Source organism: Pseudomonas sp. SK2 (assembly GCF_016772395.1).
Classification (GTDB): Bacteria; Pseudomonadota; Gammaproteobacteria; order Pseudomonadales; family Pseudomonadaceae; genus Aquipseudomonas; species Aquipseudomonas taiwanensis.
This window is the reverse complement of sequence record NZ_CP061944.1, coordinates 4,974,029-5,031,699: the sequence shown is the minus strand read 5'-3', so window position 1 is coordinate 5,031,699 and position 57,671 is coordinate 4,974,029. Positions and strand designations below refer to the sequence as shown.

Genomic DNA, 57,671 nt, shown 5'->3' with positions numbered 1-57,671 from the left:
GAATGGAGGCTGCTCGAAGCCCATTTTGAACAGCCGCAGGAATTTTGATACTGGCAGAATTAACAGTTTGGGAGCGGGCTTGCCCCGCGAAGAGGCCAGCCCTGGCGACCCATGGATCAGCGCATCATCCCCAGTTCGGCATCATCCAGCAGCGCCTTGGCCAATGCGCTCAGATAATGTGAAGCCCAAAGCAACTGCGGCTTGTTGTCCATCAGCCCGTCAATGGTCAAATCCCGGACATAGCCCATCAGTTCCGAAGCCTGTTCGCGGGCACTCTGGCAGGGAATGCCCGGTGCAATGCAGAACAACGGGTGGTTATGGCCTTCGGCCTGGTAGAAAAAGGTCTTGCCGACGGTGGTCTTGGTGTCGTCGCTGGTCATCATTCAACCTCCCTGCAGTTTCTCGACTGCCAGGCCCGGCCCTATCGCGGCTAAAGCCGCTCCTACAGGCCCAGCGCAATACTTGTAGGAGCGGCTTTAGCCGCGATAGGGCCAGCCCAGCCAACACAAGTCTCACGCCTTAATGCAGCGTTCGCGGTTCCGCTGGCATCTGCACGTGTATCAACGCCGTCTTCAGCAGTATGCGCAGCGCTTCAAGCTCATGCATCGTGGCCATGATAAGGATCGAGGTCGGCGACTTGGGCTGCAGCAGAATGGCCTGGTGCACGACGGTTTGAGCGCAGGCATAGTCCGTGGCCTGGATAAGGGTGTCTTCGAGGAAGGGGAATTGTGGGGTGGATCGGGGACGATCTTTAGCATGGTGTAAACCTCTGTCGGTTGCGCCGACGCCCCTGCTGTCAAACATATGGGTGGCGGCTGTACGCGGGTTGACAGACCGGTCGACAGAGTAAACCCGGCGCACACGAGGTGCCCCACGCACAGCCACCATATAAGGCAATCCACAATGCGTCCGTCGAAATCGGCCTGTAAAAGCCGGTCGTTGATCAGTAACGACCGCCCGAGACTAGAGCGCGACCCAGATCACCGCAATGGCTTTGGGGGATTGCGAGTATGTTTCGGAAACGTCTTACAGGGATTAGGGGAAGTCCGAAGAATCTACTGGGAGGCCAAGAAGAACGTGATCTTTGTCAGTTGATAATGCCGTCTTTTGCGTAGAGTTTAGGCATTTAAGAAGTTAGCGATAGCACTGCTCAAAATATAAACTTCGGCGACACCTGAAACCCCAGATAGGAATTTTAGGTGCCGCGGTAGATGAGGCCAGGTAAGACCTCAAGTTTTTCTAATATCGCTGGCGGTATCCTTGGTGTCTGTCGTTAGAAGCTTCAGGTAGCTCTCCTGGTTCGCCGGGGTCATGTACCGTTCTTTACCGCCGAGTGTTATTTTTTTGAACGTCTCTAACGTTTCTTGGTTTTTTATGGCGTAACCGAGTTGCGTCTTGTATTGGCTCAATTTAATTCCTTCTGTACGCGTGTTTCCAGGCACTGTCTTGCTTCCGTAGTTCGGTGCGTTTATGGCCTTGTACTGTTTGACTTTTCTGGTGAGGAAAGAGGTTGTTATTTGCATGTTTTTCTTTAATTTATTGTACTCTGTCTTGCTTAATGATTGTTGTTTTGCTTGAGCGAGATCCTTGAGGGGGAGGTGTGCCGCTTCCAGTCGCTCAGCCGATGTGGGACGTTTGCTCTTATTTGTGAAAAAATTCCAAATGCTGCTATGACCTGACGGATCAATTTTGTTTATCGGATCACCCTCGCAATATGCATAGGCGTTCACTCCCCCAGCGTCAAAAGGACTCTGGTCGTCAGCTGAGTGGAAACGCATTAGGCTGGGGTTGTAGCACCGGTAGCCATTGCCTAGCAGATAGGTGCCTGTAGCATTCACGTATTCGCCGTTATATGCCAGCAGTGAAAGCTGTGCCTGCGCAGTCGGACAGTACCCGTATGCAGCATAGCTTAACACGTTAGGCATGTTTGAGGTTTTGATAAGAAAAACAGAGCCCGAATCATCAGTCGCTATACGTTTTCCTCCGAAGGTGCCTGACTCGCTATATCTCTCAGCCAGTGGCAAGCTCCTATGTCTAATAACTGAGCTGGTCAAATTGCCCCGCTGTATATTGGTTAACTGGCCGTCATTGTAGAAGAGCAAACTTTTCTCAGTAGTGTGTCGTTTCAATGTTAAGTCCTCGTTCACTGATATGTGGTGCTTTGCTGCTATCTTCCCGACGGCTGCCCTGTGGTCCCTTTCACCCCATGGCAGTGCTCCTGGAAAAACCAGAGTCGGCTTGCCGATACCTCTGGCCAACTCGTCTGGAGGTATCGGAAACCTCTAGGCGTGATGCTTGATCGCCCAATGTACTTTCACCTGACTGCAAAGCCTGCGCCTGCGAGCCGTTGGCAACAACTGGCAGAAATATCAGGTCATTGAACATGCGTAGCGGTAAAGGAGCGCCAGATTGTTAGGGTGTCGTATCGGTATGCTGACGCTTCCTTCGATACGCGGCCCGGAACAAACCTCCAAACGCCCAGTCCAACGCCTCGTTTCCCCGGCCATTCCGGCCCACGAGGTCCCTCCCGATGAAAGCATTCACCCTGGCAACCCTGATGACCCTGGCCGCAAGCCCGGTGTTCGCCTTCAACCTCAGCGACGCCGCCAATGCCGTGTCGGCCATGCAGAACCAGAATCAGAGCCAGCAAGGCCAGGTACAGGCGCCCGAAGCGCAGGCCAGTTTGCTCAATACCTTGGGCAGCGAACTGAACATCACCCCGGAACAGGCCATCGGCGGGGCAGGGGCGATGTTGGGGCTGGCGCGTAACAACCTGAGCAGCGACGACTATGGCCAGCTGACCAAGGCTGTGCCAGGGCTGGACCTGCTGTCGGGCGCCAATGCGCTGGGCGGGTTGAGTGGGTTGGGCGATTTGTTGGGCAAGAACAGCGAAAGCCAGTCGGCGCTGAGTAACGCGTTGGGTAACAACGTGGAAAACCGCAGCGACCTAGACACTGCGTTCAAGGCGCTGGGCATGGACACTGGGATGATCGGGCAGTTTGCTCCACTGATCCTGCAGTACCTCGGACAGCAGGGCATCGCTGGGTCGCTGCTGCAGAACCTGGGTAGCCTGTGGACCACGCCGGTACCGGCGACAACACCGTCGGTTTGATTGGCCCTGTTCAGTTGAGCCGATTGAAATGGCCGTGGCCTTTCACAAGTGAAGCCAGCGTAGGTTATCAACGCCAAGCTGCGACCGCAGGCTGGCAGCATGTCTTCGGATGCTATCGATGGTGTTTTGATGGTCGATATAGAGTTCGGTGCCGGGTGTCAGAAGGGCAACGTCTCGCTCGAATCGCTGTATGTGCCCATGAGCCACCACCAAGTCATCGTAAATCCTTGAGGCATCTTCCATGCTCCGTGTCGGTGGCGTGCTAGGTTGCGCAGCACTGGGCACTGCGATCCTATCGCCTGACCGGGCAGGCGCGTTGTGAGCCTGGCCAGCTCGGGCGTTGGCTACATCCCGTCGCGAATACAATCCACGGCCACCTTCTGGAGCAAACGGGTGTCTACCAGGCTGTCGGGCGGCGTGTTGTTGCCTAGGCATTAACCGCCGACCCTGCTGTTGAAACATTTGCTCGGGTTCAACAATCGGCCCCCGGGAGCGCCACAAATCAGGTCTGACTTTTTGTTGCATGCCCGCATGCCCGCTGGGGTCTCGTTGATTCACTGGATCACCTGTGCAATAGCCATACGCATTCAGGCCGCCTTTGCCAAACGGGCTCAAGTTATCAGGTGCGCTAAAACGCATGATTGCCGGGTTGTAAGGACGATAGCCATTTCCAAGCAGGTATGTTTCAGAGTGCCTTTCTAGCAGTTCCCCGTTGAAGCCGAGTAGTTCCTGATGTGAAAAGCGATATTGAACATGTCCATAAGGTGTGTAAGCGCGAAGCGATGCACTATTTATCCGATATTCCACATGCGTTCCCCTTAAACTCGATAGCTTCTGAGTGTGACGTTGAGATATTTCAATCGGTCATGCGCCTCGTCAAGCCACGTTGCAAGTTCCTCCAGTTCAGTCTGGTATCTTTTCGCACTGATGCCCAAACTTTTCGCGAAGACGGACGTCGAGGGCTCCATGAGAAAATTGAATTCTTTTGTTTTCCGCCTTACGCGTTGAGTAAATTTTTGAATGTAGTCTTGTAAGGACTGCTTTTCTTTAATAAGCCGGCTTCTTTGTATGTCGTGTTCGTCCGTGTAGATGACGCTAGTTATTTTCCTATCAAATGTTACTTTCTTTTTTGGCGCGCGTTTCAACTGGGTAGTTGAGGGTGGGGGCGGCTGGCTATTTTCAGCCCAAAACTTCCGTAGCTGAGCAAATGTTCGCGCATGACCTGTGTCATCCCGGAAATTGATCGGATTACAGTTACAGTCTGCATAAGCGTTATATCCGCCCTGCCCAAAGGGGCTGAGATTATCGGGCTTATGGAAGCGCATTAGGGTTGGACTGTAGCTACGGTAACCATTGTCCCAATGGGTAGCTGTCGGTCAGCGGATCGCTCTTTTCGCCATTGAAGCCAAGCAGGGTGCCAAACCAAGCTTGACTGTCGATGTATCCGTATGGGGTGTAGGCCAAAGCGGCTATCTTCAATGGCAGATACCTCGCAATAGACGGTGCTACGTAAGTCTTTGCCTTTGCGAGGCCTCGCACAACTAGCAGAATTATCAGTATCCGCAGGCCAAGCTCAGCCCGCTTCGGAGAAATCCACCAAACTGACTGGACGACGGAAGCCGGCTGTAAGCACCGCCAGGTAGGCTAACCCCAGTGCAAACCAGCACAACCCGATCACCAGCGTCAGTGCCGACAGGCTGGTCCACAGCCACAAGGTCAGCCCCAACCCCACCAACGGCACCACGCCATAGCGCAGCAGCCCTACGAGGTGACGCTGAGCCCCATCGTTCATCAGGTGCGTCTTCACCACCGCCAGGTTTACCGCCGAAAACGCTACCAGCGCCCCGAAGCTGATCAGCGAAGCGAGGGTCGACAGGTCGATCACCAACGCCAGCAGCGAGAACGCAGACACCAGGGCAATGGCGAACACTGGCGTGCCGAAGCGTGGCGACAGGTAGCCGAACGTGCGCTGCGGCAGCACGTTGTCCCGTCCCATGGTGAACAGGATGCGCGACACCGCCGCCTGCGAGGCCAGCGCCGAGCCCAGGCTGCCGGCGACATAGGCGGCAGTGAAGAAGTTGGTCAGGAACTGGCCCCCGGCCTTGAACATCACTTCATTGGCCGCCGCATCGGCGTTGGCGAAGCTGCTGCCTGGTAACACCAGCTGGCTGGCATAGGCCAACACAGTGAACAGCAACCCGGCAAACAGGGTGGTGAGGATGATCGCCCGGGGTACATCGCGGCGGGCGTCGCGGCACTCCTCGGCCAGGGTCGAGACGGCATCGAAGCCGAGGAACGACAGGCACAGTACCGCCGCGCCGGCCATCAGGGGGCCGAAGCCTGGCTTGGTGCCGTCACCCAGCAGCGGCGACAGCAGGTCGAGCGGCTGGCCCGCCAAGGTCTTGCAGGATAGACCGATGAACACGCCAATGAAGACGATCTGCGCTCCGACGATCAGGTTGCTGGTCTTGGCCACCGAGTTGATGCCGACCACATTGAGCACTGTCACCAGTGCGATCGAGCCAAGCACGAAGGCCCAGGCGGGAACGGCCGGGAAAGCAATGTTGAGGAACAGGCCAATCAGCAGGTAGTTGATCATCGGCAGGAACAGGTAGTCGAGCAGCAGCGACCAGCCTGCGAGGAAGCCCGCATTGGGGCCGAAGGCCATGTTGGTGTACGAGTACGCCGAGCCCGCGACTGGGAAGCGCTTGACCATGAAACTGTAGGACGCAGCGGTAAACAGCATGGCTACGAGGGTGACGAGGTAGGCGCCGGCAGTGCGGCCACCGGTGAGTTCAGTGACGATGCCGTAGGTGGTGAAGATGGTCAGCGGGACCATGTACACAAGGCCGAAGAACACCAGGGCGGGCAGCCCTAGGACACGGCGCAGTTGGGCGGGGGCGGAGCTAGGTTGATTGGCCATCGACTCGATCCAGGCTTTTTGTAGTTGTGCTTTGGTCGATTTTTATCCACTTAGGTAGGTAATGACAAAAAAGTATTACTTATTCTAATTATTAGCCTCGTTTTTAATCGGGGTTACGCCTAACCCTGTGCCGGCCTCTTCGCGGGTAAACCCGTGCAGAGGCCCTTACAGGCAATCAATTCAGTTCATCTCGGCGCGCAATTGTTCAATCCGCTGGTCCTTCTCCACCCACAACTGGTTTACCCAGGCCTGTATGGTCTGGCGAAACGCGGGGTCGTTCTCGTAGTCCCCCGACCACAATACCGGGTCCAGCTCGCGCACCCGAATGTCGATAATCACCCGACTAATGCTGCCATTGAGCAACGCCCAGAACCCAGGCGCCTGGTTGCCGGGGTAGACGATGGTCACGTCCAGCAGTGCATCGAGCTGCTCGCCCAGCGCCGCCAGCACGAACGCTACGCCGCCGGCCTTGGGCTTGAGCAGGTGGCGGTACGGCGACTGCTGCGCCTGGCGCTTGGCCTCGCTGAAACGGGTGCCTTCCAGGTAGTTGACCACGGTCACCGGCTGGCGCTTGAACAGCTCGCAGGCCGCCTTGGTGATCTCCAGGTCCTTGCCCTTGAGCTCGGGGTGTTTTTCCAGGAAGGCCTTGCTGTAGCGCTTCATGAAGGGGTAATCCAGCCCCCACCAGGCCAGGCCCAGCAGGGGCACCCAGATCAGCTCCTTCTTGAGGAAGAACTTGAAGAACGGCGTACGACGGTTGAGGCTTTCGATCAGCGCCGGAATATCGACCCAGGTCTGGTGGTTGCTGACGGCCAGGTACGAGGTGTCCTGACGCAGCTTCTCGATGCCGCGAATGTCCCATTGGGTCGGGATGCACAGGGCGAAGATCATCTTGTCGATCTCCGACCAGGTTTCGGCAATCCACATCACCGCCCACGAGGCGTAGTCTCGCCCACGGCCTGGCAACACCAGTTTTAGCAGGGCGAAGACCAGCAGCGGGCCGATCAGCACCAGGGTGTTGAGCAGCAGCAGGGTGGTCGTAAGAATGCCGGTAAACAGGCGACGCATAAGCAGACTCTTGTTGTGTGAATTTTGCGGGTGGCAATGATAAGCAGGGCTGTGCCATACGCCAAACGTCGAATGCTCGACGGTTGGTACAAATGTTTCACATTGTGTTGTTTAAGGTGTGACAACGAACCTATCCTGCTTGCGCAGTCTAAGCACTGACTCTTCTCAAGGAAGTTTGCCTGTGAAACCTCTGCTTGCCCTGTTGTCGCTGTTGGCGTTGCCGGTGATGGCTGCCGAGCCCACCCTATACGGTCGCTACGAATACATCGCCCTGCCTGAGATTGGCGAAACCCTGAAAGCCAAGATGGATACCGGTGCCTACACCGCGTCGCTGTCGGCCAAGGATATCGAGCTGTTCACCCGCGATGGCGAGGAGTGGGTCCGCTTCCGCCTGGCGACCAAGGACGCCGACGGCAAGGTCTATGAGCACAAGCTGGCGCGCATCAGCAAGATCAAGAACCGTGCTGACGAAGAGGAGGAGGGCGATGCACCGGAGCTCTCGAAACGGCCGGTGGTCGACCTGGAACTGTGTCTGGGTGATGTGAAGCGCACGGTGGAGGTCAATCTGGTCGACCGCAGCAGCTTCAACTACCCATTGCTGGTGGGCGCCAAGGCGCTGCGCGAGTTCAAGGCCGCGGTCAACCCGGCCAAGCGGTTCACGGCGGGCAAGCCGGACTGCTGATTCGGTTTTGGCTGTGATGGCGGCATCGCCGGCATGCCGGCTCCTACAGATTTCACACCCCTGTGGGAGCCTGCTTGCCGGCGATGCGCCTGATCAGGCAGCCGGCGCCGTCGCTACCATCGACGGCCGCTTGATCACCTCGGCATACCACGCCGCGAGTCCGGGCTGTTGCGCCCGCCAGCCGAACTCAGGCTGACGCAAGTCCAGGTAACCCAGCGCACAGGCCACACCAATCGCCGCGATGTCGAACCCCGATGCCAACTCGGCCAGGTGCTCGCGTTCCAGGTTGGCCAGGCTGCGCCGAATCTTCTCGCTTTGCGCGGCCACCCAGCCATCCCAACGCTTGTCTTGCGGTCGCAGGAAGGTCTCGTAGCGGGTCGATACCGCCGCATCCATGATCGCATCGGCCTGGGAGGCCAGGGTCATGCGCCGCCAGCGCGCCGAGCCTTCCCGGGGAATCAGCGGAGTGCCGACGTGCTGGCAGTCCAGGTACTCGCAAATGACGCGGCTGTCGTGCAGCACGGTGCCATCTTCCAGGCGCAGTGCCGGGATCTTGCCGATGGGGTTGCCCTGGTTGAGTTGCTCGTCGCCGTTCACTGGGCTGATGTTCACGGGCTGCAGGGCCACGCGGTCGAGCTGGGCGGTTTCGTGCAGCACCACCATGACTTTGCGCACGAAAGGCGAAAGCGGCCCGTGGAAAAGGGTCATTGTGCTCATGGCTCAGTTGCCCTGCAGGCTGGGTGGCAGGCACACGCCAGTACCGCCGATGCCGCAATAGCCATCGGGGTTCTTGGCCAGGTACTGCTGGTGGTACGCTTCGGCGAAGTACACGGTCGGGGCCTGGTCGATTTCGGTGGTGATTTCACCGAAGCCTGCCTTGGTCAGTTCTGCCTGGAACGCATCACGGCTGGCCTTGGCCTGCTCCAGCTGTTCTGGGCTGGTGCAGTAGATCGCCGAGCGGTACTGGGTGCCGATGTCGTTGCCCTGGCGCATGCCTTGGGTCGGGTTGTGCAGTTCCCAGAACATCGCCAGCAGTTCGCGGTAGCTCACCTTATCCTTGTCGAACACCACCAGCACCACTTCGGTATGGCCGGTCAGGCCCGAGCAGACTTCTTCGTAGGTGGGGTTTGGCGTGAAGCCACCGGCATAGCCGACCACGGTGCTGACCACGCCTTCACGCTGCCAGAAGCGGCGCTCGGCACCCCAGAAGCAGCCCAGGCCGAAGATGGCGAAGTCGATGCTGCCCTCGAAGAAGGGGCCCAGCAGTGGGGTGTCTTTGAAGACATAGTGGAATTCGGGCAGGGCCATTGGGGTTTCGCGGCCAGGCAGGGCCTGTTCCGCAGTAGGCATGACGTTTTTGTTCACCAGGATTTCCGAACGCAGGACCATGGCCGTTCCTCTGTGTGTCAGGTAGATGGGGGCTCGATCACCGGCAAGCCGGCGCCTACAGGGTCGTTCCGCAGGTACTGGGGAATGCCGGCGATGAGGCCGAATGGGTTCTATAGTGCCCGAGGTTGAGGCTGCTGTCAGTCCATTGGACCGCGCGGGTAGCGCTTGAGTTTTTCCGCCAGCTCCCGGCCCGGAATGGGCCGGTCGAACAGGTAGCCCTGGCCGACATCGCAACGGTGCCTGCGCAGGAACGCCAGCTGTTCTGGAGTTTCGATCCCTTCGGCCACTACCTTGAGCTTGAGGTTGTGGGCCATGGCCACCACCGCCGAGGTGATCTCCATGTCGTCCTGGTTGTCCGGGATTTCATTGATGAAGCTGCGGTCGATCTTGATGATGTCGATCGGAAACTTCTTCAGGTAGCTCAGCGATGAGTAACCGGTGCCGAAGTCGTCCATGGCCAGGGTCAGGCCCAGGGCCTTGAGCTCATCGAGCTGGCGGTGGGTGTCTTCGGTGGCCTCCAGCAGCAGGCCTTCGGTAAGTTCCAGCTCCAGCAGGTGCGGTGGCAGTTCTTCTTCCTTGAGGATCGAGCTGATCGAGGCGACCAGGTCGGGGTCGGAGAACTGCTTTGGCGACAGGTTGATGGCCACGTGCAGGTTGCCCATGCCTGCCTCGCGCAGTTGCTGGCTCATGCGGCACGACTGGCGCACCACCCATTTGCCGATGGGGATGATCAGGCCGGTTTCCTCGGCCACGCTGATGAACTGGTCCGGGCGAATCATGCCGCGCTCGGGGTGGTTCCAGCGCAGCAGTGCTTCCAGGCCGAGTAAACGGCCGCTGCGCAGGCACAGCTTGGGCTGGTAGAACACCTCCAGCTCGTTCTGGGTCAGGGCGCGGCGCAGGTTGTTCTCGACGAACAGCTTGTAGCTGGCCTCGGCGTTTAGCACCTCGGTGAACACTTGCACCTGATGCTTGCCGTTGGCCTTGGCCTTGTGCAGGGCAAGGCCTGCATTCTTCATCAGGGTGGTCGGGTCGCTGCCGTGCATGGGCGCGCAGGCCAAGCCCACCGACGCGGTGACGTTGATCAGCTGGTTGTCGACGAACATCGGTTTGTCGAGGGTGCGCAGCAGTTGGAGGGCGACGCCCTGGCCATCCTCCAGGCTGGTGCCGTTGAGCAGCACAGCGAACTCGTTGCTGGCGAAGCGGGCAAGGATGTCATTGGGGCTGAGGCTGTTGCGCAGGCGTCGGGCCAGGCTCACCAGCAGCTTGTCGCCGGTCTGGTGGCCGAGGCTGTCGTTGATCCGCTTGAAGTTGTCGATGTCCACCAGCAGCAGGCAGATCGGGCTGTCACCGTCGCGGGTGAAGTGGGTATCGAGGTTGCGGATGAACGCTGGGCGGTTGCCCAGGTTGGTCAGGTTGTCGGTATAGGCCAGGCGCTCGATGCGCTGCTGGGCCAGTTTGGACTGGGTGACGTCCTCGTAGATACCGATGTAGTGGGTCAGCTCTCGGTTATCGCCATATACCTTGGAGATCGACAGCTGCCCCCAGTAGGGTTCGAGGTTCTTGCGCCGGCTCTTGAATTCGCCTTGCCAGCTGTTGCCCATTTCCAGGCTCGACGGCGAGTCGAACAGCAGTTCGCTGAGATTCTCCAGCGCCGGCAACTCGGCCAGATGGTGGCCCTGGACCTCTTCGGTGCTGTATTGGGTGATGGCGGTGAAGCTGGGGTTGACGTATTCCACCACCCCGTCGCGGTTGACCAGCAGGAAGGCGTTGGCGCTTTGCTCGACCGCCCGCTGGAACAGGTGCAGGGCGCTGGCCGCGGTACGCCGGTTGTGGTTGGTGATGACCTGGGCGAACTGATCGGCCAGCTCGCCGGCAAAGGCAATCTCGTCGGACTGCCAGGCCCTTGGCTGCCCGGTCTGTTCCAGGCATAGCACGCCGACCACCTGGCCGTCGACGCGAATACTGGCGTCGAGCATGGCGTTGTTGGCCGGTAAAAGACTGTTGGCGAGCTCACGGGTGCGTGGGTCGTGGCTGGCGTTATGAGCATCGATGGCGCGGCTGGCATGCAGGGCTTCGAGGTAGTCCGGGAAGCGGCTGGCATCGATCGGCTCGGGCAGTTGGTGTTGCTGCTCGTGTCGGTACCAGGCGCTTATCGGTACCAGACGCTGCTCTTCCAGATGCCAGATGCTGGCGTTGTCGACCTTGTAGATTTCACAGGCGCTGCGGGTAATCAGCTCGGCGGCTTCGAGCAACGAGTTCTCTGCACTGTAGCGTTGGCGTGCCAGGCGCAGGATCAGGTCTTGCTGGCCACGTACCCGTTCCAGGTGTTCGAGCTGTTCCTGTTGTGCACGCTGGTTCAACTGCAGGGCCAGTTGCAGGCGGTTGTTGCGCGATTCGAGATCGTTTGCGTCCAACTCCGAGAGGTCGTCTGCCTGGTCGTCGAGCACGGTCAGGTAGCCGCGCAGCAACTGGCGGTTGTGCTGTTTGTAGGCCTCGCCGACCTCCAGCAGGCGCAGTGGCGCCTGTTGCGCATGCAGGGTGTAGCGCACTCGGTAGTAGCCACGGTGGGCCAGCTGTGCCTGGATCTCGTCATGCAGCTTGTAGCGGATCTCGGGTGCCATCAGGCTTGCATAGGGCGAGCCGATGAGCGCGCACAGTTCGGATGCGGGCAAGCCGAATTGACGCTCGCAGGCGGGGTCCAGGTAAAGCAGCGACCAGGTGGCTTCGTTCAGCCTTTCGAAACGCAGCATGCCGAGCCGCGAAGGCACGGGAAGCTGCGTGACGACCTCGGCCACCACACGACTGGTGGCATCGGGTTGGCTTTTCATCGAAGACTCGCTTGAAGAGGATGACGCTGCCTTGAGCGGCGCATCTGGCAAGGTTGCATCATGTCCCCGAGGCTGGCAAGCGGCTAGGGGGCTGTCATGTATATGTTTTCGGCTGCGGGGGGGAAATCCTTAGTTTGGCTGATGAGTTTGGGGGCTGTTCGACGAGAGGTTTTTGGTGTTTGTGAAATCGAGCGCCGCCTGCGCGACGCATCGCGAGCAAGGCTCGCTACCTTGATTGGCGTGAAACAACCGTAGGAGCGAGCCTTGCTCGCGATGCGTCGCGCAGGCGGCGCTCGATCGCAAAATCCTATCGGCGAACAAAAAAAAGCCCCGCCAATCGACGGGGTTGAGGTACGAGCGTGGCAGCTCGAAAAGGGTACCTGCCTCCGCGACGGGAGGCAGGCTGGCTGCGTGTTACAGCAGCATGGTGCGGATATCGCCCAGCACGTCGCCCAGACGCTTGGTGAAGCGCGCGGCGGCAGCGCCGTTGATCACACGGTGATCGTAGGACAGCGACAGCGGCAGCATCAGCTTCGGCTGGAAGGCCTTGCCATCCCAGACCGGCTGCATGGTTGCCTTGGAGACACCCAGGATCGCCACCTCAGGCGCGTTGACGATCGGCGTGAAGCCGGTGCCGCCAATGTGGCCGAGGCTGGAGATGGTGAAGCAGGCGCCCTGCATCTCGTCTGCCGACAGCTTCTTGGTGCGGGCTTTTTCGGCCAGCGAAGCGGCTTCGGCAGCCAGTTGCAGCAGGCTCTTCTGGTCGACGTTCTTGATCACAGGCACCAGCAGGCCGTCCGGCGTGTCCACGGCGAAGCCGATGTGCACGTACTTCTTGCGGATGATGGCCTTGCCGCTGGGGGCCAGCGAGCTGTTGAAGTCTGGCAGTTCCTTGAGCAGGAAGGCACAGGCCTTGAGCAGCAGTGGCAGCACGGTGAGCTTGACACCAGCCTTCTCGGCCACGGCCTTCTGTGCAACGCGGAAGGCTTCCAGCTCGGTGATGTCGGCGGAGTCGAACTGGGTGACGTGCGGCACATTCAGCCAGCTGCGGTGCAGGTTGGCGGCACCGACCTGCATCAGGCGGGTCAGGGCGACTTCTTCCACTTCACCGAACTTGCTGAAGTCCACGGCAGGAATCGGCGGGATGCCAGCGCCGCCAGTCGCACCGGCGGCTGCCGGGGCTTCCTTGGCCTTCTGCATCATGGCCTTGACGTAGACCTGTACGTCTTCTTTGAGGATGCGGCCGTGCGGACCGGTCGCGGCGACCGCGCCCAGGTCGACACCGAACTCACGCGCCAACTGGCGAACGGCCGGGCCTGCGTGAACCTTGGCATTGCTGCCGGCAGCCGGTGCGGTGGCGACCGGCGCCGGGGCGGCTGCCGGAGCGGCGGCCGGGGCTGGAGCAGCAGCTGGAGCGGCAGCGGCCGGAGCCGGAGCCGGAGCCGGAGCAGCAGCAGGCGTGGCGCCAGCGACTTTCAGCTTGAAGATCAAGTCGCCAGTGCCGACTTCATCTTCCAGCTTGCACAGCACTTCTTCGACCACGCCAGCGGCAGGCGATGGAATCTCCATCGAGGCCTTGTCGGACTCGAGGGTGATCAGCGACTGGTCAGCCTCGACGGTGTCGCCGACCTTGACCAGCACTTCGATGATCTTGGCCTTGCCCGACGAACCGATGTCCGGCACGTGGATGTCCTGAACGCTGGCGGCAGCGGGGGCTGCAGCCGGAGTAGGGGCGGCGTCGGCAGCCGGCGCCGGAGCGGCAGCCGCTGGAGCCGGAGCGGCCGCGGCCGGAGCCTCGGGCGCCGCAGCGGCGCCCTCGGCTTCCAGGACCAGCAGCTCGTCGCCTTCTTTCAGGCGATCGCCCAGCTTGACCTTCAGTTCCTTGATGACACCGGCCTTGGGCGCTGGAATCTCCATGGAGGCCTTGTCGGACTCCAGGGTCAGCAGGCTCTGGTCGGCCTCGATGCGGTCACCGACCTTGACGAACAGCTCGATGATTTCACCTTCACCGCTGCCGATGTCAGGTACGCGAATGAGTTCGCTCACTTAAAAATACTCCTCAGCAGTCCAGTGGGTTGCGCTTGTCCGGGTCGATACCGAACTTGACGATAGCGTCTGCCACCACCTTGGGTTCGATCTCGCCACGGTCAGCCAAGGCTTCCAGGGCAGCCAGCACGACGAAGTGACGGTCGACTTCGAAGAAGTGACGCAGCTTCTTGCGGCTGTCGCTGCGACCGTAGCCATCGGTACCCAGGACTTTGAACTCTTTGCTCGGTACCCACTGGCGAATCTGCTCGGCGAACAGCTTCATGTAGTCGGTGGACGCGATGACCGGGCCCTTGCGACCGGACAGGCACTCTTCGACGTAGGTCTTCTGAGGCTTCTGGCCAGGCTTGAGGCGGTTGGCGCGTTCCACGGCCAGGCCGTCGCGACGCAGTTCGTTGAAGCTGGTGACGCTCCATACGTCGGCACCGACGTTGAACTCGTCACGCAGGATCTTCGCGGCTTCGCGGACTTCGCGCAGGATGGTGCCGGAGCCCATCAGCTGTACGTGGTGCGCGGCTTCGCGGGTGTCTTCTTCGAGCAGGTACATACCCTTGATGATGCCTTCCTCGACACCGGCCGGCATGGCTGGCTGCTGGTAGGATTCGTTCATCACGGTGATGTAGTAGAAGATGTCCTGTTGCTCTTCGGTCATCTTCTTCATGCCGTCCTGGATGATCACCGCCAGCTCGTAGCCGTAGGTCGGATCGTAGGTGCGGCAGTTCGGGATGGTGCCCGCCATCATGTGGCTGTGACCGTCTTCGTGCTGCAGGCCTTCACCGTTGAGGGTGGTACGGCCGGCGGTACCGCCGATCAGGAAACCACGGGTGCGGCTGTCGCCAGCGGCCCAGGCCAGGTCGCCGATACGCTGGAAGCCGAACATCGAGTAGAAGATGTAGAACGGCAGCATCGGCTGGTTGTGGCAGCTGTACGAGGTACCGGCAGCGATGAACGACGACATGGCGCCGGCTTCGTTGATGCCTTCCTCGAGGATCTGGCCCTTCTTGTCTTCGCGGTAGAACATCACCTGGTCTTTATCGACGGGCTCGTAGAGCTGGCCGACCGACGAGTAGATGCCCAACTGACGGAACATGCCTTCCATACCGAAGGTACGGGCTTCGTCCGGGATGATCGGCACGATACGCTGGCCGATTTCCTTGTCCTTGACCAGCTGCGCCAGAATACGCACGAAGGCCATGGTGGTGGAGATTTCGCGGTCGCCCGAGCCGTCCAGGATCGCCTTCAGGGTTTCCAGTGGCGGGGTCGGCACGCTGAAGCTCTTGCTGCGGCGCTGTGGCACGAAGCCACCCAGGGCAGCACGGCGCTCGGCCAGGTACTTGGCTTCGGCGGAGCCTTCTTCGGGCTTGAAGAACGGCAGGTTCTCGAGGTCGGCATCCTTGACCGGGATGTCGAAGCGATCACGGAAGTGACGCAGGCTGTCGACGTCGACCTTCTTGGTGTTGTGCGCGGTGTTCTTGGCTTCGCCAGCACCGGTACCGTAACCCTTGATGGTCTTGGCCAGGATGACGGTAGGCTGGTCCTTGTGGTTGACCGCCTGGTGGTAGGCCGCATAGACCTTGTACGGGTCGTGGCCGCCACGGTTGAGCTTCCAGATTTCCTCGTCGGACAGGTCTTCGACCATGGCCTTGAGCTCTGGGGTGTTGAAGAAGTGCTGACGGACGTACGCACCGTCCTTGGCCTTGTAGTTCTGGTACTCGCCGTCGATGACTTCGTCCATGCGACGCTGCAGGGCACCGTTGGTGTCCTTGGCGAACAGTGGGTCCCAGAAACGGCCCCAGACGACCTTGTTGACGTTCCAGCCGCCGCCACGGAACACGCCTTCGAGTTCCTGGATGATCTTGCCGTTGCCGCGAACCGGGCCGTCCAGGCGCTGCAGGTTGCAGTTGATGACGAAGATCAGGTTGTCCAGCTTCTCGCGGCCAGCCAGGGCGATTGCACCCAGGGATTCCGGCTCGTCGCACTCGCCGTCGCCCATGAAGCACCAGACCTTCTGCTTGCCGGCCGGGATGAAGCCACGGGCTTCCAGGTACTTCATGAAGCGCGCCTGGTAGATCGCCTGGATCGGGCCCAGACCCATGGAAACGGTCGGGAACTGCCAGAAGTCAGGCATCAGCCAAGGGTGCGGGTACGAAGACAGGCCGTTGCCGTCCACTTCCTGACGGAAGTTGTTCATCTGTTCTTCGCTGATGCGGCCTTCCATGAAGGCGCGGGCATAGACGCCTGGCGAGGCGTGGCCCTGGAAGAAGATCAGGTCGCCGCCGTGCTCTTCGGTCGGGGCTTGGAAGAAGTAGTTGAAGCCGATGTCGTACAGGGTGGCGCTGGAGGCGAAGCTGGAGATGTGTCCGCCCAGGTCCGAGTCTTTCAGGTTGGTACGCATGACCATGGCCAGGGCGTTCCAACGTACCATCGAGCGAATGCGGCGTTCCATGAACAGGTCGCCAGGCATGCGTGCTTCGTGGGTGACAGGGATGGTGTTGCGGTATGGCGTGGTGATCGCATACGGCAGCTGGGAGCCACTACGGGTGGCCAGCTCGCCCATACGGGTCATCAGGTAATGAGCGCGGTCTTCGCCTTCTTTGTCGAGGACCGACTCCAGGGCATCCAGCCATTCCTGGGTTTCGATTGGATCGAGGTCTTGCATGGCTTGCTCCAGGGCGGAAAGGCCACCAGAATCGGTGGCCTGAGTTTGCGACTGGCCTTATGGGCAGACGTCGTGAATTCTTGGATTACCGGGGTCTCATCCGGCGCCGTGTAGTTTTACTACAAAAGCTTTCGCATTTCATGCTTTTACACGGTCGGGGTAGTAGTAATACTACAGAAATGCGACGTTTGGTCGCACCCTGCGTTGTGAGGAAAAACGTTCATGTTGGTTGGCGTTGTGCCGAAAACAGGTGGTTCTTGATGTTTTTTGCCAGTGATTCGTTTTTTTCAGCTATTTCCAACTTTTGTATGACAGTCCAACCGTGGTCGGGCTTCCCCTTGGCAGCCTCTACCCCTCACTTTCTCGCCGATCAAGGATAGTCCATGCGCCTGCCTTTGCCGCTCGATCTGCCCGCTACCCTGCAACCGCTGGTCGCTCGCAACCAGCAGTTCCTGCTCGATGCCATCGCCGGTCACCCTGAGCTGGACTTGCACGCTTGGAGCCTGGCCCATCGGCAACAGTTCGATCAGGTAGCCGCGGCCAGTGACTTCGTCCTGGGCCTGGCCCAGCGCGAACCGGCCATGCTGTTCGAACTGGTCGCCAGCGGTGAGCTGGACCGTCGCTATGGCCCGGGCGATCTGTGCGCGCATATCGCCGCCGCTGCCCAGGCGGCGCAGACCGAGGACGAGCTGGCGCGCAATCTGCGCCGTGAACGCAACCGCCAGCAACTGCGCATCATCTGGCGCGACATCACCCGCCAAGCCGAACTGGGCGAAACCTGCCGAGACTTGTCCGACCTTGCCGACGCCGCCATCGACCAGGCCTATCAATGGCTGTACCCGCGCCATTGCCAGCAGTTCGGTACGCCCATCGGCAATCGCAGTGGCCAGCCGCAACATATGGTGGTGCTGGGCATGGGCAAGCTCGGTGCGGTGGAGCTGAACCTGTCGTCGGACATCGACCTGATCTTCGCATTCCCCGAAGGCGGCGAGACCGAAGGGGTCAAGCGCTCGCTGGACAACCAGGAGTTCTTCACCCGGCTGGGCCAGCGCCTGATCAAGGCCCTGGACCCGGTGACCGTCGACGGTTTCGTCTTCCGTGTCGACATGCGCCTGCGTCCTTATGGTTCGGCAGGTGCACTGGTGCTCAGCTTCAACGCCCTGGAGCAGTATTACCAGGACCAGGGTCGCGATTGGGAGCGTTACGCCATGATCAAGGCCCGCGTGGTAGCGGGCGACCAGCACGCCGGTGCCCAGTTGCAGGAAATGCTGCGTCCCTTCGTTTACCGGCGTTACCTGGATTTTTCGGCGATCGAAGCGCTGCGCACCATGAAGCAGCTGATCCAGCAGGAAGTGCGACGTAAGGGCATGGCCGACAACATCAAGCTCGGTGCCGGGGGCATCCGCGAGGTGGAGTTCATCGCCCAGGCCTTCCAGCTGATTCACGGTGGACGTGACCTGAGCCTGCAACAGCGGCCGCTGCTAAAGGTGCTGGCGACCCTCGAAGGCCAGGGCTACCTGCCACCGGCCGTGGTTGCAGAGCTACGCGAAGGCTACGAATTCCTGCGTTACGCCGAACATGCCCTGCAGGCCATCGCCGACCGCCAGACCCAGATGCTGCCAGACAGCGAGACTGACCGTGAGCGGGTGGCGTACATCCTTGGCTTTGCCGACTGGCAGAGCTTCCACGACCAGCTGATGTACTGGCGCGGCCGGGTCGACTGGCACTTCCGCCAGGTCATCGCCGACCCGGACGATGAAGAAGGCGAGGGCGAGCTGGTGGTCGGGGGCGAGTGGTTGCCACTGTGGGAGCAGGCGCTGGACGAAGACGCTGCAAGCCGGCAGTTGGAAGAAGCAGGCTTCAAGCAACCTGCCGAGGCGCTGCGTCGTCTGTCTGGCCTGCGCGCAAGCCCCCAGCTGCGGTCGATGCAGCGTATCGGTCGTGAGCGCCTCGATGCTTTTGTGCCGCGCCTGATGGCGCAGACGGTGGAACATGACAACCCCGACCTGGTGCTCGAACGCGTCTTGCCCTTGGTAGAGGCCGTGGCCCGGCGTTCGGCCTACCTGGTATTGTTGACCGAGAACCCAGGTGCCCTGCGCCGGCTGCTGACATTGTGCGCGGCCAGCCCTTGGATCGCCGAGCAGATCGCCCGTTACCCGTTGTTGCTCGACGAGCTGCTCAACGAAGGGCGCTTGTTCAGCCCACCGCTGGCGCCTGAACTTGCCAGTGAGTTGCGCGAGCGGTTGACGCGCATTCCCGAGGATGACCTTGAGCAGCAGATGGAAGCGTTGCGCCACTTCAAACTGGCCCACAGCCTGCGGGTGGCCGCCTCTGAAATCAGTGGCAACCTGCCTTTGATGAAAGTCAGCGATTACCTGACCTGGCTGGCCGAGGCGATTCTCGACCAGGTACTGGCCCTGGCCTGGCGCCAGACCGTGTCGCGCCACGGCCAGCCCAAGCGCAGCGATGGCAGCTTGTGCGATCCGGGCTTCGTTATCATTGGCTACGGCAAGGTCGGAGGCCTGGAGCTGGGGCACGGCTCGGACCTGGACCTGGTGTTCATCCATGATGGCGACCCTCAGGCCGAGACCGACGGCGCCAAGCCCATCGACAGCGCCCAGTTCTTCACCCGCCTGGGCCAGCGGATCATTCACCTGTTGACCACCCAGACCAACTCTGGCCAGCTCTATGACGTCGACATGCGCCTGCGCCCGTCCGGTGCCTCCGGGCTGCTGGTCAGCTCGCTGGGGGCGTTCGAGCGCTACCAGCAGAACGAGGCTTGGACCTGGGAGCACCAGGCCCTGGTGCGCGCCCGCGTACTGGTGGGATGCAAGCAGGTGGCGGCGGCATTCGAAGGCGTGCGCGCCAGGGTGCTAGGCCAGGCTCGCGACCTGGACAAGCTGCGCACCGAGGTCAGCGAGATGCGCGCCAAGATGCGCGACAACCTCGGCACCAAGGCGACCGTCGCGGGCACGGCGGCCAACGCTTTCGATGCGGGGGTTCCATTCGATATCAAGCAGGATGCAGGCGGTATCGTCGATATCGAATTTATGGTGCAATACGCCGCTTTGGCTTGGTCTCACGACCATCCGGCCATACTGCGATGGACCGATAACATCCGCATTCTGGAAGAGCTGGAACAGGCAGGGTTGATGCCGGCCAGTGACGCGGTGCTGTTGCGTGAAGTGTACAAGGCGTTTCGTTCGGCTTCGCACCGCCAGGCCTTGCAGAAGCAGGCTGGAGTGATCGACGCGGCGCAGTTTGCCGATGAACGACGCGAGGTGCGGCGGATCTGGGCTGAGCTGGGTTTGAGCTGAAGGCCCCGCTGCCACAGGGGCTGCGATCAGCGACGGATGGGCCTGAGTGGTACACTGTCCGCCAAATAGCCTGAATATAAAGAGGGGAGGCCAGGCTGTACCGCAGTCTGCAGCCTCCCCGAGCGTTTCTGGACTAAGCATGAGAATACTGATCATTGGCCCCAGCTGGGTCGGCGACATGGTGATGGCGCAGACCCTGTTCCAGTGCCTGAAACAGCAGCACCCCGACTGCGTGATCGACGTGCTGGCACCCGAGTGGAGCCGGCCGATCCTCGAACGCATGCCCGAAGTGCGCAAGGCCTTGAGCTTTCCGCTCGGCCATGGCGCCCTGGAACTGGCCACGCGGCGGCGTATTGGCAAGTCTTTGGCGGGCCAGTACGACCAGGCCATCCTGCTGCCGAACTCGCTGAAGTCGGCGCTGGTGCCCTTCTTCGCCGGTATCCCCAAGCGCACCGGCTGGCGCGGCGAAATGCGCTTCGGCCTGCTCAACGATGTGCGCACGCTGGACAAGGCCCGCTACCCACTGATGATCGAACGCTTCATGGCCCTGGCCTATGCGCCCGGTGCCGAGCTGCCGCAGCCTTACCCACGGCCCAGCCTGCAGATCGAGGCAGCCAGCCGCGAAGCCGCCCTGGCCAAGTTCGGCCTGGAGCTGGACCGGCCGGTGCTGGCGCTGTGCCCAGGTGCCGAGTTTGGCGAGGCCAAGCGCTGGCCCGCCGAGCACTACGCCGAGGTTGCCGACGCGATGATCCGCCAGGGCTGGCAGGTATGGCTGTTCGGTTCGAAGAACGACCACCCGGTGGGCGAGCAGATCCGCGACCGTCTGATTCCGGGGTTGCGTGAAGAGTCGTACAACCTGGCCGGTGAAACTTCCTTGGCCGAAGCCATCGACCTGATGTCCTGCGCCGACGCCGTGGTGTCCAACGACTCGGGCTTGATGCATGTGGCCGCTGCGCTGAACCGTCCGCTGGTCGCCGTCTATGGTTCGACCTCGCCGGGCTTCACCCCGCCACTGGCCGAGCACGTCGAGATCGTGCGCACCGGCATCGAATGCAGCCCGTGCTTCGACCGCACCTGCCGCTTCGGTCACTACAACTGCCTGCGCCTGCTGGAGCCTGGCAACGTCATCGCCGCCCTGCACCGCCTGGGTGGTCCGAACCTGATCGATACCGTGGCCGAGGTCGACTAAGTGCGGGTACTGATCATCAAGACCTCATCGCTAGGGGATGTGATCCACACCCTGCCTGCGCTTACCGATGCCGCCCATGCCATGCCAGGCATTCGCTTCGACTGGGTGGTGGAGGAAGGTTTCGCCGAGATCCCCAGTTGGCACCCTGCGGTCGACCAGGTGATTCCGGTGGCGATTCGCCGCTGGCGCAAAAACCTCTGGCAGACTTTCAAGAGCGGCGAGTGGAAGGCGTTCAAGCAACGCGTTCGCGAGCGCAAGTACGACCTGGTGATCGATGCCCAGGGCCTGGTCAAATCGGCCTGGCTGACCCGCTACGTCAAGGCGCCGGTGGCCGGCCTGGACCGCTATTCGGCGCGTGAGGGCTGGGCCAGTCGCTTCTATGACCGACGCCTGTCGGTCGCCGTTGGCCAGCATGCGGTGGAGCGTGTGCGTCAGTTGTTCGCCATGGCCCTGGCCTACGACTTGCCCGAAGGCATCGGCAACTATGGCCTGGACCTGGACCGCCTGCAGCTGCCCCCAGCCGCGCCCTACGTGGTGTTCCTGCACGGTACCACCTGGGCCACCAAGCATTGGCCCGAGGCCTACTGGCGCGAACTGGCAGAGCGCATGGGCCAGCGCAACCTGCAGGTGCGCCTGCCATGGGGCAACCCGCAGGAGAAGGCTCGCGCCGAGCGTATCGCCCAAGGCTTGAAAAACTGTCAGGTGCTGCCCAAGTTGAACCTTGCCGGCGTCGCCCGTGTACTGGCGGCCGCCAAGGCGTGCGTGGCGGTGGATACTGGCCTGGGCCACCTCGCCGCGGCACTGGATGTGCCGACCATTTCGCTGTTCGGCCCGACCAATCCGGGCCTCACCGGGGCCTATGGTCGGGCTCAGGTTCATCAGGCCAGCAATTTCCCCTGCGCGCCCTGCCTGCAGAAGAAGTGCACCTATAAGCCGAGCGCCGAGGACCTGCGCCGGTTCGATCTCAAACGCGAGTGGCCGCTGTGCTTCACTCGCCTGAATCCCGAGCATGTGGCGAGCCGCTTGAGCGCGTTGCTGCTGGCTGAGGATGTCCGTTGATGCAACTGGCTTTTGTGCTTTACAAGTATTTCCCCTTCGGCGGGCTGCAGCGTGATTTCATGCGCATTGCCCTGGAATGCCAGAAGCGGGGCCACCAGATCCGTGTCTACACGTTGATCTGGGAGGGTGATATTCCACCGGGTTTCGAGGTGCTGGTGGCGCCGGTCAAGGCGCTGTTCAACCACCGTCGCAACGAGAAGCTCAGTGCCTGGATGGCCGCCGACCTGGCCAAGCGCCCGGTCGATCGTCTGATCGGCTTCAACAAGATGCCGGGTCTGGATGTGTATTACGCTGCCGACGGCTGCTTCGAAGACAAGGCGCAGACCCTGCGCGGTGGCTTGTACCGCCGTTGGGGGCGCTACCGGCATTTTGCCGAGTACGAGCGGGCGGTGTTCGCCAAGGACGCCCATACCGAGGTGCTGATGATTTCCGAGGTGCAGCAACCGCTGTTCATCAAGCATTACGGCACGCCGGTGGAGCGCTTTCACTTGCTGCCCCCGGGGATTTCCCAGGATCGCCGGGCTCCGGCCAATGCCGCCGAGATCCGCGCCGACTTCCGCAAGGAGTTCGACCTGGGTGACGACGACCTGCTGCTGGTGCAGATCGGCTCTGGCTTCAAGACCAAGGGCGTGGACCGCAGCCTCAAGGCCCTGGCCGCGCTGCCGTCGGCGTTGCGCAAGCGTACCCGGTTGATGGTCATCGGCCAGGACGACCCCAAGGTGTTCCAGTTGCAAAGTGCCGCGCTGGGCCTTGGCGAGCAGGTACAGTTCCTCAAGGGACGCAGTGATATCCCGCGCTTCCTGCTGGGCGCCGACCTGCTGATCCACCCGGCATACAACGAGAATACGGGTACCGTGCTGCTCGAAGCCCTGGTGGCGGGGTTGCCGGTGCTGGTCTCGCAGGTGTGCGGCTACGCCCATTACATCGCCGAGGCCGACAGCGGCCTGGTGCTGGACGAGCCTTTCGAGCAGGAGCAGCTCAACCGCTACCTGCAACGCATGCTCGAAGAGCCGCAGGCCCGCGCCGACTGGTCGCGCAACGGCCTGGCGTTCGCGGAAACCGCCGACCTTTACAGCATGCCGCAACATGCCGCTGACGTGATCCTGGGGCAGGAGACCGCATGAAGCTGATTCTGGCCGAACCGTTCAAGCACCTGTGGGCCGGGCGTGACGCCTTCGAGGCCGTGGAAGCGCTGCAAGGCGAGGTATACCGCGAGCTCGAAGGCCGCCGCACGCTGCGTACCGAGGTCGATGGCGAGGGCTTCTTCGTCAAGATCCACCGTGGCATCGGTTGGGGCGAGATCTTCAAGAACCTGCTGACCGCCAAGCTGCCTGTGCTGGGCGCTGGCCAGGAATGGCAGGCGATCCAGCGACTGCATGAGGCCGGTGTGCCGACCATGACGGCGGTCGCCTATGGCGAGCGCGGCAGCAACCCGGCTGCGCAGCATTCGTTCATCGTCACCGAAGAGCTGGCACCGACCATCAGTCTCGAAGACTTCAGCATCGACTGGGTCAAGCAGCCACCTGCGCCCCGCCTCAAGCGCGCGCTGATCGCCGAGGTGGCGAAGATGACCGGCGGCATGCACCGCGCCGGGGTCAATCACCGCGACTGCTACATCTGTCATTTCCTGCTGCACACCGACCGTCCGGTGACGCCCGATGACTTCAAACTGTCGGTCATCGACCTGCATCGTGCCCAGACCCGGGCGACAATCAGCCGGCGCTGGCGCAACAAGGACCTGGCTGCGTTGTACTTCTCGGCGCTGGACATCGGCCTGACCCGGCGCGACAAACTGCGCTTTCTGCGTGGCTACTTCCAGCGCCCACTGCGCCAGGTCCTGGCCGACGAAGCCGCGTTGCTGGCGTGGCTCGAACGCAAGGCGCAAAAACTCTACGATCGCAAGCAACGCTATGGGGATGCACTCTGATGGCGGGTTGGACACTGGCGCCGGGCTATGAACACCTGGTGGCGGATTTTGGCAGCCTCGATGCGGTATTCGCCCTGCAAGGCGAGCGCCTGACGCGTGACCCGCTCAGCGAAGTGATCCGCGTCGAGCGCGATGGGGTCAATTACTACGTCAAACGCTATACCGGCGCTGGCAAGCACATGCGTCGCTACCTGGGCCGTCCACGCATCAAGGCCGAATGGCAGAACCTCAAGCAGTTCGCCAAGTGGGGCATTCCCACCGCCGAAGTGGTCGCCTGGGGGCTTGAGCGCAAGGGCCTGGCTTTTGGTCGCGGGGCCATGGTCACCCGCGAGCTGCCGCGTACCGAAGACTTGTCCGAACTGGCCAGGCGTAATGATCCACGGCTGTCCGACCCTGCCTGGGTGGCGCATGTCAGCCGCCAGTTGGCGCGACACACGCGGATCATGCATGAGCACCGCTTCGCCCATAACGACCTGAAGTGGCGCAACCTGTTGGTCGACGACCAGGGCACGCTATTCTTCATCGACTGCCCGACCGGCGACTTCTGGCGCGGCTTCATGTGGCGCCACCGGCTGATCAAGGACCTGGCGTGCCTGGACAAGGTCGCCAAGTATCATCTGTCAGCCACCCAGCGCTTGCGTTTCTACCTGCAATACCGTGGGCGCCAACGCCTGAGCCTGCGCGACAAGCGGCGCATTCGCCAGGTGCTGAGCTTTTTCGAGGGAAGGGAATGACCGATTACCTGGCCAGCGCTGACCTTGCGCTGCTGCAACGTCATGGCCTGAACGATTTCGAGGCGCTGTGGGCCTTGCAGCTCGACGCCGTCGACGAGCCCAACACCGGGCGAGGCGGCTGGAGCCGCGTGTTCCGCCTGGAACTCGAAGGCAAGGGCTACTACCTCAAGCGCCAGAGCGACTACCTGACGCGTACCTTGCACCGGCCATTCGGCGAGCCGACCTTCGCCCGCGAGTTCCGTAACATCAGCCGTTACCAGAAACTGCGCATACCGGCTTTGCAGGCGGTGTTCTATGGTGAGCGCAAACAGGCTGGTCAGCACCGGGCCATTCTCATGACCCGGGCGCTGGATGACTGGAGCGACCTGGACAGCCTGTTGGCGCGCTGGTCGCAGCTGGGCGAGCATGAGCGCGAGGGTATTCTCCAGGCCTGTGGCCAGCTGGCGCGCACCCTGCACAAGGCCGGCCAGGTGCACGGCTGCTTCTACCCCAAGCATATTTTCCTGCGCCAACGCCGTGAAGGCTGGGACGCGCAGTTGATCGACCTGGAAAAGACCCGGCCGCTGCTGTTCGGCATGCGCGACCGGCTCAAGGACCTGGAGCCCTTGCTGCGCCGCGCGCGCGCCTGGTCCGAGGGTGACGTGCGAACCTTGTTGGCGGCCTACCTTGGCCAGCCGGCAGACAGCGTGCGGGTCGACACCTGGTTACAACGCTTGACGCAACGCCGTCGACATAAAGAGGCCCGCTGATGCGTTTGTCCGAATTGAAGAACGCAGGTCGCAGCCCTTCGCTGCCCCTGTCCATCACCCTGGCCGATGCTGCCGGTAGCGCTGACTTGCAGTTGCTCAGCCTGTTGCGTGTCTTGCCCGGCCAACGCTACGTGGGCGCGGGTATCTGGCGTGGCACGCCGGTATTGGCCAAGTTGCTGGTCGGTGGCAACGCCGCTCGCCATTTCCAGCGTGAGCTGGCAGGGGTGAAGCTGCTTGCCGAACAAGGCCTCACCACGCCCAAGCTGTTGGCCGATGGCCTCAAGGAAGGCGAGGGCGGCTGGCTGTTGTTCGAGTTTCTCGACGACGCTGAAAGCCTGGCCGATGCCTGGGCCGACGTAGAGCCTTTGCCGGTGCTGGCCGATGAGCAACACCGAGTGTTGGGCGAGGCGCTGACCGCTGTTGCTCAGATGCACGCCAAAGGCTTGTGGCAGGAAGACCTGCACTTGGACAACCTGCTGCGCCACGGCGGCAAGCTGTACCTGATCGACGGTGCCGGCATCAAGGCCGAAACGCCCGGTCAGCAGCTTTCGCGCCCTCGCGTGCTGGAAAACCTCGGTGTGTTCTTCGCCCAGTTGCCCAAGCGCCTGGAGCCGTTCATCGAAGAGTTGCTGGTGCATTACCTGCTCGCCAACGCCGAACACGCCTTGCCGATGGAAGCGTTGCAGAAGCAGGTGGACAAGGTGCGCAACTGGCGTTTGAAGGACTATCTGGAAAAGGCCGGGCGAGAATGTTCGTTGTTCAGCGTCGAGCGCAGCCTCTCCGGGTTGCGGGCGATTCGGCGCAGTGAAACCGATGCCATGCTGCCGGTTCTCGAACAGGCCGACGCGCTGATCGACCAGGGGCACCTGTACAAGACCGGTGGTGCGGCCAGCGTCGCTCGCGTAGAGGTCAATGGCCGCCCGCTGGTGGTCAAACGTTACAACATCAAGAATACCGCCCACTGGTTCAAGCGCTTCTGGCGCCCGAGCCGGGCCTGGCATTCCTGGATCGAAGGGCACCGCCTGGAATTCCTCGACATCGCCACGCCAAAGCCCCTGGCGGTGCTCGAACAACGGGTCATGGGCCTGCGCAGCCGCGCCTACCTGGTGACCGAGTACGTCGATGGCCCGGACCTGGCTGCCTGTTTCGCGCCCTACGTGGAAAACGGCGAAGCCCCCGAAGAGCAGGTCGACGCCCTGGTGCACCTGATGCAGCAACTGATCCGCGAGCGCATCAGCCATGGTGACTTCAAGGGTCACAACCTGTTCTGGCACAACGGCCAGTGGTCGCTGATCGACCTCGATGCGATGTGCCAGCATGCCACTCAACTCAGCTTCGCGCCGGCCTATGCCCGTGATCGTGCACGGCTGTTGCGCAACTGGCCCAGTGGCAGCGCCCTGTATCAGCGGCTGGACAGGCTGCTGCCGCGGCTGACGGAATAAGCTGGCGGCAGCGCCAGCCACTCGCTGCTGCGTCCAGCCTGGCGCACGCGGATGCGCCATTGGTCGTCCTGCCAGCGCAGGATGGCCCATGCCGCCCCGGTACTGAGCGGTTGCCCGGGAATCAGCAGGTGGTAGTGGTTGTCCAGCAAGTGCGCGCGCAGCGGCAAGGCGTGCCCACCTGCAAGCAGGTAATATCGCTGTCCGTGGCGAGACAGTCCGTCCACGCCTTCGACCTCGGCCCCTGCGGGCCGCTCGGCCAGTCGGCAGTCTTCGAGCAATGCGCCCAGGTCGGGTAGGCCGTCGTACCACAGGACCGGGGAGTCCACGACCCACTCTCCGTCGCGGCGTCGTTTTACCGGCACCTGGGTGTAGGCATCCGGCATGCGGGGGTCGACGACACGCCAGCGGTAGCCGTCGAAGGACACCTGGTAGGTCGTGCCGGCGGCATCCTTGATGTAGTAGAAGGTCAGCCCGGGATAGGACGAGGGCTGTTCATAGATGCCTTCCTTGTGAATGCCATCGACGCGATAGTGCAATCTGTCGGTATCGACCCCCACCGCCAACGACTGCGGCAACTTCAGCGGCGGGGCTGGTGGAATGGCTCGAATGGCTCGCCGCACCACGGTGGTTCCCCCGATGTTGTTCACCGCGTCGTTGGCGTGCGTGAACGCCTCGACCATGTGTTTCAGAATGCCGAGCTGGTCACCTTGCCTGAAGGCCCTGCCGGCATCGATCACCGACAGCACCGAGCGCCCCAGCGACACCGCCACCAATGCGCGGTTGGGTAGTACGAGGCTGATCAGGTCCAGCAGCACCGATAACGCGTGCAGGCTCAACTCGCCCAGCAGTTCGAGCTTGGTATTGGTGCCGGCATCGACAGCGGCGAGCGTGGCGTTCACCTCGGCCAAATAGCGGGCCTGTTGGAAGTTACCGGTGATCTCTGGGCGTTGGGTGTTTGCGCCAAGGCCGCCCTTGGTCAGCCATCGTTCGACTTGCCTACGCGCTACCAGCGGCAGTCGGTCTATTACGTATTCGCGCAGGGCAGGCTGTTCACGCAGCGCTCTGAGCAGGTGGCGGGTATTGCGATACTCCCGCCATGCACGGCGGTCGGGCGCGTCTGGGGTGTAGGCGAGAAACCGCGTGGTCCCAGCTTTGTCCGGCGTCACCAACATGACGCCTTGTAGGCTATGTCCGCCGATCAGCAGTTGGCGCACGCTCAGGCGCTCCCGGTTCGCTTGTTTGCGCAACTGGCTGTCTGGGTGGTCGAGTACCAGGGTGGTCCAAGCGAAGCCTCGTTCGAACGGGTCCTCCAGGTAATGGCCGGCGTACCGTGCCTTGGCCGCCTCGGCACGCATGCGCGCACGGCTGATGTCGACATAGCGCTCCCGGCGCCACTGAGCCTGCTGCGACGTCAGCAAATGGGTACGCAGGTACTGGCTGTAGCGTTCGCCGACGTCCAGTTCGCGTACCAACTGCTTGACCTGGCTTGGGGTGATGCCCGCGGCTGTTCGTTCATCCTTGTCATGCACCCGTGCAGTCAGCCAGTAGTCGATGTCGAGCACGCCGATGTTGAGAAACGCCAGCTCATCCAGGCGGTAGGTCTGGCGCACCAGTTCGACGGTATTGCCTGCCTGCGCACGGCTGGCCGCAGGAATCCAGACGCTGGTGATGCCAGGGTGCGACACCGGGCCTACCTGCCTGGCCCTGGTGATGCTGACATACAGATCGAGCGGATCGACATCCAACTGATACCGTAGCTGCAACGCCCTGCGCAGGTGCTCGCGGGTCCAGGCCTTGAGATGGTTGCGATCGAGGAACTGTTCGTGGCTGAGGATGCCGGGGGCGCTCGCGCGGTCGATGGCAATCACCAGCTCCTGCAAGGTTTGCATGATGTGCGTAAGGCCTTGGGTCGAGGCATTTCTGAGCCAGGCCGGTGCGTTTCGTTCCAACAACAGGCCGTAGCGTGTCGTCAGCGCAGATCGGCTGTCGGCCAGCGGCAGCAGATCCGCGGCCTTGCGCAAGCGTTCCTCGAGCATCGGCCAGTCCACCGGGGATTGCAGCAGCGCCTCGTGCCATACGCGGGTGAGCGCTGCTTGTTGCCCATCGATCAGCGCCTGGGCCTGGGTCTGGATCAGGTCATCGTTGAACCAGTCGTAGCGCAGGCGTTCGGCGTTGCGTGCCAGCTCTCGATCCTGGTCGCTGTCCAGATACCGCAGCAGCGACTGGCTTTGCTGAGGATCGTCCAGTCGCTCGCACAGTTCGGTGTGCAGGTCGCCGAGATTGTCGAACGCCTCTATGCCATGCGACAGGCTGCAGAGCAGCGCGTAATCGCTGGTTTGCCTGGGGTCCGCCCTACTGCCTTCGGGGCCGCCTTCGACGATCACGAAAGCGCCGGGCAGGTAGCTGCGCCAGTTGGGTGTGCCGATATCCAGTACTGGCCGGTAGACCTGCGGGCGCTCAGCCTCAGGCAGATGCTGGCGCTGCGAGGGCAGCGGCATGTTCACGCAACACCTGACCAGAGCAGCATGGTGGTCGCCGAGTGTATGGTCGTCGCAGCGCAGTGCAATCTGCGCCAGCATTTGCTGACGGAGCAACGCGATCAACTGCGTCCGCCGGCTTAGCGAGGCGTCGCTGGCAAGCCAGTACCGAGCGAGGTCGGCGAAGTAGTGCTGACGTGCCTGCAGCAGCGATCGCGAGCGGTCAGGTTGGGGAGGCGAGGCAAGCAGGGCGGCCAGGTGTCGGTCGAAGGATTGAAAGTAGTGCAGGCTCATCGAACTGGCTCCGCGATAAATGAGCCGTCGAGCATGGCGCCTGCCGGCGATACAGGCGCGTTAGCCGATTACCTCCACAGGGCACGAACCCCGAGCCACGCCGGGATGCCCAGGCCCAGCCAGGACAGTGCATCCCAGGCGCCATCCCCGAGCAGCGCCGCGAACAGCCCGGCTGCGCCCAGCGCGGCGATAAGGCTTGGCCAGGCGAAAATCCGCTGGGTCGGTTGCGACTTGTGGCTCATGCACGCTCCTTCTTGCCGTTGCGTTGCTTGCCCCACCACAGGTACAGGCCGCTGCAGAGCACGATGATGGTCAGGACATCGAGCACAGCCCACAGCAGTTGCATCGGACGTCCACCGTAGTCGCCGAAGTGAAGGGGTTGGGACAGGCCCATGGCATCCATGTACCAGGGGCGTTCGCCGATGGCAGTCACTTGCAGGGTCTGAGCATCGATCAGCACCGGGGTGAGCAGGTGCGAGGTCAAATGCGTCGCGCCTTTCATGAATACTGCATAGTGGTGTTCGCTGGAGAAGCGGGTGCCGGGAAAGGCGATGAAGTCCGGGCGCATGCCGGGTGCGGCCTGTTCGGCGATCGTCAGCAGGTGCGTCGCCGGGGCTCGCTGGGTGAGAGGTGGAGCATCCCGGTACGGGGCGACCATGGCGGCCAGGCTGTCGTTGCGCCAGGCGGCGATTACCAGGTCGGACAAGGCACTGATCACGCCGGTGACGCCCACCGTCAGTGCCCAGGCCAGGGTGACGATGCCGATCAGGTTGTGCAGGTCGAGCCAGCGCAGGCGGCGTGATTTGTCGTGGCGTACGGTGGCGAATTCCAGGCGACGCATGAATGGCGCGTAGAGCACGGTACCGGAAACGATGGCGACAACGAACAGCACGCCCATGAAAGCCAGCAGCAGCTTGCCGGGAAGCCCGGCGAACATGTCCACATGCAGGCGCAGCAGGGTCATCATCACGCCGCCATTGGCTGCGGGCATGGCCACGGCTTCGCCGGTGCGTGCATCGAGCATGAAGGTGTGCGACGCGTTGGGTTCTGTCCCGGCAGTGGCGGCCATGATCGCTACCACGCCATTGCGTTCGTCATCTTCATAGCCAACGTACTGCATGACTTCGCCGGGACGGTGTTGCTCAGCCTTGAGCACCAGTTGTTGCAGGTCAAGGTGCGGGGTATCCGCTGGCATTTCGCGCAGTTCAGGCGCGTCGCCAAGCAGGTGTTCCAGGTCGTGATGGAAGATCAGCGGCAAACCGGTGAGCGCGAGCAGCAGCAGGAATAGGGTGCAGACCAGGCTGCTCCAGGTGTGGATCGCCGACCAGCGGCGGATGGTTTGGCTTTTCATCTGGGTTCCGGTTTTTGGTCTGATGGACCCTGGGGCAGCGCTGCAGCCCAATCGCCGGCAGGCCGGCGCCTACTGGGCGATGGGGCTGCACGGTGGCCCCGGGCGGTCAGAACTTGTAATTGACGCTTGCCACCACGTTGCGCTCGTCGCCGTAGTAGCAGTAGAAACCGTCACAGGTCGACAGGTAGTCCTTGTTGAACAGGTTCTTGGCATCCACCGCCACGGTCACGCCCTTGAGCGTGCTGTTCACGCGGCCCAGGTCGTAGTGCACCGAGGCGTCGTAGACGGTGTAGGAACCTACGTGGCCCCAGTCGGTGTTGGTGGTATTGCCGTAGGTATCGCCCACATAGCGAACGCCCACGCCCACGCCAAAGCCGTCGAGCAGGCCTTCGTGCCAGGTGTAGTCAGCCCAGGCCGTGGCCTGGTTACGTGGAACCTGGGCCATGCGCTTGCCTTTCTCGCCGTCGTTGCCTTTGACGATTTCACTGTCGTTGTAGGTGTAGGAGCCAATCAGCTTGAGGTTGCGGGTGACATCCGAGGTGGCTTCCAGCTCCAGGCCTTTGACCCGAACTTCGCCAACCTGTCGGGTTACGCCGCCTTCGGTTACCGACATGTTTTCCTGGGTCAGGTCGAACACCGCTGCGCTGAGCAGGGTCTTGCTGCCTGGGGGTTGGTACTTGATACCCAGCTCGTACTGCTTGCCTTCGGTTGGCTTGAAGCCATCGGTGGCGTTGACCGTAGCGCCGGCGGCCGCCTGGAACGACTCGGCATAGGAGAAGTATGGGGTGATGCCGTTGTCGAAGACGTAGCTCAGGGCTGCGTTGCTGCTGAACTTCTTGTCACGCTGGGTGTTGGTGGCATCGCCTTTGTTGTGGAAGGTCGTGCCGGTGTGTACCCAGTCCTGGCGACCACCCAGGGTCAGGCGCCAGTTGTCCAGGGCCATCTGGTCCTGGATGTACAGGCCGGTTTGCTGGGTCTTCTGGTCGTAGTCGTACATGTCGAAGTACTCGACGTTCGAGAAGTCCTGCCCGTAGATGGGGTTGTGGATGTTGCTCGGCGGTACGCCGTTCGACCCCCAGCGCCAGCGGGCATTGCTGTCGGAACGCTGGTGGTCGAGGCCGAGCAACACGGTGTGGCTCAGTGCACCCGTCTGGAAGTCGGCCTGGAAGTTGTTGTCCACCGCGAACTGGCTGATGTCTTCCTCGACGATACCAGCGGTACGTTGCACCGTGCCGTCGGCACTGACCGCTTCATCCGGGCCGGCTGGCCAGATCGAGCCGCCAGCGGTGATGCCCTTGAAGTCCAGCTCGTTGCGGGCATAGCGCAGGTTCTGGCGGAACTGCCAGGTGTCGTTCAGGCGGGTTTCGAAGGCATAGCCCAGGTGATAGTAGGTGCGGTCGTAGGATTCCCAGTCCGGGTCACCCAGGTTCTTGTGGTGCGAGATCTTGCCCGCCGGGCTGTCGAGCTTGGTGCCTTGCAGGGGCAGGAACTGGCCGGTGATGCCCGTGTCGTCACGGGTGTACTGGGTGATGAAAGTCAGCTTGGTATCGTCGTTGATGTTCCAGGTCAGGCTGGGGGCGATGTTGTAGCGCTTGTCTGGAATGTGATCGACCGGCGAGTTGCTGTCGCGAACGGTGCCGCTGACGCGATAAAGGAACTGGCCTTCGTCGTCGATCTTGCCGGTGCTGTCGAAGTTGATCTGCTTGTGTTCGTTGCTACCCGCTTGAAGCTCTACTTCGTGGCTGCTCTCGAACTGTGGGCGACGGGTGGTCATGTCCAGCAGGCCACCGGGTGGCGTCTGGCCGTAAACCGACGAAGCCGGACCGCGCAGTACGGCGATACGCTCAAGGTTCCAAGGTTCGATCTTGGGGGTGGCGTAGTTGCCCTTGGGCAAGGGCAGGCCATCGAGGAACTGGGTAGGCACGAAGCCGCGCACCAGCAGCCAGTCGCTGCGCGAATCCGAGCCATAGCCGCTGCTTTGCACACCGGCGGTGTAGCGCAGGGCGTCGTTAAGGTTGAGCACCGGGCGGTCTTCCATCTGCTGACGGGTGATCACCGTGACTGAACGCGGCAGTTCGGCGATGGCTGTGTCGGTCTTGGTACCGGCTGCGGTGCGGGTGGCGGTGTAGCCATCGACCGGGCCCCACGCGCTTTCATAGGCGGCGTTGGCATTGATGGCGGTTTCCGGCAGCGCCAGGGTGCCGTCCGGCGTGGCCACCAGGCTGTAGCTGCCGACGCTGCTCTGCTGCAGTTGCAGGCCAGTACCCCGCAGGGCGGCCTGCAGGGCGCCAAGGCCATCGTACTGGCCACTGACGGGAGCCGAATTGCGGCCACTGACCAAGGCCGGGTCGATGGCCAGGGCAATGCCCGACTGGCTGGCGATCAGGTTGAGGGTGGTGGCCAACGGTGCGCTAGGCAGGTTATAGGCACGCAGGGTGGACTGTTCGGCAGCGAACAGGGCTGGGCTGGCCAACGGGGCGGCCAGGCCGATGGCCAGGGCCATTACGCTGGGGCGCAGGAAACGATCAACAGCACGGGACATGCAGTGGCTCCTCGACGAATATGTGCTAACTGCTTCCTTGCCGAGCGAGATTTGGAAAGTGACAGGGGTCGTCTGAAAAAAAGTGAGAATTATTTAGAAATCGTTTTCGCTCGCCACGGGTCATGGCCGGCAAGCCGGCGTCTGCAGGGGGAGCGCAGGGTTACTTGGCTTTGACGGTCACCCACCACGGTGTATGCCGCTCGATCTTCACCGGCAGTGCCGGTATCAGCGAGGCCAGGGCCAGGTCGGTATCGTGCAGCGGGAAGCTACCGGTCACGCGCAGGTCGGCGACCTCGTCGTCCATCCCCAGGTGGCCGTGGCGGTAGTGGCCCAGTTCGGCGAGCAGATCGGCCAGGCGCACGTTGTCCACCACCAGCATGCCACGGGTCCAGGCGTCGGCGCCGGCTGGCACCGGGGCGACCTGGCCAAGGCCATCGGCATGCATGAGCACCTGCTGGCCTGCGGCCAGGACGTGTTCGTCACCGCTGTTGCGTGGCATCGCCGCGACCGACGATTGCAGCACCTCCAGGCGTGTGCCATGGGCTTCGCGGCGTACCAAAAAGCGCGTGCCCAGTGGGCGCAGGCGGCCATCCTCGGTGCGCACGAGCAGTGGGCGAGGGTCGGCGTGGCCGGTTTCAACGGAAATTTCGCCTTCATGCAGTACCAGCACGCGCTGCTCGCCTTCGAAGTCGATATCCACAGCGGTATGTGTGTTCAGGCTTAGCAGCGTGCCATCTTCCAGGCGCAAGGTGCGCAGCTCGCCGGTGGCGGTACGTTGGTCGGCCAACCAGTAATGTGGCGATAGCGACGGCGCGGTCGCCCAGGCCAGCAGGGAACCGAGCAGGAACATGCTGGCCAGGCCGCCGCCGACCTTGCCGATACGTCGCCTGAGGCCTACCCGCGACTGCACCAGGGCCTGGCGCGCGGGGCCAGCGGCGGCGCTGACGCGTTGGTCCAAGGCCCCCAGCTGTTGCCAGGCGCGGGCATGTTCTTCGCTGGCTGCATGCCAGCGCATGAAGTCATTGCGTTCATCGGGTGTGCTGCTGCCGCTGTCCAGGCTCAGTTTCCAGGTGATGGCGGCGTCGAGAACACGGGCCGAAACCGGTGAGTTATTCACGTCGGCTCCCCGTACAGCGCCACATAGCACTGGCGCATGCCTTGGGCGATGTACTGCCGTACCCGCGACACCGAGACCCCCAGGTGCGCGGCGATCTCGGCGTGGCCCATGCCGTCCAGGCGATTGTGCAGGAACGCCGCGCGGGCCTTGCTCGACAGTTTGCCAAGTAAGCGGTCGATGGCCTTGAGGTCTTCCAGGATCAGCAACTGGACTTCCGGTGCGGGCTGCTCGGCCTCCGGCACGCGCGCAAGCTCTGCCAGGTAGGCCTGTTCCAGCGCAGCGCGGCGGAAATGGTCGAACATCAGGCCTTTGGCGATGGCGGCCAGGAAGGCGCGGGGTTCACGAGGGCTGTCCAGTTGCTCGCGGCCCAGCAGACGCACGAAGGTGTCCTGGCTCAGGTCTTCGGCACGCTGGCGGCATGCCATGCTGCGTTGCAGCCAGGCGAGCAGCCAGCCGCGATGGTCGCGGTAGAGTGCTCCAACCAGCTCGGCGTGTGGGCTCTGTACAGACGACAAGCAGCGTCCCCCGGAACGAATGCATTAACTAACGATAATTATTCGCGATTGTTGCAGAGCCGAGGGGCGGGGTGCAATGGACGCTTATCGGAATGCCAGTATGGGGGCGTCATGTGCCGGTGAGGTCGGGCGCCGCCTGCGCGGCGCATCGCGAGCGAGGCTCGCGCCTACGGGTGTGTTGTGCGTTGCACGCGCAGGCTCGATGGCTATCTCACTAAAGACCGTAGTGATGAGCCTTGCGCCGACGCATCACGCGCAAGCGCTGCTCCAATTGCAACGGGCTATCCAATTTCTGGCGGCGGGCCTGGCTGAACAGGATCAGGGCCAGCTCGGCCGTCGCCTGGGCATCGGCACTGGCATGATGACGTTCGTCCACTTGCAGGCCGAAGCACGCCAACCAGTCGTCCAGGCTGGCTTCGCGCAGCACGGTGTCGGGGTTGAGCAGGGGGGCCAGTTCGGCAATGTCGATGAAGGGATGCTGCAGGCGATAGCCAAGACTTTCCTTCAGCGAGCGGGCCAACATGCGTTGATCGAAAGGCGCATGGAAAGCCAGCACCGGGCTGTCGCCAATGAACTCGAGAAGGTCGAGCAATGCTTCGGCCGGGTCGCATCCGGCAGCCAGGGCGCTAGGGCCGAGGCCGTGGATCAGCACGCTGGCGTTGGTCTTGTGCTCCGGGCGGCGCAAGGTGCGCTCGAACTGTTGGGCAAAGTCGATGGCGCCATCCTCGATCGCCACCGCGCCGATCGACAACACCTGATCGCGGTTGGTGTTCAGGCCGCTGGTTTCCAGGTCCAGCACCACCCAGCGCTGCTCACGCAGGGTACAGACGCCCAGTGGCGCAGGCTTGGGCAACTGCGACAGGCGCTGGCGCAGCGAGGCCTCCAGCAGGGGCGCGTTGGGGCGCAACCAGGTGAACAGGCTCATAGCTGGTACCGCAAGGCCAGGCTGCTTTGCAGGCGCTGGGCCTGGCGCAGGGACTCGCGCAGGATGCGTCGGTCCAGGTGGTTGAGGCTGTCCGGGTCGAGACGGTTGGAATGCGGCAGGTTTTCGCGAGTCTGGCGCTGGTGCTGCTGCATGCGGGTTTGCTGGATGAAGTGGTAAGCCTCTTCGAACGCGGCGCCATCGAGCGGTTCGATGATGCCTTTGTCGACCAGCTGGCGCAGACGCTCGAGGGTATTGCAAGCGCCGATACCATTGGCCAGCGCCAACAGCCGTGCGCCGTCGACGAAGGGCGTGAGTCCCTGGACCTTGAGGTCGAGGGTGGCGGCTTTGTCGGTTCCTTGGCGAGTCAGCACGAACTCGCGCAGACGGCCCACTGGCGGGCGCTGGCGAAGGGCGTTTTCGGCCATCATGCGTTGGAAGAGACGGTTGTCGGCGACCTGTTCGAGAAGGCCCTGACGCAACTGTTCGCAGCCCTGCTCGTCACCCCAGACCACGCGCAGGTCGAAGTAGATGCTCGAACCCAGCAGGTTTTCCGGACTGGCTTCACGAACGAAGCCGGCGAAGCGGCGCGCCCACTCGCTGCGCGACAGGCACAGCGCGGGATTGCCGGCCATGATGTTGCCTTTGCACAGGGTGAAGCCGCACTGGGCCAGGCACTGGTTGATGTATTGCGCCAACGGTAGCAGCCGGGCGCGAATGGCATCGGCCTCGGCGCTGTTGGCGGCCTCGAACAGGATGCCGTTGTCCTGGTCGGTGTACAGGGTTTGCTCGCGACGGCCCTCGCTGCCAAAGCACAGCCAGCTGAAGGGCACCCCGGGGTCGCCGCGTTCGGCCAGGGCCAGTTCGATGACTCGGCAGACTGTATGGTCGTTGAGCAGGGTGATGATCTGGGTGATCTGCGTCGACGACGCGCCATGGGCGAGCATGCGCTCGACCAATTGACCGATTTCACCGCGCAGGGACACCAAGGTTTCAAGACGCGGTGCGTGGCGAATGGTCCGGGCCAGGTGCACCAGGTCGACCCGTTGCAGCGAGAACAGGTCGCGCTCGGACACCACGCCACACAGCCGACGGTTTTCCACCAGGCAGACATGGGCGATGTGCCGTTCGGTCATGGCGATGGCCGCATCGAAGGCCGAGGACTGCGGGCTGAGATAGAACGGTTTGGTCGTCATGTGCCGATCGATCGGCGCACCCAGGTCGGCATCGGCGGCGGCCACCACCTGACGCAGGTCGCGCAGGGTGAAAATGCCTACCGGGTAGCGTTGCGGGTCGACCACCACGATGCTGCCGACCTGCTGCTCGTGCATCTGCCGCACGGCATCGCGCAGGGGCGTGTCAGGGGGACAGACAACCGGGTGACGCATGGCCAGTTCGCCCAGCGGCGTGTTCAGTGAGTACTGCGTGCCCAGCGTCTCCACGGCGCGCTGACGTACCTGCTGGTTGAACTGATCGAGCAGGCTGCTGACGCCGCGCAGGGCAAAATCACGGAATACGTCCGACAGCGAGAACAGGCGAATGAACGCTGCTTTGTTCAGTTGCAGGCAGAAGGTGTCCTCACCGGCCAAGTGCTCGGTGCGGGTGGCCCGCTCGCCCAGCAGGGCAGCCAGGGGGAAGCATTCGCCGCTGGTGATCTCGAAGGTGGTTTCCACACCTGGCTTGACCAGGTGCTGGCGCTCGCCCACTACGCGGCCCTGCTTGACGATGTAGAAATGCTCAACGGGGCCATCGGCGGGTTTGAGGATGCTCTCCCCCTCTGCATAGAAACGCAGTTGGCATTGTTCCACCAGGTAGGCCAGGTGGCTATGTTCCATCTGGTTGAACGGGGGAAACCGCTGCAGAAACTGCAACGTGCCCTGAATGTTCTGCAGAACAGCCGTCCTGCCCGCCTGGCTGTAGGCGTCCTTTTTGCTCATGAAACTGACCGTATCGCTACGCCGAACTATATATATCTATATAAGTGTCGGCCTTGTTGTTCTCTGCCTCCATGGTCGGCCGACGGCGGTGTGGTGCCCATTGGACGTAAGTCTATGGAGCGTTTGTGAACAACCTCACAAGGCGTTGTCCTAGCGAAGGGACGAGATGTTTCTGACGAGATGATCATGGTTGAGCATGACGACATCCTGAGTGACGCCGAGCGCGAAGCGCTGGCCGTGTTGAGTGCGCCTGTCGCGCCCAAGCCGGTGGTGCTGGTCGTGGACGACGATCCGGTGAACAGCGAGGCGCTATGCCTTTATCTGAAAAGCCGGGGCATTGACTGCATGAAAGCCGATGGTGCGCAGGAGGCGATGTTCAAATTGCACTACGAGCCGAGAATCGCGCTGATGATCACCGACTTACGCATGAAGCCTAAGGACGGTCTGGAGTTGATTCGACAAATCCGACAGTCGGAGCGGGCGGCGTTGTCGATCATCGTGGTCTCGGGGGACACCGATGTGAAAGAGGCAGTGGACGTGATGCACCTTGGGGTGGTGGATTTCCTGCTCAAGCCGGTGGACTTGGGCAAGTTGCTCGACTTGGTGAAAAGAGAACTGCGGATCGAATGATGATGCATCCGTGAAAGCAATCGCGGCGAGCCGGCTCCTACAAGTTCGCGGTGGACCCTGTAGACGGCGGCTCGCCGGCGAAGGGTTGCAAAGCAACCCTTTTATTGCTTACAAACCGTTACGCGCCTTGAACTCGCGACGACGACGGTGCAGCACTGGCTCGGTGTAGCCGTTGGGCTGCTTGGCACCTTCAACCACCAGCTCGACAGCCGCCTGGAACGCGATGTTGTCATCGAAGTTTGGCGCCATCGGACGGTACTGGGCGTCACCTGCGTTCTGCTTGTCCACCACTGCGGCCATGCGCTTGAGGCTTTCCAGCACTTGCTCCTGGCTGACCACGCCGTGGCGCAGCCAGTTGGCCAGCAGCTGGGCCGAGATGCGCAGGGTGGCGCGGTCTTCCATCAGGCCGACGTCATTGATGTCGGGCACCTTGGAGCAGCCTACACCCTGGTCGATCCAGCGAACCACGTAGCCAAGGATGCCCTGGGCATTGTTGTCCAGCTCGTTGCGGATCTCTTCGGCCGACCACTGGGTGTTGGCCGCCAGCGGGATGGTCAAGATGTCGTCGACCGAAGCCGGCGTACGCGAAGCCAGCTCGCGTTGGCGCGCCTGAACGTCCACCTTGTGGTAGTGCAGCGCATGCAGGGTGGCCGCGGTCGGCGAAGGCACCCAGGCGGTGTTGGCGCCAGCCAGCGGGTGAGCGATCTTCTGCTCGAGCATGGCCGCCATCAGGTCAGGCATGGCCCACATGCCCTTGCCGATCTGCGCACGGCCTTGCAGGCCGGTAGCCAGGCCAACGTCGACGTTGTTGTTCTCGTAGGCGCCGATCCACTTCTCATTCTTCATGGCGCCCTTGCGCACGACGGCGCCGGCTTCCATGGAGGTGTGGATCTCGTCACCGGTACGGTCGAGGAAGCCAGTGTTGATGAACACCACACGCTCAGCGGCCGCCTTGATGCAGGCCTTGAGGTTGACCGTAGTACGGCGCTCCTCATCCATGATGCCGACCTTGACGGTGTTGCGCGGCATACCCAGCAGGTCTTCGACACGGCTGAAGATCTCGGCGGCGAAGGCGACTTCTTCGGGGCCGTGCATCTTCGGCTTGACGATGTAGACGCTGCCGGTGCGGGTGTTCTTGCGGGTGGTGTTGCCCTTGAGGTTGTGCAGGGCGATCAGGTTGGTGAACAGACCGTCCTGGATACCTTCCGGAATCTCGTTGCCTTGGGCATCGAGGATTGCCGGGTTGGTCATCAGGTGACCAACATTGCGCACGAACAGCAGCGAACGGCCGTGCAGGGTAACGCTGCCACCGTTCGGCGCGGCGTACTCGCGATCCGGGTTCATGGTGCGCGTGAAGGTCTTGCCGCCCTTGGTCACGCTTTCAGCCAGGTCGCCTTTCATCAGGCCCAGCCAATTGCGGTAGACGATGACCTTGTCGTCGGCATCGACGGCGGCGACCGAGTCCTCGCAGTCCATGATGGTGGTCAGTGCCGACTCCATCAGGATGTCTTTCACGCCTGCGGCGTCGGTGCTGCCAACAGGAGTGCTGGCGTCGACCTGGATTTCGAAGTGCAGGCCGTTGTGCTTGAGCAGCACGGCGGTCGGGGCCGCGGCGTCGCCGTGGAAGCCGATCAGTTGGGCATCGTCACGCAGGCCGGTGTTGCTGCCGCCCTTGAGCGAAACGACCAGCTTGCCGCCTTCGATGCGGTAACCGGTGGAGTCGACGTGGGAGCCAGCAGCCAGTGGCGCGGCTTCGTCGAGGAAGGCGCGGGCGAAGGCGATGACCTTGTCACCACGGACCTTGTTGTAGCCCTGGCCTTTTTCGGCACCGCCTTCTTCGCTGATGGCATCGGTGCCGTAGAGCGCGTCGTACAGCGAACCCCAGCGGGCATTGGCGGCATTCAGGGCGAAGCGAGCGTTCATCACCGGCACGACCAGCTGTGGGCCGGCCATGTGGGCGATTTCTTCATCGACGTTTTGCGTGGTGGCCTGGAAATCGTCGGCTTGTGGCAGCAGGTAGCCGATTTCCTGGAGGAAGCTTTTGTAGGCGACGGCGTCGTGTGCCTGGCCTTTGCGTGCCTGGTGCCAGGCGTCGATCTTGGCTTGCAGCTCGTCACGCTTGGCGAGCAGGGCTTTGTTCTTCGGAGCGAGGTCATTGATGATCTTCTCGGCACCGGCCCAGAACTGCTCGGCGACGATACCGGTTCCCGGAATGGCTTCGTTGTTGACGAAGTCGTACAGGGCCTTGGCGACCTGAAGGCCACCGACTTGAACGTATCCAGTCATTGCTTGCCTCACCTCTGCTCAGCTATTTCGCTCTTCTTTATTAAGCCTGTAGCGCTTCTCTAAACACGGCACCAGTGCATGCCCGAAGGCGGCTGGGTGCGGCCTGCCAGATAGCCTGGCAAGCAGTGTACGTATTTTCACAGGCGCCTTGGCAGACATCCAAACAACACATTTTGTAGTCCGCGCCACGGCATACTACATGAAGCAGTAGACGGGGGAAAATCAGACTAAAAGCGTCGTTGTGCGACCAATTGGTCGCATAGGGTCACGCTGGGAGTGGGTATGTTCGCAAAAAACGGGTGGATTGTTCCAGATAAATCTTGAAACAGTACACGATTTGTTAGTCGGACTGTCCTGCGGCAGGTTGCCGCGCCTTGCCTATACTGAGTCGATCCCCCCGATTCTCGCCGCCCGCGGCGGCATTTTGCTGAGGAATGGCCTGTGGACCATCTTGTACTGACCGTGATTGCCCCTGACAAGGCCGGCCAGGTCGAACGTATCGCCAAATGCATCGCCGACCATAGCGGCAACTGGTTGGAAAGTCGCATGTCGCGCATGGCGGGCCAGTTCGCAGGGATTCTGCGGGTGGCTGTACCGGCGGAAAATTACGATGAGCTGGTCGAGGCGCTGCAGAAGCTGGCCAAGCACGACATTCGCGTGTTGATTGCTGAAAGCGGAATCGAACCCTCGTGCACCTGGAAGCCGATCGCCATGGAGCTTGTGGGCAACGACCGGCCGGGGATCGTGCGGGATATCACCAAGGTGCTGGCCGAGCTGGGCGTGAACCTCGAACGCTTGAGCACCGAGGTCAATCCGGCGCCGATGAGCAGTGAGCCTCTGTTCCGCGCCGATGCCTTGCTGGCATTACCGTTGACGCTGTCGCTGGATGAATTGCAGCAGCGCCTGGAAAGCCTGGCCGACGATCTGATGGTGGAGTTGAAGCTGCGTCCGGAGGAATGACGTGGCTTGTGGGTTATCCCGTTTTCACGGGGACGGCCCTGTGGATAACCTGGGCGCATCATTCTCCGACCCAGGCGGGCCGAGGCTTGCACAGGTTTGATCAAAAAATGCCCAATAATCAGGTGCTTGTGCACAAAGCACGGGGACGAGGGTGTGGATAACCTTTGGAGATGTTTCTGCAGGCCAGGCGCGGCGAGGCCTGCAGGATTTTGATCGTTTTTTGATCAGGCGCGTTTGCGCAGGCTGAGCCAGGCATCGACGCTGTAGATGGCCAAACCGGCCCAGATGCAGACGAACGCCATCAGGTTGCTCGGTGACAGGTGCTCATCGAACAGCAGTACTGCCTGCAACAGGACTAGCGTGGGCGCCAGGTACTGCAGGAACCCCAGCGTGGTGTAGGGCAGGTGACGTGCAGCGGCGTTGAAGCACACCAGCGGTACCAGCGTGACCGGGCCTGCCGCCATCAGCCACAAGGCTTCGCTGCTGGCGTAGAACGAGCCCTGGGCGCTCATCGCCGTGGGGTTCAACAGCAACCAGCCCAGCGCCAACGGCACCAGCATCCAGGTCTCCACCACCAGGCCCGGCAGCGCTGCCACCGGGGCTTTCTTGCGGATCAGCCCATAGAAACCGAAACTCAAGGCCAGCGCCAACGACACCCAGGGCAGGCTGCCGACCTGCCACACCTGTTGCGCCACACCCAGCGCCGCCATGCCCACCGCCAGCCATTGCAGGCGCCTCAGGCGTTCCCCCAGCAACAGCATGCCCAGCAGCACGTTGATCAGCGGGTTGATGTAGTAGCCCAGGCTGGCTTCGAGCATGCGCCCGTTGTTCACCGACCACACGTAGGTCAACCAGTTGGCGGCGATCAATGCCCCGCTGACGGCGAGAATACCCAGGCGTTGCGGATTGTCGCGCAGCTCGCGCCACCAGCCTGGATGCTTCCAGACCAGCAGCAACAGCGAGCCGAACAGCGCCGACCAGAGTACCCGGTGGACGATGATCTCGACGGCGGGAACGCTCTGGATTGCCTTGAAGTAGAGTGGAAACAGGCCCCAGATGATGTAGGCACCAAGGCCCAGTAAATACCCGCGACGCGGGTTTGCAGCGTGCATGCAGAATCCTTGCTTAGGTAGCTAAATAGCGCAGCGGCTATTGTAGACAGACGCCGCTGTGCATCTAGAACAATTTCAGCACGGGTTCATCCAGCGCTGCTATCTGTTCGCGCAGCGCGAGGATCTGGTCGCCCCAGTAACGTGGTTGGCCGAACCAGGGGAAGCTCGGCGGGAACGCCGGATCGTCCCAGCGGCGGGCCAGCCAGGCGCTGTAGTGCAGCTGGCGCAAGGCGCGCAAAGGCTCGATCAACGCCAGTTCGCGAGGATCGAAGTCATGGAATTCGTTGTAGCCGTCGATCAGTTCGGCCAACTGCCCCAGGCGCTCCTCGCGACTGCCGGCGAGCATCATCCACAGGTCCTGAACCGCCGGGCCCATGCGGCAGTCGTCGAGGTCGACCACGTGATAGACATCGTCGCGGTGCATCAGGTTGCCGGGGTGCAGGTCGCCGTGCAGGCGAATCAACGCGTGCGGGGTGCGAGCGTAGATGTCTTCGACCCGCTTGAGCAGGTCGCGGGCCACGGACTCGAACGCGGGCAATAGCTCACGGGGCACGAAGTTGCCGTCCAGCAGCGTCTTCAGCGAGGCATGGCCAAAGTTGTCCACGGTCAGCGCTTCGCGGTGCTCGAACGGACGCGCTGCGCCTACTGCGTGCAGGCGGCCGAGCAACTGGCCCAGGCGATAGAGCTGGTCGAGGTCGCCAGGCTCTGGGGCGTGGCCGCCGCGGCGGGGGAACAAGGTAAAGCGAAAGCCCTGGTGTTCGAACAAGGTCTTGCCGTCGTGTTGCAGAGGGGCGACAACGGGCACCTCGCACTCGGCGAGCTCGGCGGTGAAGCGGTGTTCTTCGAGGATCGCATCGTCGCTCCAGCGGCCTGGCCGGTAGAACTTGGCGATCAGGGGTTGCGACTCTTCGATGCCCACTTGGTAGACGCGGTTTTCGTAGCTGTTCAGGGCCAGCACCCGGGCATCGCTGAGAAAGCCTAGGCTTTCCACGGCGTCCAGGACCAGGTCGGGCGTGAGGGTGTCGAAAGGGTGGGACATGAAAGCTCCGAGAGAGTGCGGCGTAAGGCAATAGTACCAGTGCTGCCACTGGCCAGTGCCGGCTCCATGCTTCACCACACTTCCTGTGGCGCGGCAGGCTATACCGGAACGCCCAGCAGAACATGCGACGGTTTGAATTGCACGCGCACCCGGTTGCCTGTGGTCACCTTCTGGCGCGCTAACCACTGCGCTTGGGCAAAGGCGCACAAGGTCTGCCCATTGCCCAGTGCCAGGCGTACTTCGCAAGGGCCTTGCTCGTCGGTCAGCACATCTTCGACCACTGCTGTCAGGCAATTGCTGCCCACTTCTACCTTGTCCTCGTCACCCAGCAACTGTACCCACCCAGCCTTGAGCAGCGCCACGACCGTGGTGCCCAAGGTCAGCTCCAGGCGGTCGGTGCTGTCATGGGTAATCAACGCCTCGATTTCCAAGCCCCCACCCAGGGCCAGGCTCACGCGGTCATGCCGGCCTTCACGGCGCAGGCCGCTGACCTGGCCTTGCAGTTGATTGCGTGCACTGGTACGCAGCATCAGTCGGCCCAACAGGTCAAGGTCGCCGGAGTCCTCGGCTGCCTCCAGGAACTGCGCCTGCAATGCTTGCAGGCGTTGATAAAGGCGCAGCACCCGCTCGCCTTCTGCCGACAGGCGGGCGCCGCCGCCGCCGCGCCCACCCGTGCTGCGCTCGACCAGCGGTCGGCTGGCCAGGTTGTTGAGCTCATCGATGGCGTCCCAGGCGGCCTTGTAGCTGATACCGGCAGCCTTGGCGGCGCGGGTGATCGAGCCTTGTTCGGCGATATGTTGCAGCAGGGCGATGCGCTGGGGGCGCCGGGCGATGTGCTGGGTGAGCAGGGCAGGTAGGGGCATGGCGAAACGCGCTTGATGATCAATGAAGGGACGTTGCCTGCCGGACCGGCAGCAGTCAAGTTCCCGCCTGCCAGCCTCGGTCGGGCTTTGGCGTGCGGGCCAGGCAGTAGACATCGACCCGCCGCGCGCCCGACTTGCGCAACGACTGCGCGATGGCTTGAGCCGTGGCTCCGGTGGTCAACACGTCGTCGACCACCGCGATATGCAGGTTCTCGACCGCTCGACCTCGCCCCACATTGAACGCCCCCCGCAGATTCTGTCGACGCGCCTTGGCGTGCAGATGCTGTTGCGCAGGTGTATCGCGTACCCGCTGAAGGAGTCGTTCGTCACAGGGAATCGCCAGTGGCACGGACAGCCAGCGCGCCAGCATGCCGGCTTGATTGAAGCCGCGCTCGCGCTGTCGACGTTTGGCCAGCGGCACAGGCAACAGCAGGTCGGGTTTTGCCAGCCCTTCGTCGTAGCGATGCTGCAAGCCATGGACGAGCAGTTCGGCCATCAGTCGACCTAGCGGCCACTGTTGGTTGTGCTTGAAGCGACTGATCAACGTATCCACCGGGAAGCCGTAATGCCACAAGGCAACCACCTGAGCGAATGCCGGAGCTCGCCGGCAGCACTGGGCGCAGGTCAGCCCCGGCATGGGCAAAGGCAGGGCGCAGCGTAAACAGCAGTCGTGCAGCCAAGGCAGTTCGTGCTCGCAGGCGACGCAGATGGGGTGGGGTTGCTCACTGGCTTCGTCACACAGCAAACAGGCGTGGTTAATATTTAGACACTTGTAAACCAGTTGTTTTATGAGTGGTTGACAGTACATGGGCCTTCCGTGACTATGCGAGCTATCCGTGATGCGCTGGCGGGCCGTTCCTGTCCCGGCGCTAGAAACAGCCTAAACAAGGAAACGCCGATGAGCGCCAGCACAACTGCAACAACACGTCACGACTGGTCCCTGTCCGAGGTCAAGGCGCTGTTCCAGCAACCGTTCAACGACCTGTTGTTCCAGGCGCAGACCGTGCATCGCGCGCATTTCGACCCTAACCGCGTGCAAGTCTCCACGCTGTTGTCGATCAAGACCGGCGCCTGCCCTGAAGATTGCAAATATTGTCCACAGTCCGGCCACTACAACACCGGGCTGGAAAAACAGAAGCTGATGGAAGTGCAGAAAGTCCTGGAGGAAGCCGCTCGGGCCAAGGCCATTGGCTCGACCCGTTTCTGCATGGGCGCGGCCTGGAAGCACCCGTCGGCCAAAGACATGCCGTACGTGCTGGAGATGGTCAAAGGCGTCAAGGCCATGGGCCTGGAGACCTGCATGACCCTCGGCAAGCTCGACCAAGAGCAGACCAAGGCCCTGGCCGAGGCAGGCCTTGACTACTACAACCACAACCTCGACACCTCGCCGGAGTTCTACGGCAGCATCATCACCACCCGTACCTACGCTGAGCGTCTGCAGACCCTGGCTTATGTGCGTGATGCAGGCATGAAGATCTGCTCGGGCGGCATTCTTGGCATGGGCGAGTCGCTGGACGACCGCGCCGGTCTGCTGATCCAGCTGGCCAACCTGCCGGAGCATCCGGAATCGGTGCCGATCAACATGCTGGTGAAAGTCGCCGGTACCCCGCTGGCCGATGAAGACGACGTAGACCCGTTCGACTTCATCCGCATGCTGGCGGTCGCGCGTATCCTCATGCCCAAATCCCATGTACGCCTTTCCGCCGGCCGCGAGCAGATGAACGAACAGATGCAAGCGCTGGCCTTCATGGCCGGTGCCAACTCGATCTTCTATGGCGAGAAGCTGCTGACCACCGCCAACCCGCAGGCCGACAAGGACATGCAGCTGTTCGCCCGCCTGGGCATCAAGCCAGAAGCGCGTGAAGAGCACGCTGACGAAGTGCACCAGGCGGCCATCGAGCAGGCGCTGGTCGAACAACGCAGCAACGAGCTGTTCTACAACGCCGCGTCGGCCTGAGCATGGCCTTCGATCTGGCGGCGCGCCTTGCCGAACGGCGCGCCGCAGACCTGTATCGGCAGCGGCCATTGCTGGAAAGCCCGCAAGGGCCGGAGGTAGTGGTCGATGGCCAGCGATTGCTGGCCTTCTGCAGTAACGACTACCTGGGCCTTGCCAATCATCCTGAAGTGATCGCCGCATGGCAGGCTGGCGCCGAACGTTGGGGCGTCGGTGGCGGGGCATCGCACCTGGTGGTGGGCCACAGCACGCCGCATCACGAAGTCGAAGAGGCCCTGGCCGAGCTGACCGGGCGCCCGCGTGCGCTGCTGTTCTCCACCGGCTACATGGCCAACCTTGGCACCATCACCGCATTGGTGGGGCAGGGCGATACGGTGTTGCAGGACCGCCTGAACCACGCCTCGCTGCTCGATGGCGGGTTGCTCAGCGGCGCCCGCTTCAACCGCTACCTGCACAACGATCCGGTCAGCCTGGCCAGCCGCCTGGACAAGGCCGTCGGCAACACCCTGGTGGTGACCGACGGGGTGTTCAGCATGGATGGCGACCTTGCCGACCTTCCGGCGCTGGCCGACGTTGCCCGCGCCCGCGGAGCCTGGCTGATGGTCGACGACGCCCATGGCCTGGGTACGCTGGGCGAGCAAGGCGGCGGTATCGTCGAACATTTCGGGCTGGGTGTCGACGACGTGCCGGTGTTGATCGGTACCCTGGGCAAGGCCTGTGGCACGGCTGGGGCTTTTGTCGCAGGCAGTGAAGCGCTGATCGAGGCGCTGGTGCAGTTCGCCCGCCCATACATCTACACCACCAGCCAACCCCCCGCATTGGCCTGCGCCACCCTCAAGAGCCTGCAGCTGCTGCGCCGCGAAACCTGGCGTCGCGAGCACCTGGCGGCTTTGATTCGTCAGTTCCGCCAGGGTGCCGAGCAGATCGGCCTGACGCTGATGGACAGCCCTACGGCGATCCAGCCGATCCTGATCGGCGAAAGCGCCCAGGCTCTGCGCCTGTCGCGCATGCTGCGAGCGCGTGGCCTGCTGGTGACGGCGATTCGTCCGCCCACCGTGCCGGCCGGCAGCGCCCGGCTGCGCGTGACCTTGAGCGCTGCGCACAGTCAGGCGCAGGTCCAGCTATTGTTGAATGCATTGGCCGAGTGTTATCCACAGTTGGAGGCCGCCGATGCGTGATCGCCTGATTCTTCTGCCCGGCTGGGGACTGGGTACCGCTGCCCTGGAGCCGCTGGCCGCCAGCCTGCGTGCGCAGGACCTGCGCCTGCACGTCGAACTGATGCCGCTACCAGAGCTGGCCGACACCAGCGTAGAGGCATGGGTCGATTACCTCGACCGCAAGTTGCCCACCGATACCTGGCTGGGCGGTTGGTCGTTCGGTGGCATGTTGGCCAGCGAGCTGGCATGCAAGCGAGGCGACCATTGTTGCGGGTTGCTGACCTTGGCCAGCAACCCGAGTTTCGTGGTGCGTCCCGATTGGCCCCATGGCATGCCGAAGGACACCTTCGGCACCTTTCTGGATGGCTGTCGCAGCCATACCCAGGTGACCCTAAAGCGTTTCCGTAGCCTGTGCAGCGAGGGTGCGCAGCAGCCACGCACGCTGTTGCGCCAGTTGGGCGTGGGGGTTCCGGATACCGATCCGTTGTACTTGGCCAGTGGCCTGGAAGTGCTGGCCGAGCTCGATACCCGCGTTGCACTGGAAGCCTATGGTGGCCCGCAGTTGCACCTGTACGCCGGCAGCGATGCCCTGGTGCCGGTCGAGGCGGCAAAAGCCCTGAGCGAACTGCTGCCCGACGTGGAAGTCGGCCTGGTCGAAGACAGTTCCCACGCATTCCTGCTGGAGTACCCACAGGAACTGGCGGCGGGTATCAAGAGTTTCCTGCATGAGAGTGGTGATGACTGACCTTTCCTATCCAAGCCTGCCAGGAGCCTTGCCCGACAAGCGTCAGGTGGCGGCTTCATTCTCCCGCGCAGCGGCCAGCTACGACAGCGTCGCGGCTCTGCAACGTGCGGTGGGGGTGAGCTTGCTGGACCAGATGCCCGATGGCCTGAGCCCATCGCGCTGGCTCGACCTGGGCAGCGGCACGGGTCATTTCAGTCGCGTGCTGGCCGAGCGTTATCGGGCTGCAACCGGTGTGGCTGTGGATATCGCCGAAGGCATGTTGCACCACGCCCGTGGTGAGCAGGGTGGGGCGTGCTACCACGTGGCCGGCGACGCTGAACGACTGCCGCTGCGAGACACCAGCATGGACTTGGTGTTCTCCAGCCTGGCAGTGCAATGGTGCGACCAGTTCGCCTGTGTCCTGGACGAAGTTCGCCGTGTCCTGCGTCCGGGTGGGGTGATGGCCTTCAGCAGCCTGTGCGTCGGTACGCTCGGCGAACTGCGTTCCAGCTGGCAGGCGGTGGATGGCCTGGTGCATGTCAATCGCTTCCGCCACTTTGCCGATTACCAGCGCCTGTGTGCCAGTAGCGGGCTGGAGCAAGTCAGCTTGCAGCAACGGGCGCATGTACTGCATTACCCCGATGTGCGCAGCCTGACCCACGAACTCAAGGCCCTTGGCGCCCACAACCTCAATCCGGGCCGGCCCTCGGGCCTGACCGGTCGTGCGCGCATGCAGCGTCTGCTGCAGGCATACGAAGCGTTCCGTCAGCCGCAGGGGCTGCCAGCCACCTATGAGGTGGTCTATGGTGTTTTGCGCAAGCCAGAGGTGTAAGGGGAGCCAGATGAGCCAGGCCTATTTCATTGCCGGTACCGATACCGATGTGGGCAAGACCACCATTGCTGCCGGGTTGTTGCACGCGGCCCGTCTCCAAGGGCTGAGCACCCTCGGTGCCAAGCCGGTGGCTTCTGGTTGCAGCGTCACACCCAAAGGGCTGCGCAATGCCGACGCCCAGGCATTGATCGACGAAAGTTCGATCAAGCTGGCGTACGAAGAGGTCAACCCGTTTGCCTTCGAACCTGCCATTGCGCCACATATAGCGGCGCGCGAGGCCGGCGTTGCGCTGCAAGTGCCGGTGTTGCTCAAGGCCATGCGCCATGTGCTGGACCAGGGGGCGGACTTCACCCTGATCGAAGGCGCAGGAGGATGGCGCGTGCCGCTGTCCAACCTTGACAACCTGTCGGACCTGGCAATTGCCTTGAAACTGCCGGTGATCCTGGTGGTAGGTGTGCGTCTGGGCTGCATCAATCATGCGCTGCTCAGTGCCGAGGCCATCTCCCGGGACGGTCTGCAACTGGCGGGCTGGGTGGCCAACATCATCGATCCGCGCACATCGCGACTGGAAGAAAACCTCGCCAGCCTGGCGGAGCGCTTGCCAGCACCGTGCCTGGGCCGGGTGCCGAAACTGAAGCAGGCCTCTGCCGATGCCGTGGCTGAACACGTGCAGTTGGACTTGCTGGACTGAGATGCCCATCGCCTATCAAATGGCACTGAGCCATTAGGGATTTAAACGAGCCTTTTTGCCCTTGGCCTGCTTTAATTGGCCCTGTTCCTATCCAGCGTCAATGGAGTCCTGACATGGAAATCACCGGTAGCTCCGCTTTCTACGCGGGCCTTGGCAGCATTCAGGCCGGGCAGAACCGCGTCGACCAGGCCGCCAGCCAGATTGCCAACAGCACTGTCGAGCGTGCGGCCACCAGCCAGTCCAGCGACTATCAGGCCGAGCGCCTGCGTGCGGTCGACCGCAGTCAGCAGATGGACCTGGCAACCAGCGCCGTGCAATTGGCCCTCGGCAAACAGGAAGTCGAACTGGGCGTAAAGGTGGCAAAAGCTTCCGACGAAATGCTCGGGCGGTTCATCGATACCTACGCCTGATCTGGCGTCGTCCAAGGTGTGGCCAGCCCCTTCTGGGCGTTGCGCCATGGCCTTATCGCCGGCAAGCCGGCGCCTGCACTCGTGCGGTGAACTCATGTGGGAGTGACCTTGCGTCGCCAAAGGGCTGCGAGGCCGCCCCGAGGACAGGTCGTTCCCAGAAGAAAATTACCCCCACTCAACCAGGTTCGACCCTATTTATCAGGGCGTGGCGTAAATGCCATTTTTCGCGGCATAAATGGCACCATGGTCCCGTCTTGACATTGGGCGGTGCTAAACGTAAGTTTCAAACAACTGTTTGATCGAAAGCCGCCAAGAGCTGGTCGGTATAAGCGGTCTTCCCCAGAACTCATCACAGAGGTTCATCGCAATGCCTGATTACAAAGCTCCCTTGCGTGATATTCGCTTCGTTCGCGACGAGCTGCTCGGCTATGAGGCGCACTATCAGAGCCTGCCGGGTTGCCAGGACGCCACCCCTGACATGGTCAACGCGATCCTGGAAGAAGGCGCGAAATTCTGTGAAGAAGTACTGGCCCCGCTCAACCGCGTTGGCGATCTGGAAGGCTGCACCTGGAGCGAGTCGGGTGTGAAGACCCCGACCGGCTTCAAGGAAGCCTACAAGCAATTCGTCGAAGGCGGCTGGCCGAGCCTGGCGCATGACGTCGAACACGGCGGCCAAGGCCTGCCTGAGTCGCTGGGCCTGGCGCTGAGCGAAATGGTCGGTGAGTCGAACTGGTCGTGGGGCATGTACCCAGGCCTTTCCCATGGCGCGATGAACACCATCTCCGCGCACGGCACGCCTGAGCAGCAGCACACCTATCTGACCAAACTGGTCAGTGGCGAGTGGACCGGCACCATGTGCCTGACCGAGCCGCACTGCGGCACCGACCTGGGCATGCTGCGCACCAAGGCCGAGCCTCAGGCCGACGGCACTTATAAAGTCAGCGGCACCAAGATCTTCATCTCGGCCGGTGAGCACGACATGGCCGACAACATCGTCCATATCGTCCTGGCCCGCCTGCCGGATGCGCCGGCTGGCACCAAAGGCATCTCGCTGTTCATCGTGCCGAAGTTCCTGCCTAATGCCGACGGTGGCGTCGGTGAGCGTAATGGCGTGAGCTGCGGCTCCATCGAACACAAGATGGGTATCCACGGCAACGCCACCTGCGTGATGAACTTCGACGGCGCTACCGGCTACCTGATCGGCCCAGCCAACAAGGGCCTGAACTGCATGTTCACCTTCATGAACACTGCACGCCTGGGCACCGCGCTGCAGGGCCTGGCTCACGCCGAAGTGGCCTTCCAGGGAGGCCTGAAGTACGCCCGTGACCGGCTGCAGATGCGTTCGCTGACCGGCCCGAAAGCGCCGGACAAGGCAGCCGACCCGATCATCGTCCACCCTGACGTGCGCCGTATGCTGCTGACCATGAAGGCCTTCGCCGAAGGCAACCGTGCGATGGTGTACTTCACCGCCAAGCAAGTCGACATCGTCAAGTACAGCCAGGACGAGGAAGAGCGCAAGAAGGCCGACGCCCTGCTGGCCTTCCTCACTCCGATCGCCAAGGCATTCATGACCGAAGTCGGCTTCGAAGCGGCCAACCACGGCGTGCAGATCTACGGTGGCCATGGCTTCATTGCCGAGTGGGGCATGGAGCAGAACGTGCGCGACAGCCGTATCTCCATGCTGTACGAAGGCACCACCGGTATCCAGGCTCTCGACCTGCTGGGCCGCAAGGTGCTGATGACCCAGGGCGAAGCGCTCAAGGGCTTCACCAAGATCGTGCACAAGTTCTGCCAGGCACAGGAAGGCAACGAGCGCGTCAAGGAGTTCGTCGAGCCGCTGGCTGCACTGAACAAGGAGTGGGGCGAACTGACCATGAAGGTCGGTATGGCCGCCATGAAAGACCGTGAAGAAGTGGGTGCCGCTTCGGTGGATTACCTGATGTACTCCGGCTATGCCTGCCTGGCTTACTTCTGGGCCGACATCGCCCGCCTGGCGGCCGAGAAACTGGCGGCAGGTACCAGCGAAGAGGCGTTCTACACCGCCAAGCTGCAGACCGCGCGCTTCTACTTCCAGCGCATCCTGCCCCGCACCCGTGCCCATGTGGCCGCGATGCTGTCCGGTGCCGACAACCTGATGGCGATGAAGGAAGAAGATTTCGGCCTGTCCATCTAAGCCTGTTCATCGGTATAAAAAAACGCCTGCCTCACCGGCAGGCGTTTTTTTTTGTTTCCGGCTCCTAAAGATTCAGTAACAACAAAAGCTCAAGCCCTCCACCCCTGCGGCCGTTAAACACGCCGTGTATTCATCTATTCATGTGCGCTGCCGATGAAGTAAAGGCACAATGCCATTATTGATCTGCCGGGTCGGAGATTACCCTTGTTTCGTCTAAACGCTGTACGCGCGAGCCATTTCCTGCCTTCGCTGTTTCTCTTGTTGTCGGGGCTCGCGGCGGCGTATGTGAGAGACCTCAGCGTCTTCTTCACTTCGCTGTTCAATGTTCTACCCACGTTGGTGCTGCTGTTGGGGGGCGCCTACTGCGCGGTATACCGCCGCCAGCGCGAGCTGTTCCTGATGGTGACGGTATACATCGCCTATTTCCTGCTCGACACCCAGACTGATTTCTACCGTGACAACGGCCGGGTGCGCGAAGACGCGGCGGTGATATTCCACCTGGTATGCCTGTTGTTGCCTGCGTTGTTCGGCTTGTTTGGCGCCTGGCAGGAGCGCACGCACCTGGCCCAGGACCTGCTCGCCCGGTTTGCCGTGCTGTTCGCCGTCGGCAGCGTCGCGGTGGCGCTTGAGCAGAGCTTCCCCAAGGCGCTGCTCGCCTGGCTCGCCGAAATTCGCTGGCCGGCGCTGCATGGCCAGTGGATGAGCCTGATCCAGATGGTCTACCCACTGTTCGTAGGGGTATTCGTCCTGTTGGTCGTGCAGTACCTGCGTGAACCCAGGCCGTTGCATGCCGCGCAGATCATCGGCCTGATCGGCATCTTCTGGATGCTGCCCAAGACCTTCATCCTGCCGTTCACCCTGAACATCATGTGCAGTCAGGTGATGCTGATGATTGCCGCGGCAGTGTCCCATGAGGCCTATCAGATGGCCTTCCGGGATGAGTTGACCGGGTTGCCGGGGCGCCGTGCGTTGAACGAACGCATGCAGCGGCTGGGTCGCAACTACGTGATCGCCATGACCGACGTGGACCACTTCAAGAAGTTCAACGACACCCACGGCCACGACGTCGGCGACCAGGTGCTGCGACTGGTCGCCAGCCGTTTGTCCAAGGTGACCGGCGGGGGACGAGCCTATCGCTACGGCGGCGAGGAGTTCGCCTTGGTGTTCGCGGGCAAGACGGCCGAAGAGTGCCAGCCGCACCTTGAGGCCGTGCGTGAAATGATCGCCAACTATGCTATGCAACTACGTGATCAGAGCAGCCGCCCCCAGGACGATTCTGCCGGTCGGCAGCGGCGCGCAGGCAATGCGGCCACCACGGTATCGGTGACCATCAGCATCGGTGTGGCCGAGCGGCTGGTGGAGCACCGTAACCCAGAGGAAGTGCTCAAGGCCGCTGACCAGGCGCTGTACAGCGCCAAAGGCGCGGGGCGTAACTGCGTCATGGTCTACGGGCAACAATCGCGACGCGGGGCTGTTCGGATGGCGTGACCATAGCTGACTATTCGGTCGCTTGATGACCCTATGTCTCGCAAAAGTTGTTCGGTTACACTGCCTTCAATCCAGTGCCGCGGTTCCCTGAGACCGCCCCGACCCTGTTAGCGAGAGGTAGTCATGGCTGAATATAAAGCGCCCCTGCGCGACATGCGTTTCGTTCTGAATGAAGTCTTCAACGTGGCCGAGCTCTGGGCTCAACTGCCGGCCTTGGCCGAAGCGGTGGACGCGGACACTGCCATGGCGGTGCTGGAAGAGGCCGGCAAGGTTACCGGCAAGACCATTGCTCCGCTCAGCCGCGCGGCGGACGAAGAGGGTTGCCACTGGGACAACGGCGCGGTGCGCACACCAGCCGGTTTCATCGATGCCTACCACACCTACGCCGAAGGCGGCTGGGTGGGCGTTGGCGGCGACCCGCTGTTCGGCGGAATGGGCATGCCCAAGGCCATTTCGGCCCAGGTCGAGGAAATGGTCAACGCATCCAGCCTGGCCTTTGGCCTGTACCCGATGTTGACCGCCGGCGCCTGCCTGTCGATCAACGCCCACGCCAGCGAAGCGCTCAAGGAAAAGTACCTGCCCAACATGTACGCGGGTGTATGGGCAGGCTCCATGTGCCTGACCGAGCCCCATGCCGGTACCGACCTGGGCATCATCCGCACCAAGGCCGAGCCGCAGGCCGACGGCAGCTACAAGGTCAGTGGCACCAAGATCTTCATCACCGGTGGCGAGCATGACCTGACCGAAAACATCATCCACCTGGTGCTGGCCAAGTTGCCTGATGCCCCGGCCGGGCCAAAGGGTATCTCGCTGTTCCTGGTGCCTAAGTTCCTGGTCAATGAGGACGGCAGCCTAGGGGCGCGCAACCCAGCCACCTGCGGCTCGATCGAGCACAAGATGGGCATCCAGGCCTCGGCCACGTGCGTGATGAACTTCGACGAGGCGGTCGGCTACATCGTGGGCGAACCGAACAAGGGCCTGGCGGCCATGTTCACCATGATGAACTACGAGCGCCTCGGCGTCGGTATCCAGGGCCTGGCATCGGCCGAGCGCTCTTATCAGAACGCCGTTGAGTACGCCCGCGACCGCCTTCAGAGCCGCGCGCCAACGGGTCCGCAGGCCAAGGAAAAAGCCGCGGACCCGATCATCGTGCACCCCGATGTGCGCCGCATGCTGTTGACCATGAAGGCGCTGATCGAAGGTGGCCGCGCCTTCTCCACCTATGTGGCCATGCAACTGGACAGTGCCAAGTACAGCGAGGATGCGGCTACCCGCAAGCGCAGCGAGGAGCTGGTAGCGCTGCTGACGCCGGTCGCCAAGGCCTTCCTCACGGATCTGGGCCTGGAGTGCACCGTGCACGGCCAGCAGGTGTTCGGCGGCCATGGCTACATCCGCGAGTGGGGCCAGGAGCAGTTGGTGCGCGATGTGCGTATCACACAGATCTACGAAGGTACCAATGGCATCCAGGCGCTGGACCTGATGGGGCGCAAGGTCGTCGCCAGTGGTGGTGCCTACTACCGGCTGTTCTCCGACGAGATTCGCCAGTTCATCGCCAGTGCCAAGGACGATCTGAGCGAGTTCACCACGCCGCTCGCTGCCGCCCTCGACAAGCTCGACGGGCTGACGGAGTGGGTGTTGGAACAGGCCAAGGGCGACCCGAATGAAATCGGTGCGGCGTCGGTCGAGTACCTGCATGCCTTTGGCTATGTGGCCTATGCCTACATGTGGGCATTGATGGCCCGTGCCGCCAAGGCGGGTGAAGGGGATGAGGCGTTCTATTCGGCCAAGCTGGGGACCGCTCGGTTCTACTTCGCGCGGCTGCTACCGCGGCTGGATTCGCTGGTGGCCTCGGTCAAGGCGGGCAGCGAGTCGCTGTACCTGCTCGATGCCGAGCAGTTCTGAGGCATGGCGTGTCAGCCTGGTCGCCGGCTTGCCGGCGACTGGCACATGACCAGCGTTTGGAAATGGCGCCGCTTGTAAGCTTTCTCCTACATGACGTGGTGACTTTTCGCCACTGGCCTAAGATTGGATCCATAGCTAATATTTCCCACATGGACGTTGCGCAGGAAGCGCAAAGGACAGAACAGGGACAACGAAGGAATACCTGCCAGGATGGTGGGGCGATAGGGATGTCAAAGGGAAACAGTCTGGAAAACCCCGCTTCGGCGGGGTTTTCTTTGTGCGCGTGTTTTTACCCGAGCACATCCAGGGGCGAGGCCCCCAGCTGGCGCGCATCGGTCTCTTCTTCCAGCAATGTGCGCAGCATCTCCACTGACGCCTGCTGACGCTGTGCGTCGCGAAACACCAAGCCCACCTTGAGCGGTACGCGCGGTTCGCTCAACGGCTTCCACAGCAGGCCTTGGTCATCCTCGGCGGCCTCCTTGGCCCGGCCCGGCAGAATGGTCGCCAAGGCCGTGTGCGACAGGCTGTCGAGAATTCCCGCCATGTTGTTCATCTCGGCCTGAACCTGCGGTCGGCGGCCCTGGCTGGCCAGCTGTTCCTTCCAGATCTGGCGGATCTGGAACTCTTCCCCGAGCATGAGCATTGGCAACTCAGCGGCCTGGCGGATGGACACCTTCTTGAAGTCCTTCAAGGGGTGGGTGGCGGGGATGACTAGCTGCAGTTCATCTTCGTACAACAGCAAGCCATGAAGCCCCGGCTGGCGCGGTGGCAGGTAGCTGATGCCAATATCCAGGCTGCCGCTGAGCAAGCGCCGTTCGATTTCCAGCCCCGACAGTTCGTAGATCTGCACCACCAGGTGGGGTTGCGCCCTGCGCACCCGTTCCAGCAGGCGCGGCACCATGCTTGGGCGAACCGTCTGCAACACACCAATGGCCAGTGTTCGCAGGGACTGACCCTTGAAGTTGCGCATGGCCTCATGGGCCCGCTGCAGGCCGTCGAGCAGCGGCAGGGCATGGTTGTACAGGGTATGGGCGGCGAGCGTCGGCAACAGCCGCTTGTTACTACGTTCGAACAGGCTCAGGTCGAGGCTGTGTTCCAGCTGCCTGATCTGCTGCGACAACGCCGGCTGTGACAAGGACAGGCGCTCGGCGGCCCGGCCGACGTGGCCTTC

45 protein-coding genes and 2 pseudogenes (1 of these 47 cut by a window edge) are annotated in these 57,671 nt (G+C 62.3%); 21 read left to right on the top strand and 26 right to left on the bottom strand.

Features of this window, described 5'->3' with window-relative positions:
• Nucleotides 1-116: 116 nt before the first annotated feature.
• The 3 genes and pseudogenes from IF103_RS22725 to IF103_RS22720 form a co-directional block, all read right to left on the bottom strand.
• Nucleotides 117-380 (bottom strand): DUF3077 domain-containing protein, encoded by a 264-nt coding sequence (locus IF103_RS22725; protein ID WP_023382755.1) that lies wholly within the window; start codon nt 378-380, stop codon nt 117-119.
• Nucleotides 381-519: 139 nt separating this feature from the next.
• Nucleotides 520-758, bottom strand: a pseudogene (locus IF103_RS25035) (hypothetical protein).
• 471 nt (nt 759-1,229) lie between these two features.
• Entirely contained in the window at nt 1,230-2,129 is a 900-nt protein-coding gene (locus tag IF103_RS22720; RefSeq protein WP_252189419.1) for an RHS repeat-associated core domain-containing protein, read from the bottom strand.
• Between the two features lie 401 nt (nt 2,130-2,530).
• Between IF103_RS22720 and IF103_RS22715 the strand changes: the two genes are divergently transcribed.
• Nucleotides 2,531-3,112, top strand: coding sequence for a DUF2780 domain-containing protein (locus IF103_RS22715; RefSeq protein WP_027907329.1), 582 nt, complete (start codon nt 2,531-2,533; stop codon nt 3,110-3,112).
• A gap of 531 nt (nt 3,113-3,643) precedes the next feature.
• Here IF103_RS22715 and IF103_RS25030 read toward each other — a convergent pair.
• The 4 genes and pseudogenes from IF103_RS25030 to yihG all read right to left on the bottom strand — a co-directional run.
• A pseudogene (locus tag IF103_RS25030) lies at nt 3,644-3,919 on the bottom strand (RHS repeat-associated core domain-containing protein); the annotation flags it as partial.
• Nucleotides 3,920-3,930: 11 nt separating this feature from the next.
• Nucleotides 3,931-4,437: a hypothetical protein gene (locus tag IF103_RS22705; protein WP_104883172.1), complete on the bottom strand. Its 507-nt coding sequence runs from the start codon at nt 4,435-4,437 to the stop codon at nt 3,931-3,933.
• Between the two features lie 248 nt (nt 4,438-4,685).
• The gene (locus tag IF103_RS22700) at nt 4,686-6,035 is read right to left on the bottom strand and encodes an APC family permease (RefSeq protein WP_023382749.1); all 1,350 of its coding nucleotides are present in this window, start codon (nt 6,033-6,035) and stop codon (nt 4,686-4,688) included.
• A gap of 180 nt (nt 6,036-6,215) precedes the next feature.
• On the bottom strand, nt 6,216-7,103 hold the full coding sequence (gene yihG, locus IF103_RS22695; RefSeq protein WP_023382748.1) for a 1-acylglycerol-3-phosphate O-acyltransferase, YihG family: 888 nt from the start codon (nt 7,101-7,103) through the stop codon (nt 6,216-6,218).
• A 181-nt stretch (nt 7,104-7,284) separates the two neighbouring features.
• Here yihG and rloA2 point away from each other — a divergent pair, with 181 nt between their 5' ends.
• Nucleotides 7,285-7,785, top strand: a complete 501-nt coding sequence (gene rloA2, locus IF103_RS22690; RefSeq protein WP_023382747.1) for a retropepsin-like aspartic peptidase RloA2 — start codon at nt 7,285-7,287, stop codon at nt 7,783-7,785.
• Nucleotides 7,786-7,878: 93 nt separating this feature from the next.
• Here rloA2 and IF103_RS22685 read toward each other — a convergent pair whose 3' ends face one another.
• From IF103_RS22685 to aceE, 5 genes are all read right to left on the bottom strand, one after another.
• Complete coding sequence (locus IF103_RS22685) at nt 7,879-8,502, bottom strand: glutathione S-transferase (RefSeq protein WP_104881111.1); 624 nt, start codon at nt 8,500-8,502, stop codon at nt 7,879-7,881.
• A 3-nt stretch (nt 8,503-8,505) separates the two neighbouring features.
• Nucleotides 8,506-9,174, bottom strand: coding sequence for a peptide-methionine (S)-S-oxide reductase MsrA (gene msrA / locus IF103_RS22680; protein WP_023382745.1), 669 nt, complete (start codon nt 9,172-9,174; stop codon nt 8,506-8,508).
• A 137-nt stretch (nt 9,175-9,311) separates the two neighbouring features.
• A complete protein-coding gene (locus IF103_RS22675; protein ID WP_023382744.1) occupies nt 9,312-12,002 on the bottom strand; it encodes a sensor domain-containing phosphodiesterase in 2,691 nt (896 codons plus the stop codon).
• A 414-nt stretch (nt 12,003-12,416) separates the two neighbouring features.
• The gene (gene aceF, locus IF103_RS22670; protein ID WP_202675691.1) at nt 12,417-14,048 is read right to left on the bottom strand and encodes a dihydrolipoyllysine-residue acetyltransferase; all 1,632 of its coding nucleotides are present in this window, start codon (nt 14,046-14,048) and stop codon (nt 12,417-12,419) included.
• A 13-nt stretch (nt 14,049-14,061) separates the two neighbouring features.
• Nucleotides 14,062-16,707, bottom strand: a complete 2,646-nt coding sequence (aceE, locus tag IF103_RS22665; protein WP_023382742.1) for a pyruvate dehydrogenase (acetyl-transferring), homodimeric type — start codon at nt 16,705-16,707, stop codon at nt 14,062-14,064.
• Between the two features lie 383 nt (nt 16,708-17,090).
• Here aceE and glnE point away from each other — a divergent pair, with 383 nt between their 5' ends.
• The 8 genes from glnE to IF103_RS22625 all read left to right on the top strand — a co-directional run bounded on the left by glnE (nt 17,091) and on the right by IF103_RS22625 (nt 27,124).
• Nucleotides 17,091-20,024, top strand: a complete 2,934-nt coding sequence (gene glnE / locus IF103_RS22660; RefSeq protein WP_023382741.1) for a bifunctional [glutamate--ammonia ligase]-adenylyl-L-tyrosine phosphorylase/[glutamate--ammonia-ligase] adenylyltransferase — start codon at nt 17,091-17,093, stop codon at nt 20,022-20,024.
• 139 nt (nt 20,025-20,163) lie between these two features.
• Entirely contained in the window at nt 20,164-21,213 is a 1,050-nt protein-coding gene (gene waaF, locus IF103_RS22655) for a lipopolysaccharide heptosyltransferase II (protein ID WP_023382740.1), read from the top strand.
• The gene (gene waaC / locus IF103_RS22650; protein ID WP_027907327.1) at nt 21,214-22,272 is read left to right on the top strand and encodes a lipopolysaccharide heptosyltransferase I; all 1,059 of its coding nucleotides are present in this window, start codon (nt 21,214-21,216) and stop codon (nt 22,270-22,272) included.
• The gene (locus IF103_RS22645; RefSeq protein WP_027907326.1) at nt 22,272-23,396 is read left to right on the top strand and encodes a glycosyltransferase family 4 protein; all 1,125 of its coding nucleotides are present in this window, start codon (nt 22,272-22,274) and stop codon (nt 23,394-23,396) included. Before waaC ends, IF103_RS22645 begins: the two co-directional genes overlap by 1 nt.
• A complete protein-coding gene (gene rfaP, locus IF103_RS22640; protein ID WP_023382736.1) occupies nt 23,393-24,199 on the top strand; it encodes a lipopolysaccharide core heptose(I) kinase RfaP in 807 nt (268 codons plus the stop codon). The genes IF103_RS22645 and rfaP overlap by 4 nt, the downstream gene beginning before the upstream one ends.
• Nucleotides 24,199-24,933, top strand: a complete 735-nt coding sequence (locus IF103_RS22635; protein ID WP_023382735.1) for a lipopolysaccharide kinase InaA family protein — start codon at nt 24,199-24,201, stop codon at nt 24,931-24,933. The genes rfaP and IF103_RS22635 overlap by 1 nt, the downstream gene beginning before the upstream one ends.
• Nucleotides 24,930-25,682 (top strand): lipopolysaccharide kinase InaA family protein, encoded by a 753-nt coding sequence (locus tag IF103_RS22630; protein WP_023382734.1) that lies wholly within the window; start codon nt 24,930-24,932, stop codon nt 25,680-25,682. The genes IF103_RS22635 and IF103_RS22630 overlap by 4 nt, the downstream gene beginning before the upstream one ends.
• Nucleotides 25,682-27,124, top strand: a complete 1,443-nt coding sequence (locus tag IF103_RS22625) for a lipopolysaccharide kinase InaA family protein (protein ID WP_023382733.1) — start codon at nt 25,682-25,684, stop codon at nt 27,122-27,124. Before IF103_RS22630 ends, IF103_RS22625 begins: the two co-directional genes overlap by 1 nt.
• Here IF103_RS22625 and IF103_RS22620 read toward each other — a convergent pair.
• The 8 genes from IF103_RS22620 to IF103_RS22585 form a co-directional block, all read right to left on the bottom strand.
• Nucleotides 27,085-29,895 (bottom strand): dermonecrotic toxin domain-containing protein, encoded by a 2,811-nt coding sequence (locus IF103_RS22620; RefSeq protein WP_202675690.1) that lies wholly within the window; start codon nt 29,893-29,895, stop codon nt 27,085-27,087. The two genes, IF103_RS22625 and IF103_RS22620, sit on opposite strands and share 40 nt — an antisense overlap.
• 68 nt (nt 29,896-29,963) lie before the next feature.
• Entirely contained in the window at nt 29,964-30,137 is a 174-nt protein-coding gene (locus tag IF103_RS22615) for a hypothetical protein (RefSeq protein WP_023382731.1), read from the bottom strand.
• A complete protein-coding gene (locus IF103_RS22610; protein ID WP_023382730.1) occupies nt 30,134-31,246 on the bottom strand; it encodes a PepSY-associated TM helix domain-containing protein in 1,113 nt (370 codons plus the stop codon). The genes IF103_RS22615 and IF103_RS22610 overlap by 4 nt, the downstream gene beginning before the upstream one ends.
• Nucleotides 31,247-31,352: 106 nt before the next feature.
• On the bottom strand, nt 31,353-33,788 hold the full coding sequence (locus IF103_RS22605) for a TonB-dependent siderophore receptor (RefSeq protein ID WP_202675689.1): 2,436 nt from the start codon (nt 33,786-33,788) through the stop codon (nt 31,353-31,355).
• A 160-nt stretch (nt 33,789-33,948) separates the two neighbouring features.
• Nucleotides 33,949-34,905, bottom strand: a complete 957-nt coding sequence (locus tag IF103_RS22600) for a FecR domain-containing protein (protein ID WP_104883176.1) — start codon at nt 34,903-34,905, stop codon at nt 33,949-33,951.
• Nucleotides 34,902-35,420, bottom strand: a complete 519-nt coding sequence (locus IF103_RS22595; protein ID WP_104881116.1) for an RNA polymerase sigma factor — start codon at nt 35,418-35,420, stop codon at nt 34,902-34,904. The genes IF103_RS22600 and IF103_RS22595 overlap by 4 nt, the downstream gene beginning before the upstream one ends.
• 214 nt (nt 35,421-35,634) lie before the next feature.
• Nucleotides 35,635-36,345 carry a 3'-5' exonuclease gene (locus tag IF103_RS22590; protein ID WP_023382726.1) on the bottom strand — a complete coding sequence of 237 codons (711 nt, stop codon included), beginning with the start codon at nt 36,343-36,345 and terminating at the stop codon, nt 35,635-35,637.
• Entirely contained in the window at nt 36,342-38,279 is a 1,938-nt protein-coding gene (locus IF103_RS22585) for a DUF294 nucleotidyltransferase-like domain-containing protein (protein ID WP_202675688.1), read from the bottom strand. Before IF103_RS22585 ends, IF103_RS22590 begins: the two co-directional genes overlap by 4 nt.
• 186 nt (nt 38,280-38,465) lie before the next feature.
• On the opposite strand from IF103_RS22585, the gene IF103_RS22580 reads away from it, so the two are divergent.
• On the top strand, nt 38,466-38,909 hold the full coding sequence (locus IF103_RS22580; protein WP_027907320.1) for a response regulator: 444 nt from the start codon (nt 38,466-38,468) through the stop codon (nt 38,907-38,909).
• Nucleotides 38,910-39,017: 108 nt separating this feature from the next.
• On the opposite strand, the gene IF103_RS22575 is transcribed toward IF103_RS22580, so the two are convergent.
• Nucleotides 39,018-41,195 (bottom strand): malate synthase G, encoded by a 2,178-nt coding sequence (locus IF103_RS22575; protein WP_023382723.1) that lies wholly within the window; start codon nt 41,193-41,195, stop codon nt 39,018-39,020.
• Nucleotides 41,196-41,636: 441 nt separating this feature from the next.
• On the opposite strand from IF103_RS22575, the gene IF103_RS22570 reads away from it, so the two are divergent.
• A complete protein-coding gene (locus IF103_RS22570) occupies nt 41,637-42,155 on the top strand; it encodes a glycine cleavage system transcriptional repressor (protein ID WP_023382722.1) in 519 nt (172 codons plus the stop codon).
• Nucleotides 42,156-42,379: 224 nt separating this feature from the next.
• Here the strand turns inward: IF103_RS22570 and rarD are convergent, their stop codons facing one another.
• The 4 genes from rarD to IF103_RS22550 form a co-directional block, all read right to left on the bottom strand.
• Complete coding sequence (gene rarD, locus IF103_RS22565; protein WP_027907318.1) at nt 42,380-43,267, bottom strand: EamA family transporter RarD; 888 nt, start codon at nt 43,265-43,267, stop codon at nt 42,380-42,382.
• Nucleotides 43,268-43,331: 64 nt separating this feature from the next.
• A complete protein-coding gene (locus tag IF103_RS22560) occupies nt 43,332-44,306 on the bottom strand; it encodes a serine/threonine protein kinase (protein WP_023382720.1) in 975 nt (324 codons plus the stop codon).
• 98 nt (nt 44,307-44,404) lie between these two features.
• Nucleotides 44,405-45,169, bottom strand: a complete 765-nt coding sequence (locus tag IF103_RS22555) for a TOBE domain-containing protein (RefSeq protein ID WP_023382719.1) — start codon at nt 45,167-45,169, stop codon at nt 44,405-44,407.
• A gap of 55 nt (nt 45,170-45,224) precedes the next feature.
• Complete coding sequence (locus IF103_RS22550; protein WP_104883180.1) at nt 45,225-45,977, bottom strand: ComF family protein; 753 nt, start codon at nt 45,975-45,977, stop codon at nt 45,225-45,227.
• 90 nt (nt 45,978-46,067) lie between these two features.
• On the opposite strand from IF103_RS22550, the gene bioB reads away from it, so the two are divergent.
• The 9 genes from bioB to IF103_RS22505 all read left to right on the top strand — a co-directional run bounded on the left by bioB (nt 46,068) and on the right by IF103_RS22505 (nt 56,500).
• Complete coding sequence (gene bioB / locus IF103_RS22545) at nt 46,068-47,126, top strand: biotin synthase BioB (protein WP_027907316.1); 1,059 nt, start codon at nt 46,068-46,070, stop codon at nt 47,124-47,126.
• Between the two features lie 2 nt (nt 47,127-47,128).
• A complete protein-coding gene (gene bioF / locus IF103_RS22540) occupies nt 47,129-48,301 on the top strand; it encodes an 8-amino-7-oxononanoate synthase (protein ID WP_023382716.1) in 1,173 nt (390 codons plus the stop codon).
• The gene (locus IF103_RS22535; RefSeq protein WP_023382715.1) at nt 48,294-49,025 is read left to right on the top strand and encodes an alpha/beta fold hydrolase; all 732 of its coding nucleotides are present in this window, start codon (nt 48,294-48,296) and stop codon (nt 49,023-49,025) included. Before bioF ends, IF103_RS22535 begins: the two co-directional genes overlap by 8 nt.
• Nucleotides 49,018-49,836, top strand: coding sequence for a malonyl-ACP O-methyltransferase BioC (gene bioC, locus IF103_RS22530; RefSeq protein WP_023382714.1), 819 nt, complete (start codon nt 49,018-49,020; stop codon nt 49,834-49,836). The genes IF103_RS22535 and bioC overlap by 8 nt, the downstream gene beginning before the upstream one ends.
• Nucleotides 49,837-49,846: 10 nt before the next feature.
• Nucleotides 49,847-50,527 carry a dethiobiotin synthase gene (gene bioD, locus IF103_RS22525; protein ID WP_023382713.1) on the top strand — a complete coding sequence of 227 codons (681 nt, stop codon included), beginning with the start codon at nt 49,847-49,849 and terminating at the stop codon, nt 50,525-50,527.
• Nucleotides 50,528-50,640: 113 nt separating this feature from the next.
• Nucleotides 50,641-50,937 (top strand): hypothetical protein, encoded by a 297-nt coding sequence (locus IF103_RS22520; protein ID WP_023382712.1) that lies wholly within the window; start codon nt 50,641-50,643, stop codon nt 50,935-50,937.
• A gap of 367 nt (nt 50,938-51,304) precedes the next feature.
• Nucleotides 51,305-53,110: a phenylacyl-CoA dehydrogenase gene (locus IF103_RS22515; protein ID WP_023382711.1), complete on the top strand. Its 1,806-nt coding sequence runs from the start codon at nt 51,305-51,307 to the stop codon at nt 53,108-53,110.
• 204 nt (nt 53,111-53,314) lie between these two features.
• The gene (locus IF103_RS22510) at nt 53,315-54,598 is read left to right on the top strand and encodes a GGDEF domain-containing protein (protein ID WP_027907312.1); all 1,284 of its coding nucleotides are present in this window, start codon (nt 53,315-53,317) and stop codon (nt 54,596-54,598) included.
• 123 nt (nt 54,599-54,721) lie between these two features.
• Nucleotides 54,722-56,500 carry an acyl-CoA dehydrogenase C-terminal domain-containing protein gene (locus IF103_RS22505; protein ID WP_104881120.1) on the top strand — a complete coding sequence of 593 codons (1,779 nt, stop codon included), beginning with the start codon at nt 54,722-54,724 and terminating at the stop codon, nt 56,498-56,500.
• Nucleotides 56,501-56,789: 289 nt separating this feature from the next.
• Here IF103_RS22505 and IF103_RS22500 read toward each other — a convergent pair whose 3' ends face one another.
• Nucleotides 56,790-57,671, bottom strand: the 3' portion of a protein-coding gene (locus IF103_RS22500; protein ID WP_023382708.1) for a LysR family transcriptional regulator. It continues 42 nt past the right edge of the window; only the last 882 of its 924 coding nucleotides appear in the window; its start codon lies off the right edge, out of view; its stop codon occupies nt 56,790-56,792.

Coding starts and splice junctions, on each gene's coding strand:
- IF103_RS22625 (WP_023382733.1), top strand. CDS start 25,682: ATGCGTTTGTCCGAATTGAAGAACGCAGGTCGCAGCCCTTCGCTGCCC.
- IF103_RS22635 (WP_023382735.1), top strand. CDS start 24,199: ATGGCGGGTTGGACACTGGCGCCGGGCTATGAACACCTGGTGGCGGAT.
- IF103_RS22610 (WP_023382730.1), bottom strand. CDS start 31,246: ATGAAAAGCCAAACCATCCGCCGCTGGTCGGCGATCCACACCTGGAGC.
- bioF (WP_023382716.1), top strand. CDS start 47,129: ATGGCCTTCGATCTGGCGGCGCGCCTTGCCGAACGGCGCGCCGCAGAC.
- msrA (WP_023382745.1), bottom strand. CDS start 9,174: ATGGTCCTGCGTTCGGAAATCCTGGTGAACAAAAACGTCATGCCTACT.
- IF103_RS22605 (WP_202675689.1), bottom strand. CDS start 33,788: ATGTCCCGTGCTGTTGATCGTTTCCTGCGCCCCAGCGTAATGGCCCTG.
- yihG (WP_023382748.1), bottom strand. CDS start 7,103: ATGCGTCGCCTGTTTACCGGCATTCTTACGACCACCCTGCTGCTGCTC.
- IF103_RS22620 (WP_202675690.1), bottom strand. CDS start 29,895: ATGAGCCTGCACTACTTTCAATCCTTCGACCGACACCTGGCCGCCCTG.
- IF103_RS22585 (WP_202675688.1), bottom strand. CDS start 38,279: ATGAGCAAAAAGGACGCCTACAGCCAGGCGGGCAGGACGGCTGTTCTG.
- IF103_RS22675 (WP_023382744.1), bottom strand. CDS start 12,002: ATGAAAAGCCAACCCGATGCCACCAGTCGTGTGGTGGCCGAGGTCGTC.
- IF103_RS22515 (WP_023382711.1), top strand. CDS start 51,305: ATGCCTGATTACAAAGCTCCCTTGCGTGATATTCGCTTCGTTCGCGAC.
- IF103_RS22645 (WP_027907326.1), top strand. CDS start 22,272: ATGCAACTGGCTTTTGTGCTTTACAAGTATTTCCCCTTCGGCGGGCTG.
- rarD (WP_027907318.1), bottom strand. CDS start 43,267: ATGCACGCTGCAAACCCGCGTCGCGGGTATTTACTGGGCCTTGGTGCC.
- IF103_RS22705 (WP_104883172.1), bottom strand. CDS start 4,437: ATGCGCTTCCATAAGCCCGATAATCTCAGCCCCTTTGGGCAGGGCGGA.
- IF103_RS22615 (WP_023382731.1), bottom strand. CDS start 30,137: ATGAGCCACAAGTCGCAACCGACCCAGCGGATTTTCGCCTGGCCAAGC.
- IF103_RS22630 (WP_023382734.1), top strand. CDS start 24,930: ATGACCGATTACCTGGCCAGCGCTGACCTTGCGCTGCTGCAACGTCAT.
- IF103_RS22725 (WP_023382755.1), bottom strand. CDS start 380: ATGACCAGCGACGACACCAAGACCACCGTCGGCAAGACCTTTTTCTAC.
- IF103_RS22535 (WP_023382715.1), top strand. CDS start 48,294: ATGCGTGATCGCCTGATTCTTCTGCCCGGCTGGGGACTGGGTACCGCT.
- IF103_RS22580 (WP_027907320.1), top strand. CDS start 38,466: ATGGTTGAGCATGACGACATCCTGAGTGACGCCGAGCGCGAAGCGCTG.
- IF103_RS22700 (WP_023382749.1), bottom strand. CDS start 6,035: ATGGCCAATCAACCTAGCTCCGCCCCCGCCCAACTGCGCCGTGTCCTA.
- rfaP (WP_023382736.1), top strand. CDS start 23,393: ATGAAGCTGATTCTGGCCGAACCGTTCAAGCACCTGTGGGCCGGGCGT.
- glnE (WP_023382741.1), top strand. CDS start 17,091: ATGCGCCTGCCTTTGCCGCTCGATCTGCCCGCTACCCTGCAACCGCTG.
- IF103_RS22520 (WP_023382712.1), top strand. CDS start 50,641: ATGGAAATCACCGGTAGCTCCGCTTTCTACGCGGGCCTTGGCAGCATT.
- IF103_RS22715 (WP_027907329.1), top strand. CDS start 2,531: ATGAAAGCATTCACCCTGGCAACCCTGATGACCCTGGCCGCAAGCCCG.
- bioD (WP_023382713.1), top strand. CDS start 49,847: ATGAGCCAGGCCTATTTCATTGCCGGTACCGATACCGATGTGGGCAAG.
- bioC (WP_023382714.1), top strand. CDS start 49,018: ATGACTGACCTTTCCTATCCAAGCCTGCCAGGAGCCTTGCCCGACAAG.
- waaF (WP_023382740.1), top strand. CDS start 20,164: ATGAGAATACTGATCATTGGCCCCAGCTGGGTCGGCGACATGGTGATG.
- IF103_RS22575 (WP_023382723.1), bottom strand. CDS start 41,195: ATGACTGGATACGTTCAAGTCGGTGGCCTTCAGGTCGCCAAGGCCCTG.
- aceE (WP_023382742.1), bottom strand. CDS start 16,707: ATGCAAGACCTCGATCCAATCGAAACCCAGGAATGGCTGGATGCCCTG.
- IF103_RS22555 (WP_023382719.1), bottom strand. CDS start 45,169: ATGCCCCTACCTGCCCTGCTCACCCAGCACATCGCCCGGCGCCCCCAG.
- IF103_RS22685 (WP_104881111.1), bottom strand. CDS start 8,502: ATGAGCACAATGACCCTTTTCCACGGGCCGCTTTCGCCTTTCGTGCGC.
- IF103_RS22590 (WP_023382726.1), bottom strand. CDS start 36,345: ATGAGCCTGTTCACCTGGTTGCGCCCCAACGCGCCCCTGCTGGAGGCC.
- IF103_RS22560 (WP_023382720.1), bottom strand. CDS start 44,306: ATGTCCCACCCTTTCGACACCCTCACGCCCGACCTGGTCCTGGACGCC.
- IF103_RS22550 (WP_104883180.1), bottom strand. CDS start 45,977: ATGTACTGTCAACCACTCATAAAACAACTGGTTTACAAGTGTCTAAAT.
- IF103_RS22505 (WP_104881120.1), top strand. CDS start 54,722: ATGGCTGAATATAAAGCGCCCCTGCGCGACATGCGTTTCGTTCTGAAT.
- bioB (WP_027907316.1), top strand. CDS start 46,068: ATGAGCGCCAGCACAACTGCAACAACACGTCACGACTGGTCCCTGTCC.